The 57,671-nt window shown below is 40.9% G+C and carries 53 protein-coding genes and 4 tRNA genes (2 of these 57 running past the window's edge); 41 read left to right on the forward strand and 16 right to left on the reverse strand.

Going from position 1 to position 57,671, the window contains the following annotated elements; genetic code table 11:
* Window positions 1-668, forward strand: the final stretch of a protein-coding gene (locus tag PR795_RS03310) for a toprim domain-containing protein (protein ID WP_272516657.1). Its footprint begins 1,993 nt before the window's first position; 668 of the gene's 2,661 nt are visible here — the last part of the coding sequence; its start codon lies off the left edge, out of view; it ends in the stop codon at window positions 666-668.
* A 546-nt stretch (window positions 669-1,214) separates the two neighbouring features.
* Here the strand turns inward: PR795_RS03310 and PR795_RS03315 are convergent.
* Window positions 1,215-1,814, reverse strand: a complete 600-nt coding sequence (locus PR795_RS03315) for a hypothetical protein (RefSeq protein ID WP_272516658.1) — start codon at window positions 1,812-1,814, stop codon at window positions 1,215-1,217.
* Between the two features lie 564 nt (window positions 1,815-2,378).
* Between PR795_RS03315 and PR795_RS03320 the strand changes: the two genes are divergently transcribed.
* The gene (locus PR795_RS03320) at window positions 2,379-4,202 is read left to right on the forward strand and encodes an ATP-dependent nuclease (protein ID WP_272516659.1); all 1,824 of its coding nucleotides are present in this window, start codon (window positions 2,379-2,381) and stop codon (window positions 4,200-4,202) included.
* Between the two features lie 1,254 nt (window positions 4,203-5,456).
* Here the strand turns inward: PR795_RS03320 and PR795_RS03325 are convergent.
* Both PR795_RS03325 and PR795_RS03330 read right to left on the reverse strand, forming a co-directional pair.
* The gene (locus tag PR795_RS03325) at window positions 5,457-6,482 is read right to left on the reverse strand and encodes a phage portal protein (protein ID WP_272516660.1); all 1,026 of its coding nucleotides are present in this window, start codon (window positions 6,480-6,482) and stop codon (window positions 5,457-5,459) included.
* Entirely contained in the window at window positions 6,482-8,239 is a 1,758-nt protein-coding gene (locus tag PR795_RS03330; protein ID WP_272516661.1) for a terminase ATPase subunit family protein, read from the reverse strand. The genes PR795_RS03325 and PR795_RS03330 overlap by 1 nt, the downstream gene beginning before the upstream one ends.
* Window positions 8,240-8,409: 170 nt before the next feature.
* On the opposite strand from PR795_RS03330, the gene PR795_RS03335 reads away from it, so the two are divergent.
* The 24 genes from PR795_RS03335 to PR795_RS03450 all read left to right on the forward strand — a co-directional run bounded on the left by PR795_RS03335 (window position 8,410) and on the right by PR795_RS03450 (window position 25,670).
* Window positions 8,410-9,234 (forward strand): GPO family capsid scaffolding protein, encoded by an 825-nt coding sequence (locus PR795_RS03335; protein WP_272516662.1) that lies wholly within the window; start codon window positions 8,410-8,412, stop codon window positions 9,232-9,234.
* Window positions 9,235-9,260: 26 nt separating this feature from the next.
* The gene (locus PR795_RS03340) at window positions 9,261-10,337 is read left to right on the forward strand and encodes a phage major capsid protein, P2 family (RefSeq protein WP_272516663.1); all 1,077 of its coding nucleotides are present in this window, start codon (window positions 9,261-9,263) and stop codon (window positions 10,335-10,337) included.
* Entirely contained in the window at window positions 10,337-11,029 is a 693-nt protein-coding gene (gene gpM / locus PR795_RS03345) for a phage terminase small subunit (protein ID WP_272516664.1), read from the forward strand. The genes PR795_RS03340 and gpM overlap by 1 nt, the downstream gene beginning before the upstream one ends.
* 66 nt (window positions 11,030-11,095) lie before the next feature.
* Window positions 11,096-11,560, forward strand: coding sequence for a head completion/stabilization protein (locus PR795_RS03350; protein WP_224057720.1), 465 nt, complete (start codon window positions 11,096-11,098; stop codon window positions 11,558-11,560).
* Window positions 11,557-11,760 (forward strand): tail protein X, encoded by a 204-nt coding sequence (locus tag PR795_RS03355; RefSeq protein WP_272516665.1) that lies wholly within the window; start codon window positions 11,557-11,559, stop codon window positions 11,758-11,760. The genes PR795_RS03350 and PR795_RS03355 overlap by 4 nt, the downstream gene beginning before the upstream one ends.
* Before the next feature lie 24 nt (window positions 11,761-11,784).
* Complete coding sequence (locus PR795_RS03360) at window positions 11,785-12,099, forward strand: phage holin, lambda family (protein ID WP_224057719.1); 315 nt, start codon at window positions 11,785-11,787, stop codon at window positions 12,097-12,099.
* Window positions 12,100-12,534, forward strand: coding sequence for a structural protein (locus PR795_RS03365; protein WP_272516666.1), 435 nt, complete (start codon window positions 12,100-12,102; stop codon window positions 12,532-12,534).
* Entirely contained in the window at window positions 12,531-13,076 is a 546-nt protein-coding gene (locus PR795_RS03370; RefSeq protein ID WP_272516667.1) for a DUF2570 domain-containing protein, read from the forward strand. Before PR795_RS03365 ends, PR795_RS03370 begins: the two co-directional genes overlap by 4 nt.
* Window positions 13,054-13,485: a phage tail protein gene (locus PR795_RS03375; protein ID WP_272516668.1), complete on the forward strand. Its 432-nt coding sequence runs from the start codon at window positions 13,054-13,056 to the stop codon at window positions 13,483-13,485. The genes PR795_RS03370 and PR795_RS03375 overlap by 23 nt, the downstream gene beginning before the upstream one ends.
* Window positions 13,439-14,092 (forward strand): phage virion morphogenesis protein, encoded by a 654-nt coding sequence (locus PR795_RS03380; protein WP_272516669.1) that lies wholly within the window; start codon window positions 13,439-13,441, stop codon window positions 14,090-14,092. Before PR795_RS03375 ends, PR795_RS03380 begins: the two co-directional genes overlap by 47 nt.
* A 69-nt stretch (window positions 14,093-14,161) precedes the next feature.
* Entirely contained in the window at window positions 14,162-14,800 is a 639-nt protein-coding gene (locus PR795_RS03385; RefSeq protein ID WP_272516670.1) for a phage baseplate assembly protein V, read from the forward strand.
* Entirely contained in the window at window positions 14,797-15,138 is a 342-nt protein-coding gene (locus PR795_RS03390) for a GPW/gp25 family protein (protein ID WP_272516671.1), read from the forward strand. The genes PR795_RS03385 and PR795_RS03390 overlap by 4 nt, the downstream gene beginning before the upstream one ends.
* A 2-nt stretch (window positions 15,139-15,140) precedes the next feature.
* Window positions 15,141-16,049, forward strand: coding sequence for a baseplate assembly protein (locus tag PR795_RS03395; protein WP_272516672.1), 909 nt, complete (start codon window positions 15,141-15,143; stop codon window positions 16,047-16,049).
* Window positions 16,042-16,653 carry a phage tail protein I gene (locus PR795_RS03400; RefSeq protein WP_272516673.1) on the forward strand — a complete coding sequence of 204 codons (612 nt, stop codon included), beginning with the start codon at window positions 16,042-16,044 and terminating at the stop codon, window positions 16,651-16,653. Before PR795_RS03395 ends, PR795_RS03400 begins: the two co-directional genes overlap by 8 nt.
* Window positions 16,650-18,203, forward strand: a complete 1,554-nt coding sequence (locus PR795_RS03405; protein WP_272516674.1) for a phage tail protein — start codon at window positions 16,650-16,652, stop codon at window positions 18,201-18,203. The genes PR795_RS03400 and PR795_RS03405 overlap by 4 nt, the downstream gene beginning before the upstream one ends.
* Before the next feature lie 9 nt (window positions 18,204-18,212).
* Window positions 18,213-18,755, forward strand: coding sequence for a tail fiber assembly protein (locus tag PR795_RS03410; protein ID WP_272516675.1), 543 nt, complete (start codon window positions 18,213-18,215; stop codon window positions 18,753-18,755).
* A gap of 112 nt (window positions 18,756-18,867) precedes the next feature.
* Window positions 18,868-20,040, forward strand: coding sequence for a phage tail sheath protein (locus PR795_RS03415; protein ID WP_272516676.1), 1,173 nt, complete (start codon window positions 18,868-18,870; stop codon window positions 20,038-20,040).
* A 2-nt stretch (window positions 20,041-20,042) separates the two neighbouring features.
* Complete coding sequence (locus PR795_RS03420) at window positions 20,043-20,558, forward strand: phage major tail tube protein (RefSeq protein WP_272516677.1); 516 nt, start codon at window positions 20,043-20,045, stop codon at window positions 20,556-20,558.
* Between the two features lie 11 nt (window positions 20,559-20,569).
* Entirely contained in the window at window positions 20,570-20,878 is a 309-nt protein-coding gene (locus tag PR795_RS03425; RefSeq protein WP_272516678.1) for a phage tail assembly protein, read from the forward strand.
* A gap of 65 nt (window positions 20,879-20,943) precedes the next feature.
* On the forward strand, window positions 20,944-21,012 hold the full coding sequence (locus PR795_RS18065; protein ID WP_336297980.1) for a GpE family phage tail protein: 69 nt from the start codon (window positions 20,944-20,946) through the stop codon (window positions 21,010-21,012).
* Window positions 21,005-23,818, forward strand: coding sequence for a phage tail tape measure protein (locus PR795_RS03435; RefSeq protein ID WP_272516679.1), 2,814 nt, complete (start codon window positions 21,005-21,007; stop codon window positions 23,816-23,818). Before PR795_RS18065 ends, PR795_RS03435 begins: the two co-directional genes overlap by 8 nt.
* Before the next feature lie 2 nt (window positions 23,819-23,820).
* Window positions 23,821-24,288, forward strand: coding sequence for a phage tail protein (locus PR795_RS03440; RefSeq protein WP_196712366.1), 468 nt, complete (start codon window positions 23,821-23,823; stop codon window positions 24,286-24,288).
* Window positions 24,285-25,388, forward strand: a complete 1,104-nt coding sequence (locus tag PR795_RS03445) for a phage late control D family protein (protein ID WP_272516680.1) — start codon at window positions 24,285-24,287, stop codon at window positions 25,386-25,388. Before PR795_RS03440 ends, PR795_RS03445 begins: the two co-directional genes overlap by 4 nt.
* A gap of 84 nt (window positions 25,389-25,472) precedes the next feature.
* A complete protein-coding gene (locus PR795_RS03450) occupies window positions 25,473-25,670 on the forward strand; it encodes an ogr/Delta-like zinc finger family protein (protein ID WP_272516681.1) in 198 nt (65 codons plus the stop codon).
* Between the two features lie 62 nt (window positions 25,671-25,732).
* On the opposite strand, the gene PR795_RS03455 is transcribed toward PR795_RS03450, so the two are convergent.
* The gene (locus PR795_RS03455) at window positions 25,733-26,086 is read right to left on the reverse strand and encodes a ribonuclease G (protein ID WP_272516682.1); all 354 of its coding nucleotides are present in this window, start codon (window positions 26,084-26,086) and stop codon (window positions 25,733-25,735) included.
* Window positions 26,087-26,369: 283 nt separating this feature from the next.
* Here PR795_RS03455 and trhO point away from each other — a divergent pair, with 283 nt between their 5' ends.
* Window positions 26,370-27,416, forward strand: a complete 1,047-nt coding sequence (gene trhO / locus PR795_RS03460; protein ID WP_006662072.1) for an oxygen-dependent tRNA uridine(34) hydroxylase TrhO — start codon at window positions 26,370-26,372, stop codon at window positions 27,414-27,416.
* Window positions 27,417-27,464: 48 nt separating this feature from the next.
* On the opposite strand, the gene PR795_RS03465 is transcribed toward trhO, so the two are convergent.
* The 7 genes from PR795_RS03465 to PR795_RS03495 all read right to left on the reverse strand — a co-directional run bounded on the left by PR795_RS03465 (window position 27,465) and on the right by PR795_RS03495 (window position 31,460).
* Window positions 27,465-28,058, reverse strand: coding sequence for a LuxR C-terminal-related transcriptional regulator (locus PR795_RS03465; protein WP_232373795.1), 594 nt, complete (start codon window positions 28,056-28,058; stop codon window positions 27,465-27,467).
* A 248-nt stretch (window positions 28,059-28,306) separates the two neighbouring features.
* Window positions 28,307-28,561: a biofilm formation regulator BssS gene (bssS, locus tag PR795_RS03470; protein WP_006657918.1), complete on the reverse strand. Its 255-nt coding sequence runs from the start codon at window positions 28,559-28,561 to the stop codon at window positions 28,307-28,309.
* Between the two features lie 220 nt (window positions 28,562-28,781).
* The gene (gene pyrC, locus PR795_RS03475) at window positions 28,782-29,828 is read right to left on the reverse strand and encodes a dihydroorotase (protein WP_181480744.1); all 1,047 of its coding nucleotides are present in this window, start codon (window positions 29,826-29,828) and stop codon (window positions 28,782-28,784) included.
* A 192-nt stretch (window positions 29,829-30,020) separates the two neighbouring features.
* A tRNA-Asn gene (locus PR795_RS03480) sits at window positions 30,021-30,096 on the reverse strand.
* A 277-nt stretch (window positions 30,097-30,373) separates the two neighbouring features.
* A tRNA-Asn gene (locus PR795_RS03485) sits at window positions 30,374-30,449 on the reverse strand.
* A 295-nt stretch (window positions 30,450-30,744) separates the two neighbouring features.
* Window positions 30,745-30,820 (reverse strand) — tRNA-Asn (locus PR795_RS03490).
* Window positions 30,821-30,956: 136 nt separating this feature from the next.
* Window positions 30,957-31,460 (reverse strand): YlaC family protein, encoded by a 504-nt coding sequence (locus PR795_RS03495; protein ID WP_006662069.1) that lies wholly within the window; start codon window positions 31,458-31,460, stop codon window positions 30,957-30,959.
* 480 nt (window positions 31,461-31,940) lie between these two features.
* Here PR795_RS03495 and cspE point away from each other — a divergent pair, with 480 nt between their 5' ends.
* The 3 genes from cspE to mgtA all read left to right on the forward strand — a co-directional run bounded on the left by cspE (window position 31,941) and on the right by mgtA (window position 36,185).
* A complete protein-coding gene (gene cspE, locus PR795_RS03500) occupies window positions 31,941-32,153 on the forward strand; it encodes a transcription antiterminator/RNA stability regulator CspE (protein WP_004909801.1) in 213 nt (70 codons plus the stop codon).
* 485 nt (window positions 32,154-32,638) lie between these two features.
* Window positions 32,639-33,337, forward strand: coding sequence for an MgtC family protein (locus tag PR795_RS03505; protein WP_006662068.1), 699 nt, complete (start codon window positions 32,639-32,641; stop codon window positions 33,335-33,337).
* 145 nt (window positions 33,338-33,482) lie between these two features.
* Entirely contained in the window at window positions 33,483-36,185 is a 2,703-nt protein-coding gene (gene mgtA / locus PR795_RS03510) for a magnesium-translocating P-type ATPase (protein WP_181480745.1), read from the forward strand.
* A gap of 45 nt (window positions 36,186-36,230) precedes the next feature.
* On the opposite strand, the gene PR795_RS03515 is transcribed toward mgtA, so the two are convergent.
* On the reverse strand, window positions 36,231-36,950 hold the full coding sequence (locus PR795_RS03515; RefSeq protein WP_181480746.1) for an IpaB/EvcA family protein: 720 nt from the start codon (window positions 36,948-36,950) through the stop codon (window positions 36,231-36,233).
* 126 nt (window positions 36,951-37,076) lie between these two features.
* The gene (locus PR795_RS03520) at window positions 37,077-37,388 is read right to left on the reverse strand and encodes a DUF5339 domain-containing protein (RefSeq protein WP_006657479.1); all 312 of its coding nucleotides are present in this window, start codon (window positions 37,386-37,388) and stop codon (window positions 37,077-37,079) included.
* A 1,010-nt stretch (window positions 37,389-38,398) separates the two neighbouring features.
* Between PR795_RS03520 and fliZ the strand changes: the two genes are divergently transcribed.
* Window positions 38,399-38,911 (forward strand): flagella biosynthesis regulatory protein FliZ, encoded by a 513-nt coding sequence (gene fliZ, locus PR795_RS03525; protein ID WP_006657480.1) that lies wholly within the window; start codon window positions 38,399-38,401, stop codon window positions 38,909-38,911.
* A gap of 364 nt (window positions 38,912-39,275) precedes the next feature.
* Here fliZ and putA read toward each other — a convergent pair whose 3' ends face one another.
* Entirely contained in the window at window positions 39,276-43,259 is a 3,984-nt protein-coding gene (putA, locus tag PR795_RS03530) for a trifunctional transcriptional regulator/proline dehydrogenase/L-glutamate gamma-semialdehyde dehydrogenase (RefSeq protein ID WP_272516683.1), read from the reverse strand.
* Between the two features lie 493 nt (window positions 43,260-43,752).
* Here putA and putP point away from each other — a divergent pair, with 493 nt between their 5' ends.
* Window positions 43,753-45,237 (forward strand): sodium/proline symporter PutP, encoded by a 1,485-nt coding sequence (gene putP, locus PR795_RS03535; protein ID WP_006657483.1) that lies wholly within the window; start codon window positions 43,753-43,755, stop codon window positions 45,235-45,237.
* Between the two features lie 97 nt (window positions 45,238-45,334).
* On the opposite strand, the gene cycA is transcribed toward putP, so the two are convergent.
* Window positions 45,335-46,735 carry a D-serine/D-alanine/glycine transporter gene (gene cycA / locus PR795_RS03540; protein WP_006657484.1) on the reverse strand — a complete coding sequence of 467 codons (1,401 nt, stop codon included), beginning with the start codon at window positions 46,733-46,735 and terminating at the stop codon, window positions 45,335-45,337.
* Between the two features lie 255 nt (window positions 46,736-46,990).
* Here cycA and PR795_RS03545 point away from each other — a divergent pair.
* A tRNA-Lys gene (locus tag PR795_RS03545) sits at window positions 46,991-47,063 on the forward strand.
* A 106-nt stretch (window positions 47,064-47,169) separates the two neighbouring features.
* Here PR795_RS03545 and PR795_RS03550 read toward each other — a convergent pair.
* Window positions 47,170-47,601, reverse strand: a complete 432-nt coding sequence (locus PR795_RS03550) for an antitoxin HicB (protein WP_006657485.1) — start codon at window positions 47,599-47,601, stop codon at window positions 47,170-47,172.
* A 1,627-nt stretch (window positions 47,602-49,228) separates the two neighbouring features.
* Between PR795_RS03550 and flhD the strand changes: the two genes are divergently transcribed.
* From flhD to PR795_RS03590, 8 genes are all read left to right on the forward strand, one after another.
* Window positions 49,229-49,579, forward strand: a complete 351-nt coding sequence (gene flhD / locus PR795_RS03555; RefSeq protein ID WP_006657486.1) for a flagellar transcriptional regulator FlhD — start codon at window positions 49,229-49,231, stop codon at window positions 49,577-49,579.
* On the forward strand, window positions 49,576-50,166 hold the full coding sequence (gene flhC, locus PR795_RS03560) for a flagellar transcriptional regulator FlhC (RefSeq protein WP_006657487.1): 591 nt from the start codon (window positions 49,576-49,578) through the stop codon (window positions 50,164-50,166). Before flhD ends, flhC begins: the two co-directional genes overlap by 4 nt.
* Window positions 50,167-50,262: 96 nt before the next feature.
* Complete coding sequence (motA, locus tag PR795_RS03565) at window positions 50,263-51,150, forward strand: flagellar motor stator protein MotA (protein ID WP_006662061.1); 888 nt, start codon at window positions 50,263-50,265, stop codon at window positions 51,148-51,150.
* Between the two features lie 6 nt (window positions 51,151-51,156).
* Window positions 51,157-52,095 (forward strand): flagellar motor protein MotB, encoded by a 939-nt coding sequence (gene motB, locus PR795_RS03570; RefSeq protein ID WP_006657489.1) that lies wholly within the window; start codon window positions 51,157-51,159, stop codon window positions 52,093-52,095.
* A gap of 90 nt (window positions 52,096-52,185) precedes the next feature.
* Window positions 52,186-54,369, forward strand: coding sequence for a chemotaxis protein CheA (cheA, locus tag PR795_RS03575; protein WP_181480747.1), 2,184 nt, complete (start codon window positions 52,186-52,188; stop codon window positions 54,367-54,369).
* Between the two features lie 16 nt (window positions 54,370-54,385).
* Window positions 54,386-54,883, forward strand: a complete 498-nt coding sequence (gene cheW / locus PR795_RS03580) for a chemotaxis protein CheW (protein ID WP_006662059.1) — start codon at window positions 54,386-54,388, stop codon at window positions 54,881-54,883.
* Between the two features lie 111 nt (window positions 54,884-54,994).
* Window positions 54,995-56,680, forward strand: a complete 1,686-nt coding sequence (locus tag PR795_RS03585) for a methyl-accepting chemotaxis protein (protein ID WP_006657492.1) — start codon at window positions 54,995-54,997, stop codon at window positions 56,678-56,680.
* A gap of 111 nt (window positions 56,681-56,791) precedes the next feature.
* A protein-coding gene (locus PR795_RS03590; protein ID WP_006657493.1) for a methyl-accepting chemotaxis protein crosses the window boundary here: on the forward strand, window positions 56,792-57,671 show its 5' portion. The gene runs 686 nt beyond the window's last position; the window shows 880 of its 1,566 coding nt (coding positions 1-880); it begins with the start codon at window positions 56,792-56,794; its stop codon lies beyond the right edge, outside the window.

The raw sequence follows: 57,671 nt of genomic DNA on the forward strand, positions 1-57,671 counted from the left end.
ATCTGTATACCGATAAAGCTGAGCAGAGCGTTGAAACCCGTTATGCCGCCATTGCCCTTGAACGTTATCCCATAGAAAAGTTATCCGGTTTTCTGCCTACGGTGCTGATGAAAGAAGCGGCAATATTAAAGCAATATAATGAGCGCGTAGATGGCTTACAGGCGCAGTTATTTGCGGATAAGGCGATTAACCATGAGCGGATCGCCAAAAATCACGCACAGTTAATTGCATTGCTAGAAACGTTAGCGTTAGTTCTTCCTGTAAAAGCGGCTCATATTCGCCAAACCCGTGACTTTATTATTGAGTTGGCTAAACAACGCGTTCAAGCGATCCAACTTGACCAACCGCAAGTGATGGAGTTTTGGGATATGTTCGACTATCTGCAAGATAATGAAGCGTTTGGTGTGAATCACAGCATTGAGCAGGGCGTTTATGCGGTGAACTTTAACCATATCGCACAGGTAGCCAGTGAACACCGGCAGTCTATGCAATTGAATACCGAAATTAAGAACCTGTTGAAGTCAGGGCGGATGCGTAAGTTTGTGGGTGTTAAGACGGTACGAAGCGTGGTGAACAGCCAGTTTAATAGTTCGCTTGCAGCAGGGAGTCAACTTAAGAAGCCCGAAGTGATTAAGTGCTGGGTGTTTCAGGAAAACAGTGAGAGTTAGTTTCTCATCCATTCATCTATAGGCTGCCAATGTGCAGCCTTTCTTTTATCTGTAGAAAGATATCAAGCAAATACCATAAATACTCAGAATGACTAACAAGAGAAAGAATAAAAGATTGTGCGATAAATAAGCATTACTAAGTGTCTTTTTTATAAATAGAGAATTTGTGGGAGGGGTTCGGAAAGCGGTTACAATGGTTACAAAATTAAAATAATTTCATATCTTATTGATTATATATAGAAATATAGAAAATTAAAAAGGTTACAAATGGGTTACTTTGCGGTTACGTGTAACCGTCTTGAGAGGTTACAAATTAAAAATATAACTTATTGTTTTATAAGGGTGTAACTTTTCAACCCTTGTTTTGTAACCCGTTGTAACCAGTAAAAAGTTACAATGGACTCTTTTATAATCAGTGAGTTAGAAGTGGTTTTGGTAGGGTGTAACCGTTGTAACCGGTTTCCGAAGGGGGCATTATATTTGACAAAAATAATTACACTCTGAAAAATGACATCTATGTCTTTCAGAGTGTTGCTCTATGAAATATTAAAGCTTATCTAATGCTTCTTTAGGGACATGAGTTTTATACATTCGTAATATTTCTTCACCTAATGAGTATTCATCTTCAAAAGCGCTGTTAAGGATGTATGTGTTCTGTTCAAGCCATTCTTTATTATTTCTATTCTGACCTAGTTCTAGTTGAATATCTCTTGAGTTTTTTAGTAAACTTTTTTGGCTATAATAATAATTCATTATTAAGGATACTTCGTTCTGGTCAAGAAGATATATTTTTGGTAGGTAAATAGTATATACATCATCTCTTAATGTATTTAAAATGTTTAATCGTATGTTAGCAAAAGCGTTAAGTTCTACAGCACTAGGCTCACAAGTTTCATCTTGACAAGCATCATAATTAAACCCTGCTGTTTTTGTACTATTTAAAAGTCTCAGATTTGATTGGTTATATGATATTTCATATGCAAACATAGTCCTTATGTTGTTTTTTTCGTTTTCTATATTTTGTTTATCTCTATTTTCGATATTATTTTGTGTGGAAATGTGGAAATATAATGATAAGATTATTCCTATTACCATCAAAAAAAGATTTAAATCAAGTTTTGTGACTCTTATTTTTAGGAAATACATATTCTTCTCTCCAAGCTAATAAACGAACATATCTTAACTTATTTACTGCTTTACTAGGAGTCCTGTCAATAACTGTAGATCGCAGGTCACATCCAATTTTTCATATGTACAATTTTACGAGCCAGAACACGGCTCTGGCGATGTATCGAACATAAGAAAATATGGTTGAGTTTATAGAAACTGATGCCGAGAACGTCGAAGGAGGGAAATCTCATAAGATAAGCAACAGAGACAGATATCAAAAATTTAATTAAGTGAGAGTGATAGGAAAAAACAGTTGGAAATAGTCACTTTTGAATGATGAATAGATATCATTTAAAGAATGATATTTAAGCAAGTTCAGTACCTATTCTATTAAACAATTAATAATTATGCTACATGTTATGTCGAATTTTGCTGTTAGATCACTGTTTACTATGAATAATTAGTTTAAACTTTCCTTACTACACAAATTATTACTTTTTAAATGTAAAAAGTAATAACCCAAGTAAATTTGTTTAGTTCTATAAATGTGAACATGTACGTAGAGAAAATAATCATTATTATTAAAAAGAGAGGTATTCGATGAGTGATAGAGTAGAAAAAAATAATCTTGCTATTCCTAGAATTTTGCAGTTACAGATAAAAAATTTTGGCTGCTTTGATAATACTGGTGTATCAGTTGATATAAATAAAATTGTTATTATTGTTGGTGAAAATAATATAGGCAAAAGCACTATATTAAGGGCATTTGAAGCTGTCACAACATCAGGAAAACTTACATTAGAAGATTTTCATGATAGAAATGAAATAAACAAACCGGAAATAATAGTTAAGTCATTAGTAGTTAGTAGTAATAAACCTGGTGATGAGTGGTGTATTCCAACGGCTAATGAGGATGAATGGGTTGTTAAAGAGAAATGGGTATGGGATAAAGCTAATACATCACCAACAAGACATGGATGGTTGAAAGATATCTCATTAGAAGACGGATATCGGTGGGCAACTGATGATGATAAAGAAAAGTGTCCTTGGGGGGCTACTAATGTTGCTAAATCAAAAAGACCAGAACCTCACAGAATAAATACTTTCGACTCACCTTCCGAACAAGAAAAGAAAACGTTAGGATTGCTCGATGCATTGATTGATACTTATATTGAGCTATTGCTATCCAAGGATAATAATGATGAGGATGCAGTAAAATTCAAAAAAGATATAGAAAAAATAAAAAAATATAAAGAGACAATAACTGAGTCTCAAAGGCAAACAACTGATATAATTGAAGAAGAAGTAAATAAAGTTATATCAAATATATTTAAAGACCATAAATTCTTTATAAAAAGAAATGATGATTTTATTAAAACATTGTTTAAAAATAACTATCTTATAGAGGTAGGAAACGATGAAAGTAGCTATCCATTATCAAAACAAGGTAGTGGCACACAAAGAACAATTTTATGGTCAATATTAAAAACGTTGACTGATAAGAAAACACTTCTTGACAAAAAAACAAAACCTGCCAGTAAAAATATTTCAAATATATTACTTATTGATGAGCCAGAACTTAGCCTGCATCCAACAGCTGCAGCTAATGTAAGGGATGTGTTATACAATCTAGCAGGTACTGCTGGATGGCAAGTTATGATTACCACTCATTCTCCTGAATTTATTGATTTAAGTAAAGATCACACGACCATAATTAGAGTTGAAAGGAAGGATGGAGATATCAAAACTTCAACGCTTTTCTCTCCAGAAAAAGCAAAGCTCGATGGAACAGATAAAGAGAGATTAAAATTAGAAAACGCTTTCGATTCACATATATCTAAGGCTTTCTTCGGTGGGGATGTTTTAGTTATAGAAGGTGATACTGAATACAGTATTTTTAGCTATATAAAGATGAGAGAGATAGAAAAAGGGAATAATGAATACATAGATCTTAATATCATTCGAGCTAGAGGGAAAGTTACAGTCGCATCAATGATGAAAGTTCTAAACCATTTCAAAAAAAAATATTTCGTTCTACATGACTGTGATACTCAACGGTGTTTTTCCAAAAGAAGAATTGGTGATAAAAGTGATAGTTTCACCATAGAATATAAAATTATAGAACAAGCTAATGGTGCATGGACTAACAATACAAAGATAATGAACGAAATGACGGAGAGAAGTAGTGTATATGCATCAGTTGTAAATTTTGAAGATGCTTATTTATCCGAGGTTGTATCATCGGATAAACCATCTCACTCAATAGAAATAATAAAAAATGATGAGGAATTCTACAAAAAAATGAAGGATGTTTTAGATATAATATTAGATAAAAAGAATATAGAATCAGAACATAAAAATAAAATAATAAAATGGAATACCATGGAAGACTTAAATTCCGCATATGAAGAATGGGCAAAATAAGTAGAAGATTTTTTAAAATTAGAGCGATGGAAGTCTAGTCGCTCCTTTGTTTTTAACTTGTCAATTTAACATCAATTAATAGTGTCATTTTCTGCCCTAGAATTTACCATTAAATTAAGCGTTTTTATACAATAACACCATAAAATTTAGTCTAAATTAATGTTAATTATTATTAGCAGACCGCCATGCTATGGCGGTTTTAGTTGTAAAATAAGATTACACTCCTTGAGTGAATTACATAAATATAATATCAATAATTTTTCGTGTTTATTATTTAAAGGCAACCTTTTTCAGAATGAAATTTCTTATTTTCTGATATTTTGTTTTTTTTCTAATGTATCGTTTCATAACTTTTCCTTTCACTATTTGTTTAAGCTTGAGTTTAAAACCTTTATTGCTGTGATAGCAATGAAATAGAAAAATAATAATGTTAATTACTATCCCAATCCCAAAAAATGAAATGTCAAATATGTACTGTAAAATGAAAATTAAATTTTTAAAGTTTCTTATTAAGTTTTTATAGTTTTTAATTGGATTTATCATTGTTACCTCTAATGATAAATACCGCGGTGCAGGATATATCCCGCGATAGGTTGAATTTTTATATCCACACCTATTTATAAAATTAGAATTGCTATAAACCTCATAATTGATTAAAAAACGATCAAGTATTTATTTTATTCTTAATATTGTCATTTTATGATTTATGAGTGGAGTTAAAAACTAATTGTAAGTAAAAATAAACGTCTATTTAAAATAGTTTCCATTTTGTTGATATTTTAAGTTTTAGGGGGTTTGTTGTTTTATGGCTGTGCCAAATAAAGCAATTTTCCACCTAAATCCGCAAGAGCAAACAAGGATTGTTACCCACGCAAAGCCCCACCACTGACGCGGTTCTGACGACCTCATGCAGGTGCATGAAAACCAAACTATTTAGTGGGCAGGCGTGGCGGGGCTACGATTGCGCGGCGGCATGTTTACTGTTAATTATCACCGCGCAAATTCTCCGAGCCATAGCCGCGTTAAATTCAAATTTCTATAGCTAGATAGCAATTATTTTAGGTCGTCTCAGAATGGATTACAGGGAGGCTAAGCTTCGATTTGGTGGGAATAAAATTAGGGCGATTCGTCTTGGTGTGGTGGTTTTGATATAATAGTGTGGGGTCTTATTATTATTTAAACCATCGAGATCACCTGCCTAATGGCGAAAAAATACCGCCATTGAGGCGGTACCATGTTTAATATTGAGATGATTTATTCGTTATCATCATCCAGCCGGTACGGATCAAACTGAATAACTTCTTCACCACACCAATCATTTAACTGTTTCATCTTGGCTTGCAGTGGAATGAGTTCATTGCGAACAAATACCTTAGCCGCTTTCTCAACATCACCAAAACCACCGGTATTCTGTGGAATGATCCCCATCATTTGTGGTGGTACCCGATGTGCAGCGAGCATATCATCACGACTGACATTTTTAATATTTAGAAATTCATCTTTCGCGGCGACTTCACTCAGGGGCATAACTTGAATGCCGTCTTTCTTTCCGTTCGGGGCATACAGGAATAAGTTACGGAAATTGCCGGGTCCGCGACTGCTTCTTACTGCATTACGAATATTTTCAATGTCGGTCGGAGACTGTGACGAATCACTGATATACATGATGTAACCGGCATGACTCCCATTGAGATAATACCGGCGACGAAATAACGTAGCAGATTCATTTAGTAAGGTTGAGGGTAGGGCGGCAAGATATTCCGGTAAGCCATATAACTCTTGGTTGATATCAGGCTCAATCAAGTGAAACACACCGCCTTGTTGGAAAGGGTAAGGCTCACTTTCATAACCATATTTAGCAAACCAATATTGATTCTCTTCAATGCCGCGGCGGGTATATTTTGCTGGAATATGTTTAAATCGTAATAAGCCACCTAATAGATTTTTTCGCTCTTCCAAATAGGCATTGCCAAACATTAAGAAGTCGAGCGCAAAGCTATCAAAGGTTTGTCGATTAAGTAATGTATGTGGCTTAAAGGTACTGGTCAGAATATTACGCTTAACAAAAATCGCGCTGCTATGGTGTGGGGCTGCACGAAATGCTTTTGACAGTCCATTGAAGTTCATCGGTGGCTCATACCAGTTTTCCATTCTGACACATTCCAGATAATCATAAATTTCACGACTATCCAGAACGGAAACCGGTTCACCAAATGTGAACGCTTCAACGCCACCGGTATTTTGAGTTTTATTGCGATTGTTGCGGTTTTTACGGCTCATTAGTATAGCTCCACGATATTATGATGTTGGGTGCTGTCACCGGTGATCGGTTCATTGAATAAGGCATGCATTGCTGCCCATGCTAAGTCTGCATGGCTGGCATCTTCACTGCGACTGGCTTCATAGGTTGGGCGGTTACCACTGGCGGTGGTTGACCGTCTAATTGCCATAAAAGACTGAATAATGTCGGTGTCACCGGCATCGAACTCTAAGCGACCGCTGTTGATCACATCCCATGCTTTAAGCACTAAGGCGTTTTTCATTGCGGGGTTATAGACAAACTCACGGGCTTGCGGGAAAAACTCTAAAACGGATTGATAAACACCGTGCCCAATACCGGTGGAATCAATACCGATATATTCCACGTTATAACGTTCAGTCAGTTGTTTAATGGCTTCGGCTTGGGCGCGGAAGTCCATGCCGCGCCATTGATGGCGCTCTAAAATACGAAAAGCACCGCCCATCATAGATGGTGGGGCAATGACGACACAACCGGCACTATCGCCATTTTCGGTACCCTTGGCGGGATCGTACCCAATCCAAACTGAGCGATAGCCATAAGGGCGATACATTTCGGGCTGAAAATCTTCCCAAACTTCCCAACTATCAACAAGGCAACGTTGCATCAGTTCCAGTGAGAAAATCGACGCGATATCATCGACAAACTCACACATCAGCAAGTTTTGATATTCATCGGGGCTGTATTCCAGCCTCAATTGGTTGATATCAAATAAATCACATCCCCCCTTGATAGCATCCTCAACAGTGACGATTTGACGCCATTGCCCGTCTTCACATAACCTGCCAGCGGCGAGCGCTGCATGACTGACATCTATATCTATACGATCAGCTTTAGCGCGCCCTCGGTTGAATAATTTTCCAGACCAGAACGGGTATGCACTGTGCGTCAGGCTTGATGGGGTTGAGAAATAGGTTTGACGCCATTTTTTGTGGAGTGCCATGCCGCTGGCAACTTTCCGCAATTCTTGAAATTTTGGTATCCAAAAGAATTCATCTAGGTATAAGTTGCCGTGATAACTTTGGGCTGTTTTGGCATTGGTGCCCAGAAAATAGAGGGTTGCCCCGTTTGATAAAACAATGGGATCACCTTTTAAGTCCACATCCACTTCACGTGCCATCTCAATGATGTAACCTTTAAAGACGTGGGCTTGAGCCTTACTTGCAGATAGAAAAATTTGATTTCGCCCCGTAGTCAACGCATCAATGAAAGCTTCTCGTGCAAAAAAATACGTTGCCCCGATTTGTCGGGATTTGAGAATGTCGCGAATTCGATATTGATTGCCAGCGCCATACCAAACCTTTTGATAGCCGAACATATTTTCACGAAATATCTCTTCTAATCGCTCAATCTGTTCTTCGCTAAATACATTTTTATCCGGTGCGCGACGTTCACCGGCGTTGCGGTTGGCAAGCTTGGGATTTAAATCGACTTCATTGCCACCATTTTGATACTTATGGATTTTGGCGTGTCGCTCGACTTGGCGATAAAGTAGGTCGATTTCTTTGAAGTCTTTTCCCTCTTTGTTGTCTTTCTCAAGGAGTGTGCAAAGTCGCATTTCAAGCGTCATTTCGACGCGTTCAATCGGCGTGATCTCATCCCACTGATCGCGCCGTTTCCAGCTATGAATCGTGGATGCCTTTTCTTTTAAAATTTCGGCAATACGTGCAATACGGTGCCCACTGAAATAAAGGTGCATCGCGCGTTTGCGGGGTTCAAAATCATGTAATGTATTCATGCAGCCAGATTACTGAGCGCAATCCTTGCGCGCGCTGGCGTTGTGTTGTACCTGCCTTTCCTACAACAGCGACCCGTTGTCTCCTTGATGTAAACACTGAAACCTATAAGCCAACTTATTTTTGAAAAATATTCTGACAATCCCGTTTTGTTACTGATGGAGTCATTTGCATGACGAAAAAAACGAAGCCAGTGCGAATTTGTGTTGAGGGTGCCACGACCGATGGGCGCACGGTGCAGCGTTCTTGGCTAACTGATATCGAAAAAAACTACGATCCCAGTGTGTATGGTGCTCGCATTAACTCTGAACACTTAAAGTATGAATGGATGCCGCGTTTTGGTGATGTGGAGTCTGTTTATACCGAAGAAATTAAAGAGGGTGCGCTAAAAGGCAAGCTGGGCTTGTATGCCACGTTACTGCCAACTGACGACTTGATCGAAATGAATAAAAAGCGTCAGAAAGTGTATACCTCAGTGGAAATTAACCCGAAGTTCGCAGACACCGGCGAAGCCTACCTTGTTGGTTTAGCAGTAACCGATAACCCTGCCAGCCTTGGCACTGAAATGCTGCAATTTAGCGCAAGCAACAGTGTTAACCCGCTATCTGGTCGTAAGCAATCTCAAGAGAACGTGTTCACGCTTGCGGAAGAAACCCTGTTTGAATTCGATGAAGAAAAGCCGGAAACCCCGTCATTATTTTCTCGCGTAACCGAAATGTTGCGAGGTAAAAGCAAGAAAGACGATGCCCGTTTTTCTGATGTCGATAAAAGCGTTGAGCTGTGCGCTCAAACGATTGATGCCGTGCGTTTAGAGCTGGATGAAGCCAAAACAAAACTAAGCGCCTACGAAAGCGAAAGTCATGCAATCAGTGAGCTGCGTAATGAGCTGAATGAGCTAAAAGCCACGCTCAAACAAACGGATGGAAGCAATGTCAATCGACCTCAGTCGTTGGGTGATAACGGCGCGACTGCCCCTGAATTCCTGACGGATTGCTAATTAGCCCTACAAATTTGAGAGCAAACATGAAAAAACAAACCCGATTTCAATTTAATGCCTTTTTAACTCAGTTAGCGTCGTTGTTTGATGTTGAAGTAGAGGCGTTATCCAGCAAAATTGAAGTGAATCCGTCTATTGCCCAAACGCTAGAAGATAACATTCAGCAAAGCGCGGCATTCTTAACCATGGTAAACGTGGTTCCTGTTGATGAGCAATCTGGCTCTGTCATTGGTCTGGGTGTAGGTTCAACCGTAGCAGGTACAACGGACACCACGAAAAAAGACCGTCAGCCAACAGATCCAAGCGCACTGAATGAAGTAACTTATAAGTGTGAGCAAACTAACTTTGATACGTCTATTTCGTATAAAAAATTGGATTTATGGGCGAAGTTTAAAGACTTCCAGTTACGTATTCGTAACGCGATTATTCGTCGTCAAGCGCTTGACCGTATCATGATTGGTTTTAACGGTACCAGCCGCGCGAAAGACTCTAATCGTGAAGTGAATAAGTTACTGCAAGACGTCAATATCGGCTGGCTGCAAAAAGTGAGAAATGACGCGCCAGAGCATGTGGTCAGTGATGTTAAAGATGCTGATGGAAAAGTGATTTCTGCGACAATCCGCGTCGGGGTTGATGGTGATTTCCATAACCTTGATGCTTTGGTAATGAGCGCGGTTGACGATCTGATTGATGAAGAATATCAAGATGATACTGATATCGTGGTGATTTGTGGTCGTAAGTTACTCAGTGATAAGTATTTCCCGCTGGTCAATAAAGAGCAGGAAAACAGCGAAAAACTCGCGGCAGATATGATCATCAGCCAAAAACGTATCGGCGGCTTGCAAGCCGTTCGCGCACCGTATTTCCCTGATAATGCACTCCTGATCACCCGTCTTGATAACCTGTCTATTTACTGGCAGAACGAAACTCGTCGCCGTCATATTTTGGATAATCCAAAGCGTGACCAAATCGAAAACTACGAATCAGTCAATGAAGCCTATGTGGTTGAAGATTATCGCGGTGTTGCGCTGATTGAAAATATCGAGATGGTGAATGCGCCAGCAAAAGCCCCAGAAGCTGATAAGGACGAGGGCGGCGAGTAATGAGCAGCAGTATTTTCCGTCGGCACGTTATCCGTATGGGCGCAGAAAAGGACGCTCAGCAGCGCGATCCAATTATGCAAACGGGGACGGCTTACACGCAAATGACATTGATGATGAATGCTGACCGTCGCCGGTTAAAACGCATTCAGTCTTTTGAGCGCAAAGCTAGCGTGAAACGGGAAATGCTGCCTAATTATGCGCCTTGGGTCGCCGGTATTTTGGCAAGCGGTAAAGGTCAGCAAGATGATGTCACGATGCGGGTAATGTTGTGGCGTATTGATGCCGGTGATTATCACGGGGCATTAGATATTGCCGACTACGCTTTGCGTTATAACCTCAACATGCCTGATAAGCACACCCGCACAACGGGCTGTGCTATTGCGGAAGAGATTGCTGATCAGGCTGAAAAGCAATACGCCGCTAAAACCCCGATGCCGTTGGACGTCCTTACTCGAACCATGACGCTAACGATTGATGAAGATATGCCAGACCAAGTCCGTGCAAATCTTTATAAGTGGTTAGGCTATGCCCAGCGAGACAATAATCAACCTCAGCCTGCGACTTGTTCGTGGTTGAGGGCTTTGGAATTAAATGACCGTGTTGGTGTGAAGAAAGACTTGCAGCAACTTGAGAAGTACCTAGAAAAGCAGCAAGAGACCGTCACGGAACAACAGAACGAGCCACCGCGCTAGGGCGGCACAAGGGAATAATGTGATTTAACTCCCTTTGTCCACCGCCCACTTATTTAGAGGCATTGTATGGATTTTACTTCCTCACAATCACAGAACCTCACTGATGAAGTCTTTCACAGTGGTGATTTCTTTCCTGATATTCACGCACTGGATTATCAAAAATCCATGCTGACCGACGGAAAACTGACACCGGAACGCCTCAAGCATGCAATCACTAACGCCATCATTGAAATCAATCGGGAGTTATCCGCTTGGCGCCAAAGCCAGATTGAAAAGGGCTATGCGTCAATGGATAAAATTCCGGCTGAATTTGTGAATACAGAGAGTGAATTGGTGTTGCTCTATCGACGTGCCGTCTACAGCCAAACGAAAGCCAATTTGACTGAGCGTTACCGCGATGTAGATACCACTAACAGTGGTGAGAAAAAAGCCGAAGGTTTAGGTACCACGATTGATGAATTATGGCGTGATGTGCAGTGGGCAATTCAGCGCATCAAGGGTGAATCACACAATATTGTTGAATTGATATGAAAGTGCTGGCGTTGCAAGGCGAAACATTGGATGCCCTGTGCTTTCGGGTACTAGGTCAGACAGCCGGTGTGGTTGAAAAAGCGTTAGAGCTTAATCCAAACCTTGCCGATGTGGGACCAATATTAACGCACGGGATGACAGTTGAATTACCCGATATTACCGAGCAGCCCAAAAAAGCCATGATCCAACTTTGGGATTAACAACACCCTCAATAGGGGGATGGTATGAAAACGATGAAAGAACACTTTGCAGAAATTTTCGAGACAGTTAAAAACGCATTACCGCAATTGTCAGGTGTAGCATTGGCAATTTTTATTCGTTATGCCTGCCTAATTTATGACGGTGATACGCGAAAGAATAAATGGGCTGAATGCCTGTTATGCGGGGCGTTGTCATGGGCAATTATTGGTGGCGCTGAGTTTCTTGGCATTCCGAATGGCGCATCCGGCATGATTGGCGGTGCGATTGGTTTTTTAGGTGTGGAAAAAATTCGTGAGATTGCACACCGAATGATTAATAAGCGGTTGGGAGATAAATAAGTGACACGCGGAATTCGAAATAATAACCCTGGTAATATCGATTACAATCCACGAAATAAATGGCAAGGAGAATTGCCGTTTGATCCTAACATTGAGCCGCGGCATTGTCGATTTATCAAACCAGAGTACGGAATCAGAGCGCTTTTAAAGCTGCTACGAACGTATTCAACGTATCAAGGAAAGCAGGGGGTTGGTTGCGGGAAAATTGATACCGTAGAAGAAATTATAGAACGTTGGGCGCCAGCAAAAGACCGTAATAATACAGAGGGATATATTAATCGTGTCTGTAAAGAAACGGGTTTTAATCGTCGTGACTGTCTTGATGTCTATGATAAGAATACGGCATTCAAAATGGCTAAGGCAATCGTGCAGGTTGAGAATGGTCAACAGCCATACGATGACGCCATGTTTGAGAAAGCGTACAGCTTATTATGAGTAAAACGCCGCTTATATTAGCTGTTGTCAGCATAGTGATTATTGGCTGTCTCACTTTGGCTTTAGATAAAAGTGATGCTTTACGTAAGCGGCTGGAAGCGGACAACGAGCAGAAAACGCATACCATTGCGCTGCAAAATAAAATGATTGTTGATAAATCATTTCAATTTCAGCGCCTTAATCAAATAGCATCAAGTGCATCTTCAAACGAATTACATCAACGAGCTGCATCAGAGGAAAGAAAAATTGAATATAAAGCGATTATTCAAAAAGACCCCACCTGTGATCTGCCTGTGCCTCGCGGTATTGCTGACCGGCTGCTCAACAACACGTATCGATTACGTGGAATCGCAATGCGTACCGATACCCAAAACGCTGACCCAGCCGATCCCGCCATCACTACCGGAAAGGCGCTAACCTATTGTGATTTACCCGTCTGGGTGGATGCGTTACTGACTGATATCGAACAGGCGAATACTCAATTAATAGCGATAGAGCAGGCGGAGGACGCGCGTCAGAATGAAAAAACTCAGCAGCATTAAAGAGCGGCTTTGCCAAAAAATCCCTTACCTGAAAGAGAACCCCGAAAAGTTATATTTGTTTGTCGATGATGGCAGCATTATTGCCACCTATGAACCCTCGTTGTCTTACGAGTACAGCTACAGCTTAAATATCATTATTGAGGCATTCCCTGATGACCAAAATATTATTTTTGCCGTGGTGCTGGAATGGATCAAAGAGCATCAGCCCGATATTCTCGCAAATCCTGATAAACGGGCTACCGGTATTCGTTTTGAAGCAGATATTCTCAATAGTCAAAGTGCCAATATCAGCATTGATTTAAAACTGACAGAGCGTGTGATTGTTGCGATGAAAGAGGGCAAGTATCACGTTGAAGCTGTCAATGAGCCAGTCGATCCAATCCATGGTTGGGATTCATTGTATGGATGATGCACTGACTGAGTTAAACAGTGAAATTGCGGGGCTTTTGGCAAGAGCTTCCACAACAGAGAGAAAAAAACTCTCACGGGTATTGGTCCGTGATTTACGAAAGCGACAAATCAAACGTATTCGAGAGCAGAAAAACCCTGATGGTAGCCCATTCACTCAGCGAAAAGCCCAGTTTATTACCGTTCAGCGCGAGATGCGTTTTATCTGGCGAGGTCAACAGCGTAATCTTAAAAACTGGCGCCAAGGCAGGCAAACCATTACCGGATTTGACGTGGACAAAGGGGCGCAGCGTTCATTTAGAAAAGGGGATATTCAGCGATTTATCTTGGTAAAAAAAGACCGAGTTAAAATCAAAGGGAAAAGTAAGCAAGCGCGGATGTTTAAAAAGTTAGCAACGGCACGCTATATGCGAACATTTGCAAGCGACAATGAAGCTTCTATTTTCTTTGCTCCCTCTGCGGCTGCGATTGCCGCTATTCATCAATACGGTTTGAAAGAAAAACTGCGTAACCTTGATATTCAATATCCTGCACGTCAATTGTTAGGTTTTAGTGTTGACGACATTCGCCACATTGAAAACCTGATCATCAATCATTTTGCCTCGTGATGTTGTAATTCACGGCATTACAACACCGATACCATGCATTCCCGTCATTTTGTCTGGCAGGCTATCACCATGAATGCAAATGCCAATAACGCGGAACTGCTCCGCATCATCCGAAACATGATCCGCACCGGCGTCATTATTGATGTCGATATTCGTCGTGGGTGTCGGGTACAAACCGGAAACTTACAAACAGATTGGTTGCCGTGGGTGACTCAGCGCGCGGGTAGTGCTCGTCAGGTTTGGGCGCCCTCAGTGGGTGAGCAAGTGGTGATCTTGTCGATAGGTGGCGAGTTGACTACCGGCATTGTGTTGGTTGGGCTTTTTTCTGATGAATACAGTGAGCCTACTGACTCATTGACTGCCAATCATGTGACCTACCCAGATGGTGCTGTCATTGAATATGAACCTGCAACCGGCGCGTTAAAAGCCACGGGGATTAAGACAGCAACGATTGAAGCCAGCGAGCAAATTAGTGCGACAACAAAGGTCGTCATTGTGAATGCGAGCAAACAAATCAAGTTAACCACGCCAATGGTGATTTGTTCGAATAACTTAACGTGCGCCACATTAAATGTGACTGAGGGCGGTGAAATGACAGGCGACTTTACTCATACCGGCGGCGCGATTAAATCCAATGGTATTACATTGCATAAGCACCAGCATGGCGGTGTGCGTTCAGGTGGTGAGACAACGGGAGATCCACAATGAGATTTCTCGGTTTAAGTGCTGCCACCGGTCAAAGCGTTACCGACATTGACCATGTTCGCCAATCTGTTCGCGATATTTTACTCACGCCTATAGGTAGCCGTATTGCTCGCCGTTCCTATGGATCGTTACTGTTTAGGTTAATAGACCAACCCGACAATAAAGCCTTAAGGCTGCGGTTGATGGCGGCATGTTACACGGCGTTGTTGATGTGGGAGCCGCGTATCGAAATTCAGCAATTAACTATTTCTACGCCGATGCCAGCCAGCATTGTGATTGAGCTGAGCGGTGTTTTTTCGGGAACTGAACAAGCGTTTGGTTTCTCTGTTCCTGTGAGGTGATCATGGCGACCATTGATTTAAGCTTACTCCCGCCGCCGGATGTGGTTGAAAGTTTGGAGTTTGAGTTGATTTTTACGGAGCGTAAAAACGCCCTGATTGACGCGATGCCCAGTGAATTACGCCCTGCAATAGCCAGAACGTTGGCGCTTGAATCCGAGCCATTAACCAAGTTATTGCAAGAGAATTGCTATCGAGAGCTTTTATTGCGTCAGCGTATTAATGAGGCCGCGCGATCGAGCATGGTCGCTTTTGCTGTGGGAGCTGACTTAGATCAGCTTGCGGCGAATAATAATGTTAAGCGGCTGATGTTATCTGAGGGGGATGCTAATGCGGTGCCGCCGATCCCGCCGGTGTATGAATCTGATGCTGATTTAAGATTACGTATTCCCAGTGCGTTTGAGGGGTTGAGTGTGGCGGGTCCAGTTGGCAGTTATGAACACCATGCGCGCAGTGCGGATGGTCGCGTTGCTGATGCCTCGGTGATCAGTCCATCCCCCGCCTGCGTGACAGTAACGGTTTTATCTCGAGAAGGGAACGGTATTGCGCCGGTTGATTTAATTGACAAAGTAGAGCTGGCTTTAAACGATGAAGATGTGCGCCCTGTGGCTGACCGTGTGACGGTGCAATCTGCCACAATTATTAACTATGAAATTGAAGCAGTTATTTACTGTTATCCCTCCCCTGAATACGAGCCTATTACTGCGGCAGCAGAAGAACAGCTAGCGCGTTACACAACACAGCAACACCGATTAGGACGCGACATTGTGTTGAGTGCGATTTATGCGGCATTGCATGTGCAGGGTGTGCAGCGTGTTGAGCTGAAAAAGCCCATCGCTGATATTCAGTTAGATAAAACCCAAGCCAGTTTTTGCACCGGTGTTAATGTTTCTTTGGGTGGTTCTGATGAGTGATCGATTACTCCCGACTGGCTCATCCGCATTAGAACTCGCCGCCGCCAATGCGTTGGCTCAAATAGAGCGGGTGCCTATTCCTATTCGTGAATTATGGAATCCTGATAAATGTCCAGTGTATTTACTGCCGTATCTGGCATGGGCATTTAGTGTTGACCGGTGGGATAAAAACTGGACAGAAAAAGCTAAACGCGACGCCATCAAAGCAGCAATGTTTATTCATAAACACAAGGGCACAATCGGGGCGCTGCGCCGAGTAGTTGAGCCTTTAGGATATTTAATCCGAGTGATTGAATGGTGGAAAACCAACGAAACCGCCGGCACCTTTCGTCTTGATATTGGTGTATTGGAAACCGGTATTACCGAAGAAATGTATCGAGAGCTAGAAGCGCTTATTTTCGATGCAAAGCCAGCCAGCCGACATCTTGTCGGGCTAACTATTCAACTTGAAACCAAAGGCAATATTTTTTGTGCTGCGACGAGTTATGGCGGGGATGAGCTGACGGTTTATCCATATACACCAGACGTAATCAGCGTCGGTGGTGCTATTTCCACGGGGGCGGCAGTCCATGTAATTGATGAAATGAGGGTTACTCTCCAATGAAATATTTTGCATTGCTCACTACCTATGGTGAGAAAGTGCTTGCAGAGGCGACAGCTCTCGGCACAAAAATTGAATTGACACATATGTCAGTTGGTGATGGCGGTGGCTCATTGCCGGCACCGGATACCAAGCAAACGAAACTCATTAATGAGCGCCGTAAGGCTGCAATTAATACGTTGTTCATTGACCCATTGAACTCAAATCAAATCATTGCAGAACAGGTTATTCCAGAGAATGAGGGCGGTTGGTGGATACGTGAAATTGGACTATTTGATAAATCGGGGATGCTGGTTGCTGTAGCTAACGCGCCTGAGACTTATAAACCAACTATGGCAGAAGGTTCTGGGAGAACTCAGACTATCCGTATGATTTTAATTGTGAGTCATACTGAAACGGTCACGCTTAAAATTGATCCAACAGTCGTATTAGCAACAAGAAAATATGTTGATGATGCAATTGAAATTTTAGACAAACGAATTAGTTCGTTAACAGCAGGTGATGTTGGCGCTGTTCCTGTCACTCGTAAAGTTAATAACAAACAGTTAAATGTTGATATCACTCTGAATGCCGGTGATGTTGGGGCATACACCAAGGCAGAAACCGATACTCGCATTGCTGATGCTAAAAAAGCAGGAACAGATGCGCAAGCGACAGCGAATGCTGCAAATACCAATGCGAATAGTCGAGTGCCAAGTACACGGAAAGTCAATGGCAAGCCGCTGAGTGACGATATCACATTGGGTGCGAGTGATGTTGGGTCATACACCAAAGCAGAAACCGACACGCGTGTTGCTGATGCCAAAAAAGCCGGTACAGATGCACAGGCAGCCGCTAATGCCGCCAATACCGCTGCAACGAATGCCAATAATAATGCGAATGGTCGAGTTCCGAGCGGACGCAAAGTGAATGGCAAACCACTAACCGCAGATATTAGCTTGAATGCGGGTGATGTCGGGGCATATACCAAAGCCGAAGTAGACGCGAGAGCCGCTAATCTAAATCTGATTTATCCCGTCGGCATAGTCGTATGGTTCGCGCAAAATAAAAATCCTAATTCTTTGTTTCCTAACACTAAATGGCAATATATTGGTGAAAATAAAACTATTCGCTTAGCCAAAGCCGATGGCAGTAATATTCTTCAATCGGGTGGTAAAGACAGCATTACGCTTGTTGCAGGACAATTGCCAGTGCATGCCCATAGCTTTAGTGCAACGACCAGTTCAGCCGGTGGACATGATCACAATCGTGGCTCCATGGATATAACAGGTGATTTCACCGCATTACGTAAAGCATCAGCAAACCGAGATTCGAGTATAAAAGGCGCGTATACAATCCTGAGTAAATGGAATGCTGGTAATGGATGGTCCGGCAATGACGACGACGGCACCGTGTATAACTTTACTGCATCACGGACTTGGTCAGGGGTAACGTCGGTAAATGGTGTTCATACTCATACGGTTTCAGGCACTACTGGCAATGCTGGTTCAGGTTCAGCGATTGATATTACTAACGCATTCATCACCCTGATGGGCTGGTACCGAATTTCTTAAGGATTGAAAATGGAAACAATTAAACTCTATCACTATGATAATTTTACGGGTGAATTTCAGAATACGACAGAGCCTTACGAGGGGTCTGAAATACCGCCATTTTCGACAGAAAAGAAACCGTTAAAGGATAAGCTTGGGTATGCATGTGTCTTTAAAGATAATAAGTGGGTATACATCGAGGATCATCGTGGCGGTGAGTATTACAGTACATTGAATGCATCTCTGTTTGTAATTAATGAATTAGGTGCCTTGCCTGAAAATGTTACGGCTATTAAGCCAAATCGTTGGGATGATGTATGGGATGGTAATCAATGGATACCAAAGCCACCGCTATCAAAGGAAGAGCTTATTGCTGACGCGGAACAGAAAAAACAATTACTTGCTGATGAAGCTGAAAAAAACATCACGATTTTAGAGCGAAAAGTACGCTTAGGCATGGCAACAGACGACGAAAAAGATTTATTGATCGCTTGGGAAATTTACAGCGTCAAAAATGCGGATGCTGATACTTCAAAAGCCCCTGATATTGACTGGGGCATCAAGCCTGAATGACCAAGGGGGCTAGTGCCCCTTTGTTGTACAACTCCGCGATACAACACCCATCACACGACAACACGAAATATCAATAACACCATAGAAGCTACCACAAAAAGGAGCTTCTTTTATGGCACAAGATTACCATCACGGCGTACGCGTTGTTGAAGTCAACGACGGAACACGCCCTATTCGAACTATTAGCACCGCAATTGTCGGCATGGTGTGTACCGCTGATGATGCGGATGCAGTTGCATTTCCACTCAATAAGCCGGTACTTATTACCAATATTAAAAGTGCATTAGGCAAAGCCGGTAAAACTGGAACGCTTTCCCATGCGTTAGAAGCCATTGGCGACCAAACGTCACCGATTACTGTCGTTGTACGTGTAGAGCAAGGGGAAAGTGAAGCCGAGACCACATCCAATATTATTGGTGGCACAACCGATACCGGACAAAAAACGGGTTTACAGGCATTACTTACTGCTAAAAACCATACCGGTGTAAAGCCTCGTATTCTTGGTGTGCCGGGTCATGATACGCAGGCAGTTGCGACCAAGTTAGCGGCGGTTGCCCAAGAGCTGCGCGCCTTTGCTTATGTCAGTGCCTACGGCTGTAAAACGGTGTCGGAGGTATTGGACTACCGCAAAAACTTTAATCAGCGCGAACTAATGGTCATTTACCCTGATTATTTATCGTGGGATAAGGTTGCTAATGCTGAGTCTATTGCCTTTGCCACGGCGCGCGCATTAGGGTTACGTGCAAAAATAGATCAGGAAATTGGTTGGCATAAAACGCTGTCTAACGTGGGTGTTAACGGCGTGACAGGTATTTCAGCCGATATTTCATGGGATTTGCAAAACCCTGCAACTGATGCCGGCTTACTCAACGAAAACGATATTACCACGCTGATCCGTGAGGATGGTTTTCGCTTTTGGGGTTCTCGCACTTGTTCAGATGATCCCCTATTCGCATTCGAGAACTACACGCGAACTGCACAAATCATTGCTGACACGATGGCAGAAGCCCATATGTGGGCAGTCGATAAGCCAATGACACCAACGTTGGTGAAATTCATCATTTCAGGCATTAACGCGAAACTGCGTTCATTAACTACCAATGGCTATCTCTTAGGTGGTGAGTGCTGGTTTGATCCTGATGCCAATGATAAGGATGAATTAAAAGACGGTAAGTTATTGATTGATTATGACTATACACCGGTACCACCTGCGGAAAACATCACATTACGTCAGCGTATCACTGATAAATACTTGATGGACTTCTCATCAAAGATTAAGGGGTAATCATGGCTTTACCACGCAAACTAAAAAGTATGAACCTCTTTAATGAGGGGCAGAATTGGGTCGGTCTTGTCGAGGAAATGACATTACCGAAAATTACCCGAAAGTTAGAAACCTATCGCGGTGGCGGAATGAATGGCGCCGTTAATATCCGTATGGGGTTAGATGATAGCGCCCTCGATAGCGAAATCACGTTAGGCGGGATGGAAGCGCAAATCTATGAGCAGTGGGGTATCACTGAAATTGATGGCGTGACATTACGTTTTGCTGGAGCTTATCAACGAGAAGATACCGGAGAAACCACATCCTGCGAAATAGAGCTGCGCGGTTTCCTTTCTGAGATTGACTCAGGAACGGCAAAGCAGGGTGATAATACCCAAGTTAAATTCAGCTTTAAATCGACGTATTACAAGCTGATTTGGGGTGGTAAGTCACTTCTTGAAATTGACATTATCAACATGGTTGAAATTGTGGACGGTGTTGATCGTCTTGCTGAACAACGCGCGGCTATTGGGCTGTAATGGAAAATAAAATGACTGATGAAATGAAAAAAAATCAAGCCACTGTAAAACTGGATGAGCCAATTAAACGTGGTGAGGAAGTGCTTACCGAAGTTGTGGTTCGCAAGCCAAACACCGGCGCATTACGTGGTGTTCGTTTACAAGCGTTGATGGATATGGATGTATTGTCCATGTCAGAAGTGTTGCCGCGTATCACTTCCCCGTCTCTGACTAAGCCTGAAATCATGGCAATGAACCCTGCTGATCTGGTGCTGCTTTCGATTGAGGTGGTTAATTTTTTGCTACCGAACTCGATGCGCACGGACTACCAGAACGATTAACCGTTGATGATTTGGTGGCAGATATCGCCACCATTTTTCATTGGCAACCGTCGGCAACCGCCGAAATGAGTCTCATCGAATTATTAGAATGGCGTTATCGCGCTTACAAACGAAGCGGACACGGTGATGAGTAAAAACCTACGTTTACAAGTCGTGCTAAATGCTGTCGATAAATTGACAAAGCCATTTCGTAGCGCGCAAGAGTCCAATAAAAAACTGGCGGGAGCTATCCGCCAGTCTCGTGATGCATTAAAAACCCTCAATCAACAGGCTGGACAGATTGAGGGGTTTCGCAAAGTAAAACAACAACTCAATGAAACTCAACAGGCTTACCAAGCTGCCACGCAACGCGCATCAGCGTTAGCCCGTGAGCTGAGTGCAACAGAAAACCCCACTCGAAAGCAAGCCGATGCGTTAAGAAAAGCGCAGCGGGAAGCCTCACGATTAAAAAATAAATATAGCGAGTTACAGCAATCTGTCCAACGGCAGCGTAGCGAGCTGCAAGCGAGTGGCATATCAACAAACCAACTCGGGCAGGCGCAGCGGCGATTAAACAGCGATATAGCTCGGACAACTCAGCAATTACAGCGGCAAGAGCAGCAATTAAAGCGCAGTGCTGAGCAAGAGAGGCGTATGGCGAGCGCCAGAAATAGCTATCAATCTGCAATGGACACGCGAAATAAAATTGCCGGTTCGGGTGCGGCAATGACCGCCACCGGTATTGGTATGGGGTATGCCGCTAAAAAAGTGCTGGCACCCGGCTATGACTTTGAAGTCGGCATGTCAAAAGTACAGGCATTAACACGCTTAGATAAAGATTCGGCTGATTATAAGATGCTTAGAACCCAAGCGCGTGACTTGGGTGCGACCACGGCATTTACTGCCAATGAAGTGGCACAAGGGCAAGCGTTCTATGCCATGGCAGGGTTTAAGCCAGAGCAAATTAAAAATGCCATGAAAGGTACGCTGTCAATGTCGTTAGCTGGTGATATTGATTTGGCAACGACAGCAGATATCGGCTCTAACATTTTAACCGGCTTTAAACTTGATTCGGGTGAAATGAACCGCGTGAGCGACACGTTAGTCGCTACGTTTACACGCTCAAACGTTAACTTAAACATGCTCGGCGATACCATGAAATATGTTGCACCGGTGGCGTCAGGGTTAGGGGTTGATTTAGAAACGGCAGCCGTTGCAGCCGGTAAGTTGGGTGATGCGGGTATTCAAGGCTCAATGGCGGGTACCAGTTTACGATCTATTCTGGGGCGTTTGGCTGAGCCGCCAAAACAAGCCGCTGAAGCACTCACAAAGTTGGGTATCAAAACTCGTGATGCAAAAGGGAATTTACGCGAGTTTCCCGCCATTCTTGAGGAATTGGATAAGAAAACCAAGAAAATGGGTACCGCGCAACGTGCGGGGCTGTTCAAACATATTGCGGGAGAGGAGGCGTTCTCAGCGCTGTCTGTCCTTGCCGATCAAGCGGGGTCAGGGCAACTGCAAGCCATGATTGCAGAAATCAAAGCCGCAAAAGGTGAAGCCGAAAAAGTGGCTAAAACCATGACCGATAATCTTGACGGTGATTTGAAAAACTTAACCTCCGCGTATGAAGATGTCGGCATTCAGGTGTTTGGCGGCGCAGATAGCCCATTAAGAAGCATTGCGCAGCAAGTTACTGGGTTAATTGGTCAATTTGGTGAATGGGCAAAGAAAAATCCTGAGTTAGTCAAACAAATCACTATGATCACTTTGGGGCTAGGTGCCTTGCTCGCCGTGGGTGGTGGTATCTCATTAATGATTGCGGCAATGATTGGACCACTCGCGATGGCGAAGTTTAGCTTGTCGGTATTGGGTATTAAAGGCAGTGGCTTCTTATCATTGTTAATCAAGCCGATTAAGTTAGTGGGTGCGGCATTTATGATGCTGGGGAAAGCCTTATTAGCGAACCCGATTATCTTAATTATTACGGCGATTGCGGGAGCTGCATACCTTATTTATAAATATTGGGATGACATTGTTCCTTACGTTAAAAAATTATGGGATGGAGTTTGTCGTATTTTTTCGGCTGCGTGGGATTGGATTAAATCATTTTTGATGAACTGGACAATAGTTGGTCCTATTGCTAAGAACTGGGATCAGATTACAGCTTACTCGGCGCAAGTTTGGGATGCAGTGAAGCAAACTTTTTCCCAATTTTGGGAGTGGGTGAAATATTTCATCTTAAACTGGACAACGGTGGGATTAATTTACAAGCACTGGGATAGCATTGTATCTGTGACGTCAAATATGTGGACGCTGATTAAAAAGACCATTTCAGACAAATGGAATGAAATCATTAATGATGTCACTAATCTACCGGCATATTTCCAGCAAATCGGCGGACAGATCATCGATAGCCTTAAAAACGGGATTCTGGAAAAGTGGGAATCATTAAAAGCCCAATTCGCTGAAATTAAAAAAATGGCAACCGATCTCTTACCTGATTGGATGCTGTCGGATGAAACTAAAAATTTACGCGCAATGAATCAAGTGACCGTCTTACAAGCGGGGATGAAAAGTGCGGGTATGTTCGACAGTGGCGGCGTTATTCCGCGTGGTCAATTTGGCATAGTCGGTGAACGGGGCGCGGAAATTGTCGAGGGTCCTGCTCGTGTGACCAGCAGACGAAATACGGCAGCCATGGCAATGGCGGCGGCAATGACACTAGGTTCATTAGCTGAGCCGGTGAGTGCAAAGCCTATCCACCCGTATGCGGTTAATGCAGGGGCTAAATCCACGGCACCATCCAGTCAGCCTATTCCAGCGCCAATCATTAATATTTATCCTCAACCGCATCAGTCGGCACAGGATATCGGGCAAGAGGTTGCGCGACAAATTGAAGCGTATTACCGGAAGCAAAAAGCGGCGCAGCGTAGCCAATACCGTGACAGTGAGGAGTATTAATTATGGCAATGGCAGCGTTAGGGTTATTTGTGTTTGAGTTGAGAACAACACCATTTCAAGGGATGCAGCGAGAACATCAATTCCGTTTTGGTTATCATAATCGTATCGGTAAACGACCCAGTTACCAGTTTTTGGGACCATCGAATGATCCGATTACCCTGTCAGGAACGTTGTACCCTGAATTGACTGGCGGTAAATTCTCGCTGTTAGCCTTACAGGCTATGGCAGAGACGGGTAAGGCGTGGTCGTTTATTGGTGGTGATGGCACCATTTATGGGATGTATGTCATTGAAAGTTTAAGTGAAAACAAAAGCGATTTCTTTGAAGATAGCGCAGCCAGAAAAATTGAGTTTACGCTAACAATAAAACGGGTCGATGAGTCACTCTCTGAGATGTTCGGTAATCTCAATGAGCAGTTAAACTCTGTCACGGATGCGGTCAGTAATGGGATTGGAGGAATGCTAGGGTGAGTGATTTTTTTCTAACTGGCTTTGAGTCGGTGCCGCAATATGTCATTACAGCCGGAACGGTGAATATCAACGAGCGATTACAAGGGCGATTAATCTCGCTGAACATAACGGATAATCGCGGATTTGAAGCCGACCAACTTGATATTGAAATCGACGATGCCGACGGAAAAATGATGCTACCTAAGCGGGGCGAGGAATTATCAATTCATCTGGGCTGGAAAAATGAGCCGTTAATTTTTAAAGGAAAATTCACGGTTGATGAAATTGAATACAGCGGGGCGCCGGATAAAATCGCTATTCGTGGTCGCAGTGCGGATTTTAGATCTACGCTCAACGTGAAGCGTGAGATGTCTTACCACGACAAAACCCTCGGCGATATTATCAAAACGATTGCTCAGCGTAACAATGTGGAACCAGTTATTGAGAGCCAGTTAGCAAAAACCAAGCTCAAACACATTGACCAAACCAATGAGTCAGACGGTTCTTTTTTGGCAAGGTTGGGCAAGCAAGAGGGCGCTATCGCTACCATTAAAAATGGGCAACTGCTATTTATGCCGCAGGGGAGTGGTAAAACCGCAAGCGGAAAGCCTATCCCACCTTTGCTGCTAACGCGCGAAATAGGTGATAGTTACCGGTTTACGTTGGCAGACCGTGGGGCATACACCGGCGTCATTGCAAGTTGGCTAAATACACGCAAGCCGAAACAAAAAGATGAAGTTAACGTAAAGCGCAAGCGTAAGACTAAAAAGAAAGATCCGACTAAAACCAAAGTGGATGAGCCTCAAGGGGATTATCTTGTCGGCGAAGAGGGTAACACGTTAACGCTTTCACATACTTACGCGAACAAGGGCAATGCGGAACGGGCTGCAAAGGCGGCATGGGAAAAGATGCAACGTGGGGTTGCTTCATTTTCTATTCAACTTGCAAAGGGGCGCGCAGATATTTACCCCGAAATGCCGGTTAAAGTACAAGGGTTTAAGCCTGAAATTGACGGTGCGGAGTGGATATTAACGCGGGTTTCTCATTCATTAAATGACAGTGGGTATACATCCTCACTTGAGCTGGAAGTCAAAGTATCAAGTCTTGAAATGAGTGAATGAAAAATAAAGAAAAAGTAATGACTACTGTATAAAGTGTCAGTACAATATACGTAATATCAACATCATGAAAAAGGTAACCGAATCATGATGAAATGTCCTCTTTGCGGCGAGCTAGCCCGTATTCGTACTTCACGTTATATCACTAACGAAACCAAAGAAAACCACAACCAATGCCAGAATGTTAATTGCAGTGCAACATTCATCAGCCACGAATCTGTTTCACGATTTATTGTTAAGCCAAACAAAGTTAATTCAGTGGATTTGTGCGCAGGCGCTGTTTAACAGCTTGATAGTTAAAGCCCCTCTATATGAGGGGCAAATAATTATTAACCTGCACTTACTAACTAGTAGTGGCTTTGAGAGGCAGCACCTGCAATTACTGCCATCATGGTAGAGAAAAAGAACAGGAAAAAGATAGCCATAAAAATGATGGATACAACAAAATAAATCAACCCCGCCCGATTCCATGTCTCTTGTACTTTCATGAAAGTTTCGACGGACTCATAATCTCCATTTTTCCAAGCCCATTCATTACCTTTAAAGCCACATACAAAAATCCAAACAAGATTAAACACCGGAATTAAAGCAAGTAAAGGAAGATAGGATTTATTACCAAACCCCCAGATAATATTAAAAACGAAAGCACCCCAATTCCAGCGCTTGATTTCTTGAGGAACAGCCTTATTCGAGTATGACATCCAGACACCTTATATATTTTATTAAATTAATCTTATGTAAATTTTCGGGTGGCATCATACATGAAGGTGTACATAAGTCAAATTAATGGAAGTCAATTATGAGAGGGGTAATAATTATTAACCTGTATTGACTAATGAAAAATAAAAACCCCTTAACATTAGGGGTTTTTTATTAACAAAATAACAGCGATAATATTGATAATGGTCGAGTGTGGACACTTCGTGGACACTACATGATTTTATGCTTTAAATATTAACTAGTTACAAAGGAAAAGAGAACACCATGCCAGTGTTACATAACCAAGTTTCAAATAAAATTCTAAAAGAACGTATGTTGGCGGAAGTCGAGCCACGTACCACTATTTCTTTTTATAAATATTTTAATATTCAAGATCCTATTGCATTTCGTAATGAATGGTACCAACAATTCAAAGCGTTGAGTGTATTTGGTCGTGTCTATATTGCAAAAGAAGGGATAAACGCTCAAATTAGCGTCCCTGCATCTAATGTGGATGCATTGCGTGAACTTATTTATACGACAGAGCCAGCTTTAAATGGTCTGCGTCTAAATATCGCTATTGATGATGACGGCAAATCATTTTGGGTACTACGCATGAAAGTGCGTGACCGAGTTGTTGCTGATGGTATTGATGATGAAACGTTTAACCCTGCGAATACAGGGCAGTATCTAAAGGCTGAACAAGTCAATGAAATGATTGACGACCCAAACACAATTTTTGTCGATATGCGTAACCACTATGAATATGAAGTGGGTCACTTTGATAATGCGATAGAAATCCCTTCTGATACGTTTAGAGATCAACTGCCAATGGCGGTTGAAATGCTACAAGATCAGAAAGATAAAAATGTGGTGATGTATTGCACTGGTGGTATTCGCTGTGAAAAAGCGAGTGCTTACATGCTACATAACGGCTTCCCTAATGTTTATCATGTGGAAGGTGGGATCATTGAATATGCGCGCAAAGCAAAAGAACAAGGTTTGCCATTACGCTTCAAAGGTAAAAACTTTGTGTTCGATAACCGCATGGGTGAGCGTATCACTGATGATACATTAGCACACTGCCACCAATGTGGTGATGAGTGTGATACCCACACAAACTGCAAAAATGATGGCTGTCACTTATTATTTATTCAATGCCCAAGTTGCGCTGAAAAATATGAAGGATGCTGTAGCCATGCATGTACTGAAGAGATGAAATTACCTGAAGAAGAGCAGCGTGCTCGCCGTGCAGGTCGAGAAGTAAGTAATAAAATATTTAATAAATCTCGTCACCGTTTAGCGGATGGGTTATTAAATAGCGAAAAATAATTACTCTAACTTCTAATAGGAAAAGCCCTTTTAATAAGGGCTTTTTTATTAATAAAGATATTTAAAAACATTATAAATAAAAAATAACTCAATCCTATTCTTAACAAATACTTTTGACGTGATATGTCGTTTTTGTGAGTAAACAGTGCTGTTACTGATTCCTAATTTTCTGGAAATAATATGATTGGGTGTTTCATTCATCCAGTTATTAATTATGCTCTGTTCTTTTATGGTGAAAATAGATGAATCATTATTATTAGCAAGTTTGGTTATTTTCTCTATTTGTTCAGAATCGATAATTACTTTATCTAATGTTTGAGTCATAATATTCTTTGACATTATAAAGAAATTACCCTTCAATAACAAAGGTTTGTCGGTTAGTGGGTATGCGGCATTGATGTAAATATAGAATCGAACGCTATTAGAACTATTTAGTAATGCCTTTAAAACTGGGCAATAACTTGAATAGTGACAATAGTAGGTTAAATTTACCAACACAATACTAGGTGAGTAATTAATTATATATTGAATACCTTCTTCAATGCACCCTGTACTAATAAATTTTAATTTTCTATTAGACGATAAATATTCGGTAATACCAAGTCGGGTATAATAACACTCATCAATAACTAATATTCTCATAGGGAACATCCTTGTCCAGAAAAGAGTGTTACAATAAATTGGAATTGATATTGAAGTCAATAAAGTAATAATAAAAATAATAAATTAGTGCTTGTATTTGCAATTAATTCATAATTGATAGTTTTTATTTAATTGCTAAAAGTAAATATAAAATAATCATTTATTAATAATGGGAATGTGAATGGCGAGATGATAACGAATGGATATTTGTTGTTAGACAAATATCCATTCTTTTGCCTGCTACGGTATTAATGCGTTTTGAAATCAGATTCAAGATATTCGCCAGACTCAATCTTATCAATTCCAGCCTGAAGAATATTAATCAGCTGTTTGGCTACATCAGTCGTCAGCCACATGGTTTTATCCACAATAGCGCTATCTGGACTATTGTTTTGTTCGGGGAGGTAATGTAAGCGTAGCATCATCGCGTCATAGGCATCGACAGTACTGATATCCCAGCCAACAACAGGGTGAGTTTGGATTACATCATTTTTTCTATTCATTTAGACCTCCTAATCAAACATCGTGATAAATAATGAATATCTATTACTGACTAAGAGCAGGTAACTCAGAACGAGCTATATCTAGTATAAGAAGATTTTTTTAATATGATAGTAATAAATCTATTTTTTCTATGAATTTTAATAAAAATTAAAAAAATAGTTGAAGATTCGTTCAAGAAAAGATGTGAAAAGGATAAAACCTTTCCACATCAAAATGTTATTAGCTTACTTTGATTGTCCAACCGCAATCTTCACCCGCTAAGAATGGGATTAATTTATCTGTTCCACAAGCAATAGATTCACACATTATATTTTCAGCTTTGGTCAATGTAATGTGCCCTTCATTAACAGGCAATCCGTAAAATTTAGGTCCATTCAGTGAGCAGAATGCTTCAAAATGAGCCAAGGCATCTAACTCTTCGAATACAGTAGCGTATGCCGCTAGTGCGGTTGGAGCATTAAATACGCCAGCGCAACCACACGAGGTTTCCTTACGTGACTGAACATGAGGAGCGGTATCAGTACCTAAGAAGAAGCGATCACAACCGGATGCGACGGCAGCCCGTAACGCTTCTTGGTGAACATTTCGTTTTAGAATAGGTAAGCAGTACAGGTGTGGTCGAACGCCGCCCACTAGCATGTGGTTACGGTTAAACATTAAATGTTGGGGCGTTAATGTTGCCGCAGTAAATTCGTTCGCATCTAACACATATTGTGCGGCTTCTTTTGTGGTGATGTGTTCAAAAACGACTTTTAACTGAGGGAATTGAGCACGTAATGGGTGCATGACGTGTTCAATAAATAGCGCTTCACGATCAAAGATATCAATATGGCTAGCGGTCACTTCACCGTGAATGAGCAGTGGCATCCCAGCCTGTTCCATCGCAGCTAAAACAGGATAAATTTTCTTAATATCGGATACACCATGGCTAGAGTTAGTTGTGGCATTTGCTGGGTATAATTTACAGGCGGTAAATACACCTTCATTAAAGCCACGGATTAATTCATTAGCATCGGTTGTATCTGTTAAATAGCATGTCATCAGCGGGGTAAATTGATGTCCTGCTGGAACTGCTTGCTTGATACGCTCGCGATAAGCTTTTGCGGCTTCCACTGTGGTAACGGGTGGTACGAGGTTAGGCATGACAATGGCACGACCAAAAAATTGGCTAGTGAACGGCACGACTGTATTTAACATTTCATTATCGCGAAAATGAACATGCCAATCATCAGGGCGGCGGATCGTTAGGGTAGTTACAGTTGTCATTAAACCGGCTCCATAAAGGGGGGATGAGTGATGAGCAGATGCTCAAGCCGGGAAAGAATGATAAAACGAAAACGATTAAATAGCTATGATCAAGGACAAGATAAATGGAAATTATTTTGCTAGAGGATTTTTTAACGCATTGGAAAATAAAGAAATTAAATAAGAATAGGACAAAGAAAGGAAATATTAAGTTGGCTCCTCCAGCTGGACTCGAACCAGCGACATACGGATTAACAGTCCGCCGTTCTACCGACTGAACTATGGAGGAACTCCCTTAACACGCAGAGGATATTAGCGTTCTGAATCACTAATGTCAAAGGGGAAAATGACAAAATAAGTTCGTTTGCCTGTTATCTGCACGAATCGATAGAATTTTGATCTAACAAGGTGCTAAGGAAAGAGGAATGATAGAAAACTGTTGAAAAAAGAATCGGTTAAAAAGGTTGGGTTTAAGAATGGATGAGTGAAAATGGTAGGAAATAGAAAGTAGTGAAAGATAGAAAGCAAGAAGCCCGCTAGGATAACCTGAGCGGGCTTCTTAAATTTGGCTCCTCCAGCTGGACTTGAACCAGCGACATACGGATTAACAGTCCGCCGTTCTACCGACTGAACTATGGAGGAATTGGGTTGTTCCTGAGAACGAGGCGCATATTACCCAGCCTATAGGCAGTTGTAAAGCATAAAATTCAAAAAAACGACCAACCGGTTGTTAAATAAACAAAGTGGTGGTTATTTATGCCTTGACGATAAAAACGAAGGTCTTTGTCGATATTATTTTGAGTTGTGTAGGGGGAAAGAATTAAAATCACGAGGTCATGTATCAGAATTGAAGAGTCGATAAGCGGAAGCGTACAACATGAGAATAAGCTAGAAAGCAAGAAGCCCGCTAGGATAACCTGAGCGGGCTTCTTAAATTTGGCTCCTCCAGCTGGACTTGAACCAGCGACATACGGATTAACAGTCCGCCGTTCTACCGACTGAACTATGGAGGAATTGGGTTGTTCCTGAGAACGAGGCGAATATTAACGATATCACCTCGACCTGTCAACGATAAAAATAGAAAATAAATTCAATTGCTCATTCGCTGCTCATTACGAATAAAAACTACGCTATATTGTTGATAACGTTTTAATTTTGAGCGGCTAAAGTAACTTGTGTTGGCGCAGAAACTTCGGGATAGGCAATATGATAGATATCATAAAAGGAGATAGACCCCTTCAATGCTAACAAACGAGAAATTTCCTGTTTGTTAGCCGTGCTGACTTCCGGCGATTCTAGCATTTTATTTAACGCGTCTTCCGATACAGTTTCAGTGACAAACCATTCGCCGTTATAGCAAACGCGCAAATCTAACACGCCAATATCTTCAAAATGGTAAACTGGTTTGATATCAAATAGCAGAACACTTGCCAGTATAATAAATAAGAGGGTTATTCCCAGAGTCCAATAAGGTCCAAAGTAGGGGGCATACCATAAGATTACAGCAAGTGGTAAATAGGCTGCAATCATCCCAATACATAAATAAGGGTGGTTAGCGAGAAATTGGCTATTAAAGTAAGGTTTACCATCACGTTGCTCACGTTGGTTGATGGTATTTAAGTCGTCGATAAGTATTTGTTTGATAATATCCATGGTAAGTGACTCTCTGTCAGATATCTATACTAGGAGGGTATCATGGAGGGAATGAATTGTTATATATCAGTTAAAAAAAATATTTAACTGGATTGTCATTATTTCAGGTTTATTTCGTCTTCTTTCAAGAAAAGGGGATGGTTGTGTCTAAATAAATCTTTAAAATATCAATAAAATGCAGCTTTTTTGTTAACATAATCCTACTCAAAAGTGATGTACCCGAAAAAATGGCAATATTTTTGAGATTACATGTATAAAATAGTTGCTATTATCTCAAAGTCATGAGTTAATGAGCATCGGCCTGTTTAGCAGTCCTATTTGATGTACGAGTACTGAGTTAGTGTGTTCTAAAGAAAAAAGTTATCACAGATAGCCTTTGACCGTGACGCTTCATCTTAGTGTTTCCCTGATTAAATAGTTGACTCTGGCCCGTATATGCCAAAAGGCAAGTTTTTTTGATGTTATATAGGAAAAAGTCAAATGTCCGACAAAATGAAAGGTCAAGTTAAGTGGTTCAACGAGTCTAAAGGCTTCGGTTTCATCACTCCAGCTGATGGTAGCAAAGACGTTTTCGTCCACTTCTCTGCCATTCAGGGCAATGGTTTCAAAACTCTGGCAGAAGGCCAGCAAGTTGAATTCACCATTGAAAACGGTGCAAAAGGCCCAGCAGCTGCTAACGTAACTGCTATCTAAGCTAATTGCTTAACTGATTTTCTAAAGTCCGTCCTTTTTAAGGACGGGCTTTTTCGTATGTGTAGAATTTAATAAATTAATACGAAAAAATAATTAATATTTAAATCTTTACTTAATAATTTGCCACATCTATACTCAGGGCACATTAACCTATTGGAGATAAATTACTTGGACAGTCAGAGTTGTCATAAAAACTTAATTTAATTGGCAAGTAATTAATAATCTCTTCTATTAACTGCTTGCCACGATGGCGGGCGGTATCTGATGTATCTCATCACTCATACTCCCTGATTTAAATAATAAATTTCATTTTTAGATGGAATGATCACTGTTGCAGTGAGTGTGTATCATGACAGTTTATATTTATTCTCTATTCCCTCCAGGCAATAGCCATTAAATACTGAATATTTATTTATTCAGTATTTTGGCATGGGCTTTTTATTATGCTCATTAATTGTTATCCATTATTTGATGGAGGGATCATTATGTTTTTCACTCACGAGATATTAAATCTTTTATCCGCTATGTGCCTTGGTGCATTAATTGGCGCTGAGCGCCAATGGCGTCAAAGGATGGCGGGATTACGCACGAATGCATTAGTTGCCACGGGAGCGGCGGTATTTATTTTGAGTTCAGTAACCACTTCACCGGATAGCCCTGGTCGAATTGCTGCACAAATTGTGTCAGGAATTGGTTTTTTAGGCGCAGGGGTGATTATGCGTGAAGGCATGAATATTAGAGGACTGAATACAGCAGCAACATTGTGGTGCTCAGCAGGGATTGGCGTGTTATGCGGTTTGGGGCAATATTCACTAGCGATAATGGCTACTTTATTGATTTTATGTGCAAATATTTTATTGCGAGAGGCTGCAGCAAAAATTAATCGCCAGCCACAACAACAAGCATTAGATGTGGAACAGCGTTATAAAATTCGAGTGATGTGTCACCAAGGTGATGAAATTCTGGTTAGAACGTTGATTTTACAAGCCATAAATGGATTGCATATTCGCCTACAGTCACTGAGTAGTGCAGATACATTGAAATCAGAACAGCTGGAAGTGTGCGCAGAGTTCCTTGCTACCCCTGCGGAGCAAAAAGAGATTGAAGCATTGGTATGCCGCATTAGCCTTGAACAAAGTGTTAGTGCCATCAATTGGAAAGTGGCATCTGAGCTACCCGCTTGATTGCCGAAAATTAACTGATTAAAGGAGCCGAAATGGACGATCACCCTCCGTCTTGGAGATATAAACAGGAGCTATCTGGCTAAAATACAATATTTTCAGTCAGATAGCGTTTTGAAAGTACAGCTGTACTCATAGAGATAACGTTATGACTGAAATAAGGCATCCGCGCAAAGGCGCAAAAGCCCCCGCACGCCAAAAATTCATTGTTGGCGAACAAGCGAGCAAAAACATTGAGCAAGTTCTCAATGAATACCAAACTAACCTTTTAGGTCTCTCTGAAAATGAGGCTTTAGATCGCTTAGTCATTGAAGGCGAGAATGAAGTTGCTCATGAAAAAGCGCCCCCAGCTTGGAAGCAATTACTCACTTCTTTTAAAAACCCATTCATTTTTGTTTTGATGATTCTTGCGATTGTGAGCTTTTTTACGGATTACGTGATCCCAAAACGTCAAGGTGAAGAAACTGACTTAACTGGCGTTATCATTATTGTGACGATGGTTGTATTAAGTGGGTTGCTACGTTTTTGGCAAGAATATCGCACTAATAAAGCCGCTGAAGCTTTGAAATCGTTGGTACGAACAACCGCAACGGTATTTCGTCGTGATAATAGAACAGGGCGCTCTACCCGCAAGGAAGTGCCAATCAAGTGCTTAGTTCCTGGAGATATTGTTTTATTATCTGCGGGAGATATGGTTCCAGCTGATTTGAAATTAGTTGAATCTCGTGATCTATTTATTAGCCAAGCAATTCTGACTGGCGAATCTATTCCAGTCGAAAAATATGACACGCTGGCGAATGTTTCGGCGAAAAGTTTGGAACCTGCATCCCCTACAGAGAATGAGCTTCTTGAAATTTCAAATATCTGTTTGATGGGTACAAATGTAACTAGTGGCACTGCAAGGGGAATTGTGGTGGCGACTGGAAGTAAAACCTACTTAGGTTCACTGGCAAAATCGATAGTGGGTACTCGGGCGCAAACGGCTTTCGACCGTGGAGTGAATAGTGTTAGCTGGCTATTGATTCGCTTTATGTTGGTCATGGTGCCAATTGTTTTATTAATCAATGGGTTCACTAAAGGCGATTGGTTTGAGGCAACGCTATTTTCACTGGCTGTTGCGGTCGGTCTAACGCCTGAAATGTTGCCGATGATTGTCAGCTCAAACCTTGCAAAAGGCGCGATAGCCATGTCTAAACATAAGGTTATTGTTAAGCGTCTCAATGCGATTCAAAACTTTGGTGCGATGGATGTACTCTGTACTGACAAAACAGGAACATTGACACAAGATCGTATTATTTTAGAGCATTATCTCGACAGTAATGGGCAAAAAGATAGCCGAATTTTACAATTAGCTTGGTTGAACAGCTTCCATCAAAGTGGTGCTAAAAACATGATGGACCAAGCCATTATTCGGCGCGGTCGTGGCAATGATAAAGTTGAGCAGTTAAAAGCTTACCAAAAAATTGACGAGCTACCCTTTGACTTTATTCGCCGAAAACTCTCTGTGACGGTAAAAACTCCGGAGGGAGAAGCGTTACTGATCTGCAAAGGGGCTGCTGAAGAAATGTTGGCGGTTTGCCAAAGTTATCAGCAAGATGGGCACTCAGTTTTATTAGATGATCACGCGAAAGCTAGGATTGCGGAGTTGGTCAGTGATTATAATAAACAGGGTTTTCGAGTATTGTTGTTAGCAACACGCTCATTAAATGATGCTGAAGCTTCATTACCGTTATCAGCCCAAGCTGAGCAGCAGCTTGAATTACAAGGTATTCTTACGTTTTTAGATCCCGCGAAAGAAAGTGCTATTTCTGCCATCGCAGCGTTAAGAGAAAACGGTGTCATGGTGAAAGTTCTCACGGGTGATAATGCGGTGATCACGGAAAAAATTTGCCATGATGTGGGGCTCAATATCGATGAGATCATGACTGGTCTTGAAGTTGAGGCAATGAATGATGATGATTTGAAAGTCAAGGTTGAGCAAGTTTCGGTATTCTGTAAATTAACGCCTTTACAAAAATCTCGAATTTTAAAACTGTTACAAGCCAATGGACATACCGTTGGTTTTCTGGGGGATGGGATTAACGATGCACCGGCTTTACGGGATGCGGATGTTGGGATCTCTGTGGATACAGGTACCGATATTGCGAAAGAGTCTGCGGATATTATTCTACTAGAAAAAGATTTAATGGTGTTGGAGCAAGGGGTTATTAAGGGTAGGGAGACCTTTGGGAATATTATTAAATATTTAAATATGACCGCCAGCTCTAACTTTGGAAATGTCTTTTCCGTACTGATTGCCAGTGCATTTATTCCCTTCTTACCCATGTTAGCTATTCATTTACTTGTTCAAAACTTGCTGTACGATATGTCCCAATTAGCATTACCTTGGGACAAAATGGACAAAGAATTTTTAAAACGACCGCGTAAATGGGATGCAAAAAATATTGGACGATTTATGATTTGGATTGGCCCAACATCCTCTATTTTTGATATCACAACATTTGCGTTGATGTGGTATGTGTTCCAAGCCAATAGCGTGGCACATGAAGCGCTATTTCAATCCGGTTGGTTTGTTGAAGGATTATTATCGCAAACCTTGGTGGTTCATATGCTACGAACACAAAAAATTCCATTTATTCAGAGTACGGCGGCATTACCTGTATTATTGACGACAGGGATTATTATGGCGCTTGGACTTTATATTCCATTCTCGTCCTTTGGCACTATGATTGGTCTACAGCCTTTACCAATGGAATATTTCCCTTGGTTAGTGTTGACATTAGTCAGTTACTGTTTTGTCGCTCAAGGAATGAAGCACATTTATATTAAACGCTTCGGGACTTGGTTGTAACGTAAAATAGGTCACTCCATACTGGAGTGACCTGCAAGAAGAAAATTACACTCTCGTTTGCTGGCTTGCTGATAATCCATAATAGTTTTGCCAATAGATGTATTTTTCATGGTCTATTAGCTTGTCAAATAATTTTGAGGTCAGATATTTTGTTTTCTGCTTAATTTCATTTAGAGGTAAATCTGGAAATAGGCGCTGACATAGTTCATCGTTAATTGTTGAATTAATATAATTGGTAATATAATTAATGGTTTTTTGATCAGAGATATTATGTTGGCAAGCTAATCGCTGGATTGCCATCGCTATTTCATTGTTATTATATAGTATGTGTTCAATTGATTTTTGTGCTGCGTTAGGCAGGAACGTATAACTACCGAATTGAAGTTTACGGTGGACTTGATTATAAATTTTTTGTTTATTTTCCTTGCTAAGCTTCAAAGAAACATGGCGATAGCGATTAGCAAAATCTTCTCTTGTAGCATCGAAAGTTCGATTAAAAGTAGATGATAGCTGAATAATTTTTTCTTGTTTTTTCCAATGCTCAATAGCTTGAGTATCTTCCGGGGTTATTTCTTGTACAGATTTAAAAACATAATCCATCAATACCCTTTCATTGAATGAAATGCTATAATTATTGATTGTGAATGTAATATATTTATTTGAAACATTTAATAACTTCTGACTTAATTGGCTATATTCATTTTTAACTTCAATCTTTGATGTTATTTGAATAGGTTTATTAGCTTGAATAGCTGATTCAAACATAAAAATTTCCTTTTACTATGTTTATTAAATTAAATAATAGAAAAAAGAAAATGAGAATACTTTCAAAAAACAGTAGACAATAAAAAAGAGCCATTTAGGCTCTTTAAATAACAGGATAGGAAAGGCTTATTGCAGACCTAAAGCTGTTTTCATTTGTTTCATAGCATCAATGCCTTGCTGGCATGCTTGATCTTGTTGGTCTTTAGGTAAAGCGGCAACTTGCTTTTTACCTTCTTCTAACTGGCCTTTCATCGCATCTAATTGAGCTTTGGCTTGTGGGTTTTCAGAAGCTTTAGCAATTAAGCTATCAACTTCAGCGAAGTAAGCATTACAAGTTTCAGTTGCGCCTGCAACTTGACCCTTTTTCTCTTCTTCTGAACACGCAGTGATTGTCAGTGCCAATAAACCCAGTCCACAAGCTAAAATCATCTTTTTCATAATCAACCTTATTAAAATTATTTATATATAAAGCAAATTAAGTATATAAGAGGAACTTCTTTTATCAATGTAACAAATCCTAAAAAGGAAATTGATAATTAATTCATATGGTTAATTTTTAATATAAAAATTTATGCTTTATAAATGACTTTCGTAATGATAATTATCTAGTGAATTTCTTAAGCGAATAATGTGGAGTATGAAACATAAGGAAGAACCACGAGTAAAAATACGTAGTGATTTCTGGAATCACATCATGATATGGATTAACAGCATAAAGACCTTATTGAGTAGTTGATTGTTTTGTAAAAAATACGTTAAGTAAAAGTAACTAAAACTATTATCAAATACGGAAAAGTTAAACTCCTTATAACTTTTATTGTGATATTAATAACTTTTTTTCATATACAGTAAAAATAATTAAAATTGAGAATTAGCGTAAAAAATAATTTACACATTACTGATAAAGCTGGACTATCGAATATTTATAGAATTAATTGCTGTACATTTAAAATGCGATTATAGAAGTGAAAAGTGAGCTGTATCACAAATTTATCAATAAAATGCTTTTCACTATATAATATTGATTTTTAAATTAAATTTTCTTTGAACCTAAAGGGGGTTATCAGGTAAAGTCTCTGCCTCCAAGGGTACTCTCCTTTCGATTTTTGGCTTTTAAGAGGCAAAATTTTGCTATTTTGGTTAACAACGACTAGGTTCATTAGGTTGACGCTAGGTCAAATTTGCGTGCAAAATTACTCTCATAAGAAATTCGCCAAAGTGTTTTAGACAGGTTAGAATGCGTCGGACAAAGGGAAATAAATTTTCTTACACTACATTCCCAGAAGGATCCACCTTACAAAGGGAAAGTAAGGAAATGAGATAAGGCATTACGCTTATCTCGATATGCAACATAGCAGACATTCATTAATGCTATGGGCATGGTATGTATGTAACCGGATTTATCTTGTTACTTTTTATTTTTAAATTACACACAGGGCTTTACCATTATGTCTGCTTCTATTGTAAAGAAACGGCCTTTAAGTCGTTATATTAAAGATTTTAAACACAGCCAAACTCATTGTGCGCACTGTAATAAAACGCTTGATCGCATCTCCCTCGTTTTCAATGATGGCATCTTAAATAAAGAAGCTATTGCTGACATGACCGATTTGGTTGATGAAGCGGCTTGGGGTGAACTTCAAGGGCAATTTACAGCACTTTGTCGTTTTTGTAGCGAGATTTTCTGTAATAGTAATACAGACTATTTCGATATTATGTCTTTTAAACAGTATTTGTTCCTACAGACAGAAATGAGTCATAGCACCGTTCGCGAGTACGTTGTTCGTCTACGCCGCTTAGATGAGCTACTATCATCCTCTAACTTTTCAATGAAGAATTTTACGGCAAGTAAAGTGCAAGAAGAGTTGAGCGATAAAATGACTGATTCAGCGTTTAGTAATTACAATATTGCGCTACGTAAGTATGAGCAATATTTAAGCTGGCAGTCAGAAAAAAACTAAAAATATTTTAAGTTAATAAAAATAGTTGGTTATGCAATTGTTTTTAAAACTAAAATAAGCCAATAGGTGTCCAATAGGGCACCTTTTTTATTTTTAAATAATTAAGAATAAAAAAATCATTAACTAAACAGTTTTAGAATTAAATTTATCCAACTGTTATGATTAAATATAATAATGAAATATAAAAATTAATAGGAGCTATTTAATTAAATTTATAGATAAATAGATAAGTTTATAAATAAAATTATAGTGAATATTAGGAAAGTACGACGACAAAAGAGCATATATGAATAGATTTAAGTGTGAAAGCCTGAGTTTTCCCGCACCGTATGTACGTTTGTTGGAAACTCAGGCTTTTTGTATATTATCCGATAGTCATTAAGCTCGCATTTCCACCTGCTGCGGCGGTATTCACACTTAAAGAACGCTCATGAACCAAACGTTCAATTAATAAGTTCGTTTCGCCACGCTCAAAGCCTTGAACTGAGATAATAGGTCCTTTACGTTTAGCAATAACTTCGCAAACATGTTTCAATTGATCGCTGTCTCCGTGGTAAATCACACCTTCAATTGGCTCAACGGCATTTTGCCAATCTTTAGTGAACGAAATTGTTTTGCGAACTTTTTCTGGCAGTGATTTAAAGATCTTCTGATGTAAATCGCTATTTGCCCACAATGTTTGGCAGCCACTGGCAAGTACTGCAGATAATTGGATTAAGCAATCTTGTTCATTATCGCTAAGGCATAAAATAGTGCCGCGTGGACGTAGGGTGTATGTATTTTTCTCACCTGTTGGTCCGGGTAATAAACGCGATGTTCCCGCTTGTGTTAAGCGAGCAAATTGCTCGATAACATTTTGTTCAATACCTGTTTGTTGTTTTTGAGCCCAAGCGGAGAATGCTTCAAATGGTGCTAATAACTCAGCACGCGCACTCGCATCCATAGGCAGGTAGTTGTCTTGTTGTTCCAACGTTTGACATACTGCATTTTCAGGGCGTTCACTTAATAAACGGTATAGATAAAGTGGACCGCCTGCTTTTGGACCTGTACCAGAAAGACCTTCACCACCAAACGGTTGAACTCCAACAACAGCACCCACCATATTACGGTTAACGTATAGGTTACCCACTTTCGCTTTTGCAACAACTTGATTGATTGTTTCATCAATACGGGTATGAACCCCAAGTGTTAACCCATAGCCCGCCGCATTGATCTGATCAACTAAATGGTCTAACTCATCACGTTTGAAGCGAACAACATGCAGAACTGGCCCGAAAATTTCTTTTTTCAGTTCGCCAATGTTATCGAGTTCAATCAGCGTTGGTTTAACGTAAGTTCCTTCAGCTTGTTCTTGTTGATCTTGACTATTGGTAAATACTGCTTGGAAGACCGTTTTGCCTTTGCTGCGCATTTGCTGAATATGCTGTTCAATATTCTCTTTGGCTTCACTGTCGATAACCGGACCAATATCGGTTGAGATATGCTCTGGATTGCCCATACGACACTCTTCCATTGCGCCTTTTAACATACGAATTGTTCGGTCAGCGACATCTTCTTGAACACAAAGGATACGTAAAGCGGAGCAGCGCTGACCCGCGCTATCAAAAGCTGAGGCCACGACATCGGTCACCACTTGTTCAGTGAGCGCTGAAGAGTCAACAATCATTGCGTTCAAGCCGCCGGTTTCAGCGATTAATGGCGTTGGGCGACCTTGAACATCTAAGCGACCTGCAATATTACGCTGTAGTAAACCCGCCACTTCCGTGGAACCCGTGAACATCACGCCACGAACGCGTTGATCACCCACTAATTTCGCGCCAATAGTTTCCCCTTTGCCCGGTAAAAATTGTAAAACATCACGAGGAATACCCGCTTGGTGCATGATGGAGACCGCAATGGCGCCGATTAATGGTGTTTGTTCCGCAGGTTTTGCCAGCACAGTGTTACCCGCCGCTAACGCCGCCGCAATTTGTCCAGAGAAGATAGCGAGCGGGAAGTTCCACGGGCTGATACACACCACAGGACCGAGAGGTCGGTGTGTATTGTTATCAAAGTCTTCACGGACTTGTGTTGCATAATAATTTAGAAAATCGACAGCTTCGCGTACTTCAGCAATGGCGTTTGTGTAGGTTTTTCCTGCTTCACGCACGAGTACATCCAATAATGGCTGTAACTGTTGTTCCATGATATCGGCAGCTCGTAAGAGGATAGCTGCACGTTCAGAGGGTGGCGTTGCAAACCAAATTGCCCCAGCATCTGTTGCAATATTAAGCGCATGCTCTGCTTCTTGTTCATTCGCTTCACGAACTTTACCCACGATATCTCGATGGCAAGCTGGGTTGATAATTGCAACCGCTTCAGGCAGTGCTTGTTGGGCAATAAATTCACCCCCAAGCAGAGGTTCTGCCACTTTTTCTTGCGTAGCCGCATTTAATAGTGCGCTAGACAGTGAGGCTAAACGGTGTTCGTTAGACAAATCTAAACCCATTGAATTGACGCGGCGAGTGCCGTAGAGATCACGAGGTAATGGGATTTTAGGGTGAGGTAAACCAATTTGTCCTTCCGCTTTAGACAGTTCACGAACATCTTTCACTGGATCAGCGACTAGCTCATCTAATGGGATAGTTGCATCTGCAATTCGGTTTACAAAGGAGGTATTTGCGCCATTTTCTAATAAACGACGTACTAAATAAGCCAGTAAGGTTTCGTGCGTTCCAACGGGAGCATAAATACGGCAAGGGCGGTTGAGTTTTCCGTCTGCCACTTTACCAACAACTTGTTCATATAATGGCTCGCCCATGCCATGTAGGCATTGAAACTCATATTGACCAGGGTAGTAGTTTTTACCGGCAATTTGGTAAATCGCTGATAAGGTATGTGCGTTATGCGTCGCAAACTGAGGGTAAATTAAATTTGGTACAGAAAGTAATTTACGCGCGCAAGCTAAGTACGAAACATCGGTATATACCTTACGCGTATAAACAGGATAACCCTCTAAGCCATCAATTTGTGCACGCTTAATTTCGCTATCCCAATAAGCACCTTTAACCAGACGGATCATTAATCGGCGTTGGCTACGTTCAGCAAGATTAATAATAGAATCAATGACAAATGGACAACGTTTTTGGTAAGCCTGAATGACGAAACCAATTCCGTTCCAACCGGCTAATTGTGGCTCAAAACACAATTTTTCGAGTAAATCTAGCGAGATCTCTAAGCGGTCAGCTTCTTCTGCATCAATGTTGATCCCAATATCGTATTGGTGAGCTTGCATCACTAAAGATAGCAGACGTGGATAGAGTTCTTCCATCACACGGGCATATTGGGCGCGGCTATAGCGTGGATGCAGGGCGGATAATTTTATGGAAATTCCTGGCCCTTCATAGATTCCGCGCCCGTTAGATGCTTTACCAATCGCGTGGATAGCTTGTTGGTAAGAGACCATATAGTCTTGAGCATCTTTTTCAGTTAACGCAGCTTCGCCTAGCATGTCATAGGAATAGCGGAAACCTTTATCTTCCAATTTACGTGCGTTGGCAAGGGCTTGAGCGATAGTTTCACCCGTCACAAATTGCTCGCCCATTAAACGCATCGCCATATCGACGCCTTTTCGTACGAGTGGTTCGCCGCTTTTGCTTATGATGCGATTTAACGATGAAGACAATTTTGCTTCATTGTGGGTAGAAACTAATTTTCCTATAAATAACAGTCCCCATGTTGCCGCATTGACAAACATGGAACTGCTTTGCCCAACATGAGATTGCCAGTTACCCGTACTAATTTTGTCACGGATCAAGGCATCTCGAGTCGCTTTATCGGGGATACGTAATAATGCTTCGGCTAGGCACATTAATGCCACACCTTCTTGAGAAGACAGCGAAAACTCTTGGAGCAAGCCTTGAACTATACCGGAACGACCTACGCCATTTTTTTGATTACGTAATTTTTCTGCGATGGAATAAGCCAATTTATGCGCTGCATCAGCTTGTTCAGGTGGCAGTTCTGCTTGTTGTAACAGCATAGGAACGGCTTGGGTCTCAGGAATACGGTAAGCGGAGGTGATCGCGGAGCGCTTCACTGACTGAGGTAAAATGTGTTCAGCAAATTCAAGGAAGGGTTGATAAAGGGTTTCAACTGATGAAGTATCATCACTTAAATTCTGATCTTTTGTATCCAAAACCGTTGATAATTCAGGTATAATTTGGTTGTTATCGAGTTGCTCTAAATAATTATATATAGCTTGCTTAATAAGCCAATGCGATGTGCGATCAAGACGTTGAGCGGCTGCTTTAATGCGGTCACGAGTTTCTTCATCAAGTCTCACACCCATAGTTGTTGTGCTACTCATCTTAATTCCTTCCTTTTCACAGGTGTTAAATACCAAAAGTTATACACCATTATGATGATGTTGCAACTTTGTGCAACATTGTTAATGTGGCATGTGAAGAAAATGTGAAACAACTCTTATTTTTATCAGTAATTAATGATGTCAATTCATTGGTTTTAATTAATTTTGTTTTATATCAATTAATTAGAGATAATTGGCTGATGATGGTAAGTTAATCACTTAATTAAGAATTTGACTTAAAAGTTTAACATTTGTGATGTGTCTTTTATTTATTGAACAAAAAATAGTTAATTTCTTGTTAAATGCATCTGAGTCTGTCTAGCATGATGTGGCAAAGTTATAGAGTTATTGCAACACAAACAATCACAACATAGATAAGGTGTGCATCAAAAAATGCCGAATTGTGCAATTAAGTGCAACACCTTGGGATTAAAAGTTATCAAAGAAAATTATAAAGATAACGTTAAAATAGACGCATTATGGAGACGACAGGATGACTGTAAGCACTCCGATGATCATTATGTTCATCGTATATATCACGGGTATGTTATTGATTGGTTATTTAGCCTATCGTTCAACGAAAAATTTTGATGATTACATTCTAGGAGGACGAAGTTTAGGTAGTGTGGTTACCGCATTATCAGCAGGGGCTTCGGATATGAGTGGCTGGTTATTGATGGGCTTACCCGGCGCCATTTTCCTCGCAGGAATTTCTGAAAGTTGGATTGCTATTGGTTTATGTCTAGGCGCATACCTGAACTGGCTATTTGTGGCGGGTCGCTTACGTGTACAAACCGAGAAAAACAATAATGCGTTAACGCTTCCTGACTATTTTACGAGTCGTTTTGAGGATAATAGTAAGATTTTACGTATTATTTCTGCGGTGGTGATCTTAGTTTTCTTTACGATTTATTGTGCATCTGGCGTTGTTGCGGGTGGGTTGTTATTTGAAAGTACGTTTAACATCAGCTACGACAAAGCCCTTTGGTTAGGAGCGTTAGCGACCATTGCTTATACCTTCTTAGGGGGCTTCTTAGCTGTTAGCTGGACAGATACCGTACAAGCATCATTGATGATTTTTGCCCTAATTTTAACGCCAATTGTGGTTATTTTATCTCTGGGTGGGTTAGATACATCGATTGAAGTTATTAAAGCTAAAAACCCTGAGTACCTTGATATGTTTAAGGGAATGAACTTTGTTGCCATCCTATCATTGTTGGGTTGGGGACTGGGTTACTTTGGACAACCTCATATCCTCGCACGTTTTATGGCGGCAGATTCTCACCGTACTATTCGCTCCGCGCGCCGTATTAGTATGACGTGGATGACATTATGTTTAGGTGGAACGATTGCGGTTGGTTTCTTTGGGATTGCATATTTTGAAAATAATCCTGCATTAGCTGGCTCTGTGATGAAAAATAACGAACGTATTTTCATGGAATTGGCTGGGCTTCTATTTAATCCGTGGGTTGCTGGTATCTTGTTATCCGCAATTTTAGCCGCGGTAATGAGTACGTTAAGTTGCCAGTTATTAGTGTGTGCGAGTGCATTAACAGAAGATTTATACAAACCATTCTTCCGTAAGTCAGCAAGCCAAAAAGAATTAGTGTGGGTAGGGCGTGGGATGGTGTTGTTAGTCGCTGCGATTGCTATCTATATTGCGCAAGATCCTAATAACAAAGTACTAGGATTAGTGAGTAATGCATGGGCAGGCTTTGGTGCTGCATTTGGTCCAGTCGTTTTACTCTCTGTTATGTGGAAACGCATGACTCGCACGGGAGCTCTGGCGGGGATGATTATTGGTGCGGTAACAGTATTAGTCTGGATGAAGTTTAAGTGGTTAGGTTTATACGAAATCATCCCTGGCTTTATCTTTGCTTCTATTGCCATTATCGTTGTGAGTTTAGTTACAAAAGCCCCAAGTGCAGCTGCCCAAGCACGTTTTGATGAGGCGGAGGCCGAATATAATCAGAAGTAATTGATGATTGAATCGTTTATTTTTTGATTAATATTTTATTGATAATAAAAAGGCTGGAAGGGAAACCTTCCAGCCTTTTATTTTACCGAGTGGATAATCAGCGTGGTTTACGGCGTTTTACCACTTGATAACCGATAAATAGAATGACAAACCATAACGGTGTTGCAATCAATGCTTGTCGGGTGTCATGCTGGAATGCCAGTAAGACCACCATGAATGCAAAAAAGGCTAAACTTACCCACGACATGAAAATACCTAGAGGCATTTTATAGCGAGATGCGGCATGTTTTTCTGGGCGATGTTTACGGAAATTCAAATAGCTTAATAAGATCATACTCCAGATAAACATAAACAGAATGGCGGATACGGTTGTCACCAACGTAAATGCATGCATGATATCTGGGATGAAGTAGATCAACACGATCCCAAAGCTTAGGCAGATACAGGTAAAAATTAAGCCTGTAGCAGGGACCGCTTTTTTCGATAATTGGCTAAATTGTTTTGGTGCATCCCCTTCTTTTGATAACCCAAACAGCATGCGGCTGGTAGAGAAAACGCCACTATTCGCAGATGACGCCGCAGAGGTCAGCACAACAAAGTTCACGATACTTGCTGCGGCAGGTAGGCTTATCAGCACAAACATTTCTACGAAAGGGCTTTTATCTGCCAAAATGGTACGCCAAGGCGTAACTGCCATAATGACAATCAGGGATAGTACATAGAATGCTATGATGCGAATTGGAATAGCGTTAATCGCTTTTGGCAGTGATTTCTCTGGATCACGGGTTTCTGCTGCGGCTGTTCCTACTAATTCAATACCCACAAAGGCAAAAATTGCGATTTGGAATCCTGCAAAAAAGCCACTAAGTCCCATTGGGAACATGCCACCATCATTCCAAATGTTACTTAAGGACGCAGTATGTCCCGTTGGTGATTGGAAATTCATGGCAATTAGCGTACCGCCTACAGCGATCAATGTCACAATTGCGATAATTTTTATCATTGCAAACCAGAACTCCAGCTCACCAAACAGTCGAACGGAGACCAAGTTAAGTGTGAGTAGGGTGGCAACGCAAATAAATGAAGTGACCCATTCAGGGAAATTAGGCACCCAGAAACTGACATACGAGGTGATGGCGATAATATCGGCTATTCCCGTAATCACCCAGCAAAACCAGTAGGTCCAGCCGACAAAAAAGCCCGCCCAAGGTCCGATTAAATCAGCAGAAAAATCACTGAAGGATTTATAATCAAGGTTAGAAAGAAGTAATTCTCCCATCGCTCGCATAACGAAAAACAGCACAAAGCCGATGATCATATACACGAAGATAATGGAGGGACCCGCAAGAGAGATTGTTTTCCCTGATCCCATAAATAGTCCCGTTCCAATTGCACCACCAATAGCAATTAATTGGATGTGACGGTTGCTGAGACTGCGTTTTAGTTGGTTTCGGTCAGATGATGGCCGAGAGGCGGTTGTTGTTGCATTTTCTTCCATACAATTATTTGTCCGATAGTCATTGTGATGTTAACCCACACTATTTTTTTTAGTTTGTGGCGGTGTTTGCTCGAAATATTGTGACATAAATCTCAATTGGAGTAAGAAAAAATTTACAAAGGATAGGGAGAGTGATGGTTTTACCAACGATTTACCTCTCTATTTTAACATTAGTAACTAAAAATTAACCTAAGCAATAAAAGTAGCAGAATAATATTGACTGTGCCAAATATGAGGCGCTAAATAATATGTATCGGGTTGTTAGCTCAGTTGGCAGAGTAGGCGACTCTTAATCGCTCGGTCTGGGGTTCGAACCCCCAACAACCCATTTGAATAGCGCTGTAATATCAGCTGAAAGCCACTTTATCGATAAGATATATTAAGTGGCTTTTTGTTTTTGTGGGGTACCGCGGGTTACTGATTTCTTTATATGGCTAGCATAATTTGTTGACAGTCACTTTCACGTCATAGCCCACCACATATAATGCTTGCTCTAATGTCTCAATTTTTGAAGCATATTGGAGGTCGAGTAATCGCTCAATCTGTTGTGCATTTATATTAAGTGTTCGCGCCATTTTGCTGCGCGGAGTTTGTGTTTCAATCAATGCATTATGTAATGCTATTTTTAAGCAACTTAATATAGGCAAATGAACAATGAATGCATCTGGTGCCGAATTTTGGGGAAGCGGTATCGGATTTCTTAATGTGATCAGTTCTGAAAATGCATTAAGTAATGTTTCTTGGGCTTCTAATTCGACATCTTCTGCACAATAAGTGACCCCTTGAATATCTGGGAAGTCACAAAAGTTAATTTCGTATACACCTTCATCTTCTACAAATTCAACTGTTGCTAAGTAACTAAACATATTTAACCTCAAAAATAAGTCTCTTTATAAAATAAAGAGTACAAAACCTCACAAGATAGGCAATAAGATGACTGTTAATAAAATGAAAAATGAACGGTGATAATACATGAATTGAACGTTTTTTCTTCAAGGCTTACGTTTTGATGAAAAACTAGACTCGTTTCATAATGAAACGCCATGTAATGCCTGTTTCTCTTTGTGATTCAACTCGCAGTTTTAACAATATTTTATCCAGCCAAACCTCAGTATCAATATGCCAAATTTCTCCTTTTAGTCACCATATAATTTTTTAAATAAAACATTTGAGAATGCATCTGAATCTAAATTCGAATAAGCAGTTATACGTAATTTTGTCATTGTGGTTAAGTGATTTGTTAAAATAAAAGTATATAGTAACATAATGTTATAATCATTGGTTGTTACTAACTGATGAATAAACGGCGATATGTCCATTGGAGTAATAAGTTAAATTACTTATTTACATAAGTCATATTTATACTGTCATGATTTTGGATTTACACCTTAAAGTGGTTAATTTAGATGAGCATAATATTGCTAATAAATTCGCTAGCATAATGGCAATTAGTTTTTCTATTTTTTCCTTTAATCAATAACTCAGTACGCTAACTAATGCTGTAGACTGATTTTTTTATGCAAAAAATAATAGCAAAAAAGGTTAATCAAATGTTTGAAAAGTTAATTTAATTAAAATCATTTTGTCATACAAAAATAACATTTTTGCATATTAATATGCCAATAGACGGTGAAAATCTAGGTCTTTTTTATCAGAAATTTTTAATAGTATTAGCTGTATATAAAATGAACTTAATTAGTTTTTTTAATGTTATTGCCATTGGCTAATATTAATACAGTTAAGTTTAATTAATATAAAATTGTTTTGGAATAATAATATGTATGACAAATTTAGCTTTAATCAAACCAAGAACCAATTGAATTAATTTGATTAAAGTTGGCAATTTAGATTAAAGGCATTGAAAAATAATGCTTAATTTTTATTCCTAAGTTACCGATATTACTAATCCATTTAAAGAAATGGCTTTTTTACAGGAGTGATGAATATTGATTTAGATCAATATGTAGGTTCTTTGGTTATGCTTGGTGTTTATTGCTTATAAATCCCCTCATATGTGTGAGATTTTTGCTTAAAATACTAGTATTTCGCTTATGGTGAATCTAAATGTTGCGAATATTTGAGATAAGTAGGATTAAGATATAGTTGTAATAAAGAATTGCTAATATATAGATGGATAATTATCCCGATAGACCAAAAAGAAACATAAGTGTCTTGAATAGTTAATTTAGTGGTGCATAATAATTAACGGCTAATAATGAAATCGGTATATTCTGAGATTTACTGAAAATGCTAAATTTTTAGCCACTCGTTATTGTTGTAGGTAATCAGGAAATATATTTAATTTAAGTTTGAACCTATGTGTTTATATACTCCAAACTGGGTATTTCAACGGATCTCATGGGATAGTAACGGATTACGCTATCCAGCTTTAATTATTTTCATATTTAAAATTTTGGCTAACACATTTGGCTCAAATTGATATTTGTTCTTTGTGCATACAGATGTTAATAATTATTCGAAAGGTATAAAAAAATGAGCTCTACCACTGATTTTCTGAAGCATATATACGATATTAATCTTTCATATTTGCTTTTAGCTCAAAAGCTTATCTCCCAGGAAAAAGCCACTGCCATGTTTAGACTCGGGATTTCAGATTCAATGGCAAACACTTTAGCAGAACTTTCATTACCTCAATTGGTTAAATTAGCGGAAACAAATCAGCTAATCTGCCAGTTTAGATTTGAAAATAGTGACACCATTGAAAAACTTACCCGAGAATCTCGAGTCGATGAATTGCAACAAATTCATACGGGTATCCTTCTATCGACTCGATTATTGCAAACGCATAATGAGTCCGATTCAGATATAGCGAGAAAAAGATGAGTAGCGTAGCTGAAAAAAGTATTGTCAAGGAAGCTAATGATATTCGTTTGGCAATGGAATTAATTTCTCTTGGGGCTCGTCTCCAAATGTTAGAAAGCGAAACTCAAATTAGTCGTGGACGTCTAGTGCGTTTATACAAAGAGCTCAGAGGCTGCCCACCACCAAAAGGGATGCTCCCTTTCTCAACAGATTGGTTCATGACATGGGAACAAAATATTCATTCTTCCATGTTTTATAACGCCTACCAATTTTTACTAAAAACAGGTCAATGTGAAGGGGTTGATGCCATCCTGAAAGCATATCGACTTTATCTCGAACAATGTTCACCAAATGAGGGTGATGAGCCGATTTTGGCATTAACTCGCGCTTGGACTCTAGTGCGTTTTGTGGAAAGTGGCATGTTGCAATGTTCCGATTGCAATTGTTGTAGTGGTTCATTTATCACCTATGCACACATTCCTGAAAATAGTTTTACGTGTAGCTTGTGCCAGCCACCATCACGAGCGATAAAAAAACGTAAACTTTCCGAGCATCTCGCCGATATTACGGAATATCGACAAGATGGCATTACCAAAGCGGTAATGTAATTGGATTAATTTGGTTAACAGGCAAGTAGATTGCCTGTCCTTCCTCATATTCCCTTTGACTGCCATCTGTTAACTAACGGAGTGAAAGGGAATACTGTGTTAATACTCATCGGATATATCATTGTTACAGCTGCTGTTATCGGTGGCTATGTCATGGTCGGTGGTCATCTTGGCGCGCTGTACCAACCAGCTGAATTTGTTATTATTTTAGGTGCTGGTCTAGGCGCGTTTGTTGTAGGTAACAGTGGTAAAGCCATCGTTGCATTATGCAAAGTATTACCAGGACTCTTCCGTCGTTCTTCTTACAACAAAGCCATGTCGATGGACTTGATGGCTTTGTTATTTCAACTTCTAAATAAATCTCGCCAACAAGGTCTTCTTGCGCTCGAAAAAGATATCGAGAACCCACAAGAGAGCGAAATCTTTGCTCTGTATCCGCGCATTCTCAAAGATAAAACAGCCATGATGTTTATTGTGGATTATTTGCGCTTGATGGTGACAAGTAATCTACAAGCTCATGAAATTGAAGCACTAATGGATGAAGAGCTCGAAACATTCCGCCAAGAAAATGAAGTACCGGCGTCAGGACTGAACATGGTAGGAGAATCTATGCCTGCGTTTGGGATTGTGGCGGCAGTATTGGGGGTGGTCAATGCACTCGCAGCCGCAGACCGTCCTGCTGGCGAATTAGGTGCTCTGATTGCTCATGCAATGGTAGGGACTTTCCTTGGTATTTTAGTGGCTTACGGGTTTATTTTGCCGCTGGCGAGTTTAATCCGTCAGCGCAGTAGCGAGCAATTAAAAATGATGGAATGCATCAAAGTCACTTTCCTCTCTTCGTTACAAGGTTATGCCCCACAAATTGCAGTTGAATTTGGACGCAAAGTTTTATTTAGCGTAGATAGACCGTCATTCATGGAGCTGGAAGACAAAGTCCGTGAAGTGAAAATCGGTAATCGTGCAACAGAAACTACCGAGGAGTAATGACTCATGGCAGCCAACGGACCTCAAATTATACGCGTCAAGAAAAAAGGCGGTCATCAGCAACATGCTCACGGTGGAGCATGGAAAATTGCTTATGCTGACTTTATGACGGCGATGATGGCGTTCTTTCTGGTTATGTGGCTGATCTCCATTTCCAGTCCTCAAGAGTTAACAAAAATCGCAGAATATTTTCGTACTCCACTGAGTACAGCAATCAACCCTGGCGCTAAAAGCGGTGATGCCACTAACCCCATTCCGGGTGGTGGAAAAGATCCGATTTTCCGTGATGGTGATGTGATGCCAGAACCCAATAACATCATCTCTGGTGATGCAAACTATCGCTTTGAAAAATTAAAAGAAAATCTCGAACAAGCGATCTTACAAGACCCGCGCTTAAATGAATTAAAACCGCATTTATTGATTGACATGATCAACGATGGTTTACGCATTCAAATTGTTGATAGCGCTAATAGACCAATGTTCAAAGTGGGGTCAGCAACGGTTGAGCCTTATATGCGAGATATTTTGCGCGCAATTGCTCCACTGCTTAATGATGTACCAAACCGTATCAGTATTTCAGGACACACGGATGATCTACCGTATGCAAGTGAAGCGTATTACAGCAACTGGGAACTTTCATCGGATAGAGCAAATGCTTCTCGTCGTGAGTTGATCATGGGGGGAATGGATGAGCGAAAAGTTCTGCGTGTCGTGGGGATGGCGTCATCTATCCATTTAGATAAAGAGAATGGCTTAGCACCCGTCAACCGGCGGATCAGTATCATCGTGTTGAATGAAGATGAAACAAATCAAATTTTGCATGAATACGATGGTGCGACACCGATTAATGACGTGCTGAAAAAAGCCCCACAAGATGTGCCAATACCGGCAAATAGTGATGTCGTCACTGTGAAGGTGGCGATATCACCTGATAAGCAGCAATGACATAAACCCATAATAACCCGAATCTCACTACTGCCGGATTTATCCGGCAGTCAGTGTTAAGTGAAACTTAAGCGAAATTGGATAAAAAGCATGGATATTACCGAGTTTTATCAAACATTTTTCGATGAAGCCGATGAGTTGCTTAGGGATATGGAACAGCATTTACTTGAGCTTGACCCTATTGACCCTGATAGTGAGCAACTCAATGCCATATTCCGCAGTGCCCACTCGATTAAAGGTGGGGCAGCAACCTTTGGTTTCACTCATCTGCAAAATACCACTCATACCTTAGAAAACTTGCTCGATAAGGCACGTCACGATGAACTGACATTAACGCCAGACATTATCGATGTTTTTTTAGATGCTAAAGATGTGATGGCATCCCAGTTAGATGCTTATAAAAACGATTCATTACCCGATGATGAAACCTTTAAACGTATCTGCGACGTGCTTAAAAGTGTCGAGCATACGGTTGAAGAAGTCAGCGAAGAAGAGCGGGTCGCTGAGGTTATCGCGGTTACCGATACTGACAGCACTGAGGACGCGGATTCTGCATCAGAAATGGGAATGCAAACCCATGCTGCGTTGACGGACAATGCGTTTTCTCACTATTTCATCATCACGTTGAATTCCCTGAAATCCACTGAAGTTGATGTACTGGCTGATGAGCTTGGTCTATTTGGTAGCTTGTATGGATCAGAAAAAAGTGATTCGAGTTTAAAAGCATGGCTGGGCACGAATACTGATATTGACGATATTTGCGGTGTGCTGTGTTTTGTGGTGGATGAATCACAGATCCAACATAGCGAAATAAGTTTTGAAGAATGCCAACAGGCAACTCAAGGCAATGGCCAGAAAAGTAAAGTGGCGGCAACCCTCGAAGAACTGGAAGCAACCGTAGAAGAGTTAGCGGCAATGGTAGAAAACCCGGCTGTGCCCGCTGTTGATGTTGCGAAAGTGGCTGTATCAGCACCTGCGCCGACCATGGCTCCAGCAGCGGTTTCATCTTCTGCCTCGGCTTCATCTGCTGCCGCTAAAAAAGCCGCTGCAGCGAAACCAAAAGGGGATTCTAGCAGCATTCGTGTTGCGGTTGAGAAAGTGGACCAACTGATCAACTTAGTTGGTGAGCTTGTGATTATCCAGTCGATGTTGACTCAGCATAGTCAGCAGGTCGATCAAAACGAATATGCGGATTTACTCAGTTCTATTGTTCAATTAGAGCGTAATTCTCGTGCATTACAAGAGTCGGTAATGTCGATTCGTATGATGCCGATGGACTACGTATTCAGCCGTTTCCCACGTATGGTGCGTGATATCGCGTCTAAACTGGGCAAAAAAATTGAACTTAAAGTGGAAGGTAGCTCAACCGAATTAGACAAGAGCCTCATTGAACGAATTGTTGACCCACTTAACCACCTTGTACGTAACAGCCTTGACCATGGAATTGAAAAACCTGAAGTTCGTTTAGCTAATGGTAAGCCAGAAGCGGGAACGTTAACACTTTCAGCCGCTCACCAAAGCGGCAATATCTGTATCGAAGTTCGGGATGATGGCGCAGGGTTGAACCGTGAACGTATTCTGGCAAAAGCACGCTCCCAAGGCATGAATGTCCATGATGGCATGACGAACGATGAAGTCGCTATGCTGATCATGGCACCGGGCTTCTCAACGGCTGAAGTAGTTACAGACGTTTCAGGTCGCGGCGTAGGGATGGATGTGGTTAAACGAAATATCCAAGATATGGGTGGGCGCATACAAATCGGCTTCACCGAAGGTAAGGGCACCATCATTCGTATTTTGCTGCCACTGACGTTAGCCATTCTGGATGGCATGTCCGTCAAAGTGGGTGACGATGTCTTTATTGTTCCACTCAGTGCGATTATCAGCACATTACAACCACGCCCAGAAGATATTTATCGTCTTGCGGGTGAAGAAAAAATGTTGTTAGTGCGTGGCGAGTATTTACCACTGGTCGAGTTACATCACGTCTTTTCCATTCAGCACGCAGAGCCGAATTTGGCAAACAGCATTGCGTTAATCATTCAAAACGCGGGACATCGCTTTGCTTTGTTAGTTGACAAATTGGTTGGTCAGCAGCAGGTCGTGGTGAAAAACATCGAAAGCAACTATCGCAAAATTCCAGGCATTTCTGCTGCCACCATTATGGGGGATGGTTCTGTTTCATTGATTTTAGATGTCGCGGAATTGCAGAGAATGAACAATAACATTTTGATTAATAAGAAACAGCCTGTTTCTCAACCAGTAATGCACTAAATAGAGGTTATATACCATGTCTATGTTAGATGACGATTTAAATAAGCTTGAAGAAGAAAAGAATGGCGAAGGCTACCTCATTTTTACGCTTGGTGAAGAAGAGTACGGCATCGAAATTTTAAAAGTGCAAGAAATCCGCGGTTATGAGCAAGTGACACGGATTGCGAACACCCCAGATTTTATCAAAGGTGTAACCAATCTACGTGGCGTGATTATTCCAATTATCGACCTACGTATTAAGTTTTCCCATGAAAATGTGGTCTACAACGACAATACCGTCGTCATTGTTGTGAACTTAAAAGATCGCGTGGTTGGTATTGTGGTTGATGGTGTTTCTGATGTGCTAGTTCTACATGAAGAACAAATTGCACCGCCGCCAGATTTCGCTGTGACGTTATCGACTCAGTATCTAACAGGGTTAGGTACTGTGGGGGAGCGCATGTTGATTTTGGTTGATATTGAAAAGTTATTGACCAGCGAAGAAATGGCGTTAATCGACAACATCGCGGAATAATGCGCAGTTAAATCCGCTGATAATTTGCTCAAAAATGGTAAGTGATTAACTAAAGTTTTTGAGCAACTGTCCGATATCCAAACTACAACAACACTATGTTAGTAAAACACCATGTACAGTCGAATTAAAATCGTATCAGGACTTTTGTCCGTTATTTTTGTATTTATTTTATTGCAGCTGGTATCGAGTGGTTTGATGTTTACCAAACTCGGCGATAACAGCGACAGTATTAATTATTTGAATTCTCTCCAACGCCAAAGACTCGTTCTGACTCAAAGCTGGGTCAACTTATTGCAAGCTCGTTCTGACTTAAACCGCTCCATTAACGCGTATTTATTAGAAGAGTTAAGCATTAAAGATGATGCTTCTGCTGCGGATCTTATTGCTTCAGCGAAAGGTAAATTTAAAGCCGCCGATGAAGCGTATGACAGCTACAGAAAGTTGATGGCAAACGCAGATGTGGATAAGGGGTTATTTGATAACTTACTGAAATCCTACGAGGATTACCGTGTTGCATTAACCAAATTGGCGGAATATGCAGAGAAGGGGGACTTAAACGGCTTCTATGCGCATAGAACCTCAGGGCTACAAGCCAAATTTGAAGAGCAGTTTGGCCTCTATTTTGGTGAAATTTCTTCAGATTTTGAAAATGAAGTGGTGAATGCAGAATCCAATTACCGTCAATCTCTATATTTACTGGTTATTTTATCGGTACTGTTAGCGGTGATCAGCGTGATTAGCTATCGCTATGTACGTAAAGGGATCACTGAGCCATTAAATACACTGATCGAGCGCATTAAAGTGTTCGCTTCAGGGGATTTAACGCCAAAAATTGATACCTCAGCGAACAATGAAATTGGTGAGTTAGCGCGTGGTGCCCAACACATGCAACAAGAGCTGATCAACACGGTTCGTGGTGTACTGGATGGCAGTGAAACTATCTATCAGGGTACCACTGAAATCGCAGCGGGTAACAATGACTTATCTTCGCGTACCGAGCAGCAAGTGGCTTGCTTAGAAGAAACGTCAGCAAGTATGAGTGAACTGACGGCGACGGTTAAACAAAACACTGAGTACGCGCATCAAGCCAGTGAGTTCGCTAGCCAAGCCTCTGTTATTGCAAAAGAAGGCGGCAAAGTGGTATCTAACGTGGTTCATACCATGCGCAACATCGCAGATAGCTCGCAAAAAATCTCTGATATTACCGCGGTTATCGACAGCATTGCTTTCCAAACCAATATTCTTGCACTGAACGCTGCCGTTGAAGCCGCGCGTGCTGGTGAACATGGTCGTGGATTTGCGGTGGTTGCTGATGAAGTTCGTAGTCTTGCTCAACGCAGCGCAGATGCAGCAAAAGAGATCAAAGGCTTGATTGAAGACTCTGTTTCTAGAACAGACGTAGGGGCTCGTCAAGCAGAAAATGCTGGCGAAACAATGACAAAAATTGTCGACTCAGTCACTCGTGTTACTGACATCATGACGCATATCGCAACCGCGTCAGATGAACAAAGCAAAGGCATTTCACAAGTGAGCATCGCAGTTGAAGAGATGGACAAAGTCACTCAACAAAACGCATCGCTGGTGGAACAATCTGCTGTTGCTGCAAATGTACTGGAAGAGCAAGTCGCTAAGCTTTCTCAGTTGATCTCCATTTTCCGTTTACCTGCAATGGATCAAGCAAAAGTACGCAACGCACAACCTGCACCAAGAACAGTATCTAATATTGTTAAAACACCAGATTTATCCAAAATCGCATCGAAAAATCATAAAGATGACGATAACTGGGAAACCTTTTAAGGCTAAATCTGATCTGGCGCTGTGAGAGTTTCTCTCACAGCGTTTTTATATGTTTAAGCTCGATAATTAAAAAGAGCCAAATTTTTGGCTGACATAAGTAGGGGATTAAATATGTTAGGAAAGAATATCCGAATTTCAGTGAGCTTATACTTACTCCTGATCCTGTTTTGTGGCATGCAGTTAACGTCAAGCGGCGTTTCTGTCGGCATAGTGAACAGCGAATTAAATGCACTAGAACGCATCGATATGGGTTCTAAAAAACGCGCATTATTGGAAGAAACCAGCAAAAACTTAATGCAGGCACGTAATAGCCTGACCCAAATTGCTTTACTGATGAAAGTCGGTGACCACGTTCCATTAATCGAAGAAACCCGTGGTGTTTTCGATAACTATTTAGTCGCAGCCAATAAATCCTATAACGAATTTAAAACTCAGCCAGTGCTGAGTGAAAAAGAAAATCTCGGCTCATTAGAAGAAAAATACAATGCGTTTGTCGTCACGCTAAAAGCGCTGAGGGGCACACTGGATAATAACGATGTTGCCGCGTATATCAACTTACCCGCTCAACAAAATCAAGACGAACTGATTGGTGTTATTAATGGTTATCTTTCTGTTTTAAATACTGAAAGTAATGAATCAATTGCTGACGCTAGATTTTATAACCAATTCGCTTGGACTTCATTTTTCACGGTGGTTGTCATCATTTTCTGTGTGATTGCTGTCGTGCACCTTTGGTTAAAACGTAAAGTGATTTCGCCATTAAATAGCATGAGTGAACACTTTATGCACGTTGCGGAAGGAAAACTAAATCAGAATATTGAAATTAATTTCCGTGACGAGATTGGTGATGTTTTCGAAAAATTAAAAGTGATGCAACAGTCATTAGCGAAAACGGTCACCTCAATTCGCTCGAATACAGACCAAATGTATACGGGTATTCGTGAGATTGCTTTAGGCAATAATAATTTATCATCAAGAACCGAACAGCAAG

The sequence above is a fragment of the Providencia sp. PROV209 genome, assembly GCF_028479485.1.
GTDB lineage: Bacteria > Pseudomonadota > Gammaproteobacteria > Enterobacterales > Enterobacteriaceae > Providencia > Providencia alcalifaciens.

Coding starts and splice junctions, on each gene's coding strand:
- PR795_RS03315 (WP_272516658.1), bottom strand. CDS start 1,814: ATGTATTTCCTAAAAATAAGAGTCACAAAACTTGATTTAAATCTTTTT.
- PR795_RS03320 (WP_272516659.1), top strand. CDS start 2,379: ATGAGTGATAGAGTAGAAAAAAATAATCTTGCTATTCCTAGAATTTTG.
- PR795_RS03325 (WP_272516660.1), bottom strand. CDS start 6,482: ATGAGCCGTAAAAACCGCAACAATCGCAATAAAACTCAAAATACCGGT.
- PR795_RS03330 (WP_272516661.1), bottom strand. CDS start 8,239: ATGAATACATTACATGATTTTGAACCCCGCAAACGCGCGATGCACCTT.
- PR795_RS03335 (WP_272516662.1), top strand. CDS start 8,410: ATGACGAAAAAAACGAAGCCAGTGCGAATTTGTGTTGAGGGTGCCACG.
- PR795_RS03340 (WP_272516663.1), top strand. CDS start 9,261: ATGAAAAAACAAACCCGATTTCAATTTAATGCCTTTTTAACTCAGTTA.
- gpM (WP_272516664.1), top strand. CDS start 10,337: ATGAGCAGCAGTATTTTCCGTCGGCACGTTATCCGTATGGGCGCAGAA.
- PR795_RS03350 (WP_224057720.1), top strand. CDS start 11,096: ATGGATTTTACTTCCTCACAATCACAGAACCTCACTGATGAAGTCTTT.
- PR795_RS03355 (WP_272516665.1), top strand. CDS start 11,557: ATGAAAGTGCTGGCGTTGCAAGGCGAAACATTGGATGCCCTGTGCTTT.
- PR795_RS03360 (WP_224057719.1), top strand. CDS start 11,785: ATGAAAACGATGAAAGAACACTTTGCAGAAATTTTCGAGACAGTTAAA.
- PR795_RS03370 (WP_272516667.1), top strand. CDS start 12,531: ATGAGTAAAACGCCGCTTATATTAGCTGTTGTCAGCATAGTGATTATT.
- PR795_RS03375 (WP_272516668.1), top strand. CDS start 13,054: ATGAAAAAACTCAGCAGCATTAAAGAGCGGCTTTGCCAAAAAATCCCT.
- PR795_RS03380 (WP_272516669.1), top strand. CDS start 13,439: ATGAGCCAGTCGATCCAATCCATGGTTGGGATTCATTGTATGGATGAT.
- PR795_RS03385 (WP_272516670.1), top strand. CDS start 14,162: ATGAATGCAAATGCCAATAACGCGGAACTGCTCCGCATCATCCGAAAC.
- PR795_RS03390 (WP_272516671.1), top strand. CDS start 14,797: ATGAGATTTCTCGGTTTAAGTGCTGCCACCGGTCAAAGCGTTACCGAC.
- PR795_RS03395 (WP_272516672.1), top strand. CDS start 15,141: ATGGCGACCATTGATTTAAGCTTACTCCCGCCGCCGGATGTGGTTGAA.
- PR795_RS03400 (WP_272516673.1), top strand. CDS start 16,042: ATGAGTGATCGATTACTCCCGACTGGCTCATCCGCATTAGAACTCGCC.
- PR795_RS03405 (WP_272516674.1), top strand. CDS start 16,650: ATGAAATATTTTGCATTGCTCACTACCTATGGTGAGAAAGTGCTTGCA.
- PR795_RS03410 (WP_272516675.1), top strand. CDS start 18,213: ATGGAAACAATTAAACTCTATCACTATGATAATTTTACGGGTGAATTT.
- PR795_RS03415 (WP_272516676.1), top strand. CDS start 18,868: ATGGCACAAGATTACCATCACGGCGTACGCGTTGTTGAAGTCAACGAC.
- PR795_RS03420 (WP_272516677.1), top strand. CDS start 20,043: ATGGCTTTACCACGCAAACTAAAAAGTATGAACCTCTTTAATGAGGGG.
- PR795_RS03425 (WP_272516678.1), top strand. CDS start 20,570: ATGACTGATGAAATGAAAAAAAATCAAGCCACTGTAAAACTGGATGAG.
- PR795_RS03435 (WP_272516679.1), top strand. CDS start 21,005: ATGAGTAAAAACCTACGTTTACAAGTCGTGCTAAATGCTGTCGATAAA.
- PR795_RS03440 (WP_196712366.1), top strand. CDS start 23,821: ATGGCAATGGCAGCGTTAGGGTTATTTGTGTTTGAGTTGAGAACAACA.
- PR795_RS03450 (WP_272516681.1), top strand. CDS start 25,473: ATGATGAAATGTCCTCTTTGCGGCGAGCTAGCCCGTATTCGTACTTCA.
- PR795_RS03455 (WP_272516682.1), bottom strand. CDS start 26,086: ATGTCATACTCGAATAAGGCTGTTCCTCAAGAAATCAAGCGCTGGAAT.
- trhO (WP_006662072.1), top strand. CDS start 26,370: ATGCCAGTGTTACATAACCAAGTTTCAAATAAAATTCTAAAAGAACGT.
- PR795_RS03465 (WP_232373795.1), bottom strand. CDS start 28,058: ATGAGAATATTAGTTATTGATGAGTGTTATTATACCCGACTTGGTATT.
- bssS (WP_006657918.1), bottom strand. CDS start 28,561: ATGAATAGAAAAAATGATGTAATCCAAACTCACCCTGTTGTTGGCTGG.
- pyrC (WP_181480744.1), bottom strand. CDS start 29,828: ATGACAACTGTAACTACCCTAACGATCCGCCGCCCTGATGATTGGCAT.
- PR795_RS03495 (WP_006662069.1), bottom strand. CDS start 31,460: ATGGATATTATCAAACAAATACTTATCGACGACTTAAATACCATCAAC.
- cspE (WP_004909801.1), top strand. CDS start 31,941: ATGTCCGACAAAATGAAAGGTCAAGTTAAGTGGTTCAACGAGTCTAAA.
- PR795_RS03505 (WP_006662068.1), top strand. CDS start 32,639: ATGTTTTTCACTCACGAGATATTAAATCTTTTATCCGCTATGTGCCTT.
- mgtA (WP_181480745.1), top strand. CDS start 33,483: ATGACTGAAATAAGGCATCCGCGCAAAGGCGCAAAAGCCCCCGCACGC.
- PR795_RS03515 (WP_181480746.1), bottom strand. CDS start 36,950: ATGTTTGAATCAGCTATTCAAGCTAATAAACCTATTCAAATAACATCA.
- PR795_RS03520 (WP_006657479.1), bottom strand. CDS start 37,388: ATGAAAAAGATGATTTTAGCTTGTGGACTGGGTTTATTGGCACTGACA.
- fliZ (WP_006657480.1), top strand. CDS start 38,399: ATGTCTGCTTCTATTGTAAAGAAACGGCCTTTAAGTCGTTATATTAAA.
- putA (WP_272516683.1), bottom strand. CDS start 43,259: ATGAGTAGCACAACAACTATGGGTGTGAGACTTGATGAAGAAACTCGT.
- putP (WP_006657483.1), top strand. CDS start 43,753: ATGACTGTAAGCACTCCGATGATCATTATGTTCATCGTATATATCACG.
- cycA (WP_006657484.1), bottom strand. CDS start 46,735: ATGGAAGAAAATGCAACAACAACCGCCTCTCGGCCATCATCTGACCGA.
- PR795_RS03550 (WP_006657485.1), bottom strand. CDS start 47,601: ATGTTTAGTTACTTAGCAACAGTTGAATTTGTAGAAGATGAAGGTGTA.
- flhD (WP_006657486.1), top strand. CDS start 49,229: ATGAGCTCTACCACTGATTTTCTGAAGCATATATACGATATTAATCTT.
- flhC (WP_006657487.1), top strand. CDS start 49,576: ATGAGTAGCGTAGCTGAAAAAAGTATTGTCAAGGAAGCTAATGATATT.
- motB (WP_006657489.1), top strand. CDS start 51,157: ATGGCAGCCAACGGACCTCAAATTATACGCGTCAAGAAAAAAGGCGGT.
- cheA (WP_181480747.1), top strand. CDS start 52,186: ATGGATATTACCGAGTTTTATCAAACATTTTTCGATGAAGCCGATGAG.
- cheW (WP_006662059.1), top strand. CDS start 54,386: ATGTCTATGTTAGATGACGATTTAAATAAGCTTGAAGAAGAAAAGAAT.
- PR795_RS03585 (WP_006657492.1), top strand. CDS start 54,995: ATGTACAGTCGAATTAAAATCGTATCAGGACTTTTGTCCGTTATTTTT.